General features: G+C 67.4%; 50 protein-coding genes and 1 pseudogene (2 of these 51 cut by a window edge). 18 read left to right on the forward strand and 33 right to left on the reverse strand.

Going from position 1 to position 57671, the window contains the following annotated elements:
- Window positions 1-83, reverse strand: partial view of a SapC family protein gene (locus ABIC65_RS03865; protein WP_354306878.1) — the 5' end (the start) only. The gene continues 652 nt to the left of window position 1, outside the view; only the first 83 of its 735 coding nucleotides appear in the window; it begins with the start codon at window positions 81-83; its stop codon lies beyond the left edge, outside the window.
- 92 nt (window positions 84-175) lie between these two features.
- Entirely contained in the window at window positions 176-3163 is a 2988-nt protein-coding gene (locus ABIC65_RS03870) for a TonB-dependent receptor (protein ID WP_354306879.1), read from the reverse strand.
- 154 nt (window positions 3164-3317) lie between these two features.
- On the opposite strand from ABIC65_RS03870, the gene ABIC65_RS03875 reads away from it, so the two are divergent.
- Complete coding sequence (locus tag ABIC65_RS03875) at window positions 3318-4616, forward strand: MFS transporter (protein WP_354306881.1); 1299 nt, start codon at window positions 3318-3320, stop codon at window positions 4614-4616.
- Here the strand turns inward: ABIC65_RS03875 and ABIC65_RS03880 are convergent.
- The 28 genes from ABIC65_RS03880 to ABIC65_RS04015 form a co-directional block, all read right to left on the reverse strand.
- A complete protein-coding gene (locus tag ABIC65_RS03880) occupies window positions 4607-6409 on the reverse strand; it encodes an adenylyl cyclase (protein ID WP_354306883.1) in 1803 nt (600 codons plus the stop codon). The genes ABIC65_RS03875 and ABIC65_RS03880 overlap by 10 nt on opposite strands.
- 12 nt (window positions 6410-6421) lie before the next feature.
- Entirely contained in the window at window positions 6422-7978 is a 1557-nt protein-coding gene (locus tag ABIC65_RS03885; protein WP_354306885.1) for an alkaline phosphatase D family protein, read from the reverse strand.
- Between the two features lie 110 nt (window positions 7979-8088).
- Complete coding sequence (locus tag ABIC65_RS03890; protein WP_354306887.1) at window positions 8089-8481, reverse strand: hypothetical protein; 393 nt, start codon at window positions 8479-8481, stop codon at window positions 8089-8091.
- Between the two features lie 59 nt (window positions 8482-8540).
- Entirely contained in the window at window positions 8541-8801 is a 261-nt protein-coding gene (locus tag ABIC65_RS03895) for a DUF1467 family protein (protein ID WP_354306888.1), read from the reverse strand.
- A gap of 10 nt (window positions 8802-8811) precedes the next feature.
- Entirely contained in the window at window positions 8812-10449 is a 1638-nt protein-coding gene (locus tag ABIC65_RS03900) for a ribonuclease J (RefSeq protein ID WP_354306890.1), read from the reverse strand.
- On the reverse strand, window positions 10450-11232 hold the full coding sequence (locus ABIC65_RS03905; RefSeq protein WP_354306892.1) for a type III pantothenate kinase: 783 nt from the start codon (window positions 11230-11232) through the stop codon (window positions 10450-10452).
- A 19-nt stretch (window positions 11233-11251) separates the two neighbouring features.
- Window positions 11252-11947, reverse strand: a complete 696-nt coding sequence (locus tag ABIC65_RS03910; RefSeq protein ID WP_354306894.1) for a biotin--[acetyl-CoA-carboxylase] ligase — start codon at window positions 11945-11947, stop codon at window positions 11252-11254.
- A 5-nt stretch (window positions 11948-11952) separates the two neighbouring features.
- Window positions 11953-13410 (reverse strand): NADH-quinone oxidoreductase subunit NuoN, encoded by a 1458-nt coding sequence (gene nuoN / locus ABIC65_RS03915; protein WP_354306896.1) that lies wholly within the window; start codon window positions 13408-13410, stop codon window positions 11953-11955.
- The gene (locus ABIC65_RS03920) at window positions 13410-14975 is read right to left on the reverse strand and encodes an NADH-quinone oxidoreductase subunit M (protein ID WP_354306898.1); all 1566 of its coding nucleotides are present in this window, start codon (window positions 14973-14975) and stop codon (window positions 13410-13412) included. Before ABIC65_RS03920 ends, nuoN begins: the two co-directional genes overlap by 1 nt.
- A gap of 7 nt (window positions 14976-14982) precedes the next feature.
- The gene (nuoL, locus tag ABIC65_RS03925) at window positions 14983-17067 is read right to left on the reverse strand and encodes an NADH-quinone oxidoreductase subunit L (RefSeq protein ID WP_354306900.1); all 2085 of its coding nucleotides are present in this window, start codon (window positions 17065-17067) and stop codon (window positions 14983-14985) included.
- Window positions 17067-17372 (reverse strand): NADH-quinone oxidoreductase subunit NuoK, encoded by a 306-nt coding sequence (gene nuoK / locus ABIC65_RS03930; RefSeq protein WP_064312147.1) that lies wholly within the window; start codon window positions 17370-17372, stop codon window positions 17067-17069. The genes nuoL and nuoK overlap by 1 nt, the downstream gene beginning before the upstream one ends.
- On the reverse strand, window positions 17369-17980 hold the full coding sequence (locus ABIC65_RS03935) for an NADH-quinone oxidoreductase subunit J (protein WP_354306902.1): 612 nt from the start codon (window positions 17978-17980) through the stop codon (window positions 17369-17371). The genes nuoK and ABIC65_RS03935 overlap by 4 nt, the downstream gene beginning before the upstream one ends.
- 33 nt (window positions 17981-18013) lie before the next feature.
- Window positions 18014-18499 (reverse strand): NADH-quinone oxidoreductase subunit NuoI, encoded by a 486-nt coding sequence (gene nuoI / locus ABIC65_RS03940; RefSeq protein WP_066718225.1) that lies wholly within the window; start codon window positions 18497-18499, stop codon window positions 18014-18016.
- Complete coding sequence (gene nuoH, locus ABIC65_RS03945) at window positions 18496-19545, reverse strand: NADH-quinone oxidoreductase subunit NuoH (protein ID WP_354306904.1); 1050 nt, start codon at window positions 19543-19545, stop codon at window positions 18496-18498. The genes nuoI and nuoH overlap by 4 nt, the downstream gene beginning before the upstream one ends.
- A complete protein-coding gene (gene nuoG / locus ABIC65_RS03950; RefSeq protein ID WP_354306906.1) occupies window positions 19542-21560 on the reverse strand; it encodes an NADH-quinone oxidoreductase subunit NuoG in 2019 nt (672 codons plus the stop codon). Before nuoG ends, nuoH begins: the two co-directional genes overlap by 4 nt.
- Window positions 21560-22864, reverse strand: a complete 1305-nt coding sequence (gene nuoF / locus ABIC65_RS03955) for an NADH-quinone oxidoreductase subunit NuoF (protein ID WP_354306908.1) — start codon at window positions 22862-22864, stop codon at window positions 21560-21562. Before nuoF ends, nuoG begins: the two co-directional genes overlap by 1 nt.
- Window position 22865: 1 nt before the next feature.
- The gene (locus ABIC65_RS03960) at window positions 22866-23039 is read right to left on the reverse strand and encodes a hypothetical protein (RefSeq protein ID WP_313534912.1); all 174 of its coding nucleotides are present in this window, start codon (window positions 23037-23039) and stop codon (window positions 22866-22868) included.
- The gene (locus tag ABIC65_RS03965) at window positions 23033-23701 is read right to left on the reverse strand and encodes a complex I 24 kDa subunit family protein (protein ID WP_354306910.1); all 669 of its coding nucleotides are present in this window, start codon (window positions 23699-23701) and stop codon (window positions 23033-23035) included. Before ABIC65_RS03965 ends, ABIC65_RS03960 begins: the two co-directional genes overlap by 7 nt.
- Entirely contained in the window at window positions 23701-24930 is a 1230-nt protein-coding gene (locus ABIC65_RS03970) for an NADH-quinone oxidoreductase subunit D (protein WP_064312154.1), read from the reverse strand. The genes ABIC65_RS03965 and ABIC65_RS03970 overlap by 1 nt, the downstream gene beginning before the upstream one ends.
- Window positions 24930-25760 (reverse strand): NADH-quinone oxidoreductase subunit C, encoded by an 831-nt coding sequence (locus ABIC65_RS03975; RefSeq protein WP_354306912.1) that lies wholly within the window; start codon window positions 25758-25760, stop codon window positions 24930-24932. Before ABIC65_RS03975 ends, ABIC65_RS03970 begins: the two co-directional genes overlap by 1 nt.
- A complete protein-coding gene (locus tag ABIC65_RS03980) occupies window positions 25757-26296 on the reverse strand; it encodes a NuoB/complex I 20 kDa subunit family protein (RefSeq protein ID WP_064312156.1) in 540 nt (179 codons plus the stop codon). The genes ABIC65_RS03975 and ABIC65_RS03980 overlap by 4 nt, the downstream gene beginning before the upstream one ends.
- Window positions 26287-26661, reverse strand: a complete 375-nt coding sequence (locus tag ABIC65_RS03985; protein ID WP_084580718.1) for an NADH-quinone oxidoreductase subunit A — start codon at window positions 26659-26661, stop codon at window positions 26287-26289. The genes ABIC65_RS03980 and ABIC65_RS03985 overlap by 10 nt, the downstream gene beginning before the upstream one ends.
- A 129-nt stretch (window positions 26662-26790) precedes the next feature.
- Window positions 26791-28191 carry a chemotaxis protein CheW gene (locus tag ABIC65_RS03990; RefSeq protein WP_354306914.1) on the reverse strand — a complete coding sequence of 467 codons (1401 nt, stop codon included), beginning with the start codon at window positions 28189-28191 and terminating at the stop codon, window positions 26791-26793.
- 8 nt (window positions 28192-28199) lie between these two features.
- Window positions 28200-30668 (reverse strand): methyl-accepting chemotaxis protein, encoded by a 2469-nt coding sequence (locus ABIC65_RS03995; protein ID WP_354306916.1) that lies wholly within the window; start codon window positions 30666-30668, stop codon window positions 28200-28202.
- A 127-nt stretch (window positions 30669-30795) separates the two neighbouring features.
- Window positions 30796-31611 carry an inositol monophosphatase family protein gene (locus tag ABIC65_RS04000; RefSeq protein WP_354306917.1) on the reverse strand — a complete coding sequence of 272 codons (816 nt, stop codon included), beginning with the start codon at window positions 31609-31611 and terminating at the stop codon, window positions 30796-30798.
- A 119-nt stretch (window positions 31612-31730) separates the two neighbouring features.
- A complete protein-coding gene (gene efp, locus ABIC65_RS04005) occupies window positions 31731-32294 on the reverse strand; it encodes an elongation factor P (protein ID WP_064312161.1) in 564 nt (187 codons plus the stop codon).
- Window positions 32295-32334: 40 nt separating this feature from the next.
- Window positions 32335-32913: a M23 family metallopeptidase gene (locus ABIC65_RS04010; protein WP_354306919.1), complete on the reverse strand. Its 579-nt coding sequence runs from the start codon at window positions 32911-32913 to the stop codon at window positions 32335-32337.
- Between the two features lie 180 nt (window positions 32914-33093).
- A complete protein-coding gene (locus tag ABIC65_RS04015) occupies window positions 33094-34086 on the reverse strand; it encodes a L,D-transpeptidase family protein (protein ID WP_354306921.1) in 993 nt (330 codons plus the stop codon).
- A 146-nt stretch (window positions 34087-34232) separates the two neighbouring features.
- Here ABIC65_RS04015 and ABIC65_RS04020 point away from each other — a divergent pair, with 146 nt between their 5' ends.
- From ABIC65_RS04020 to ABIC65_RS04070, 11 genes are all read left to right on the forward strand, one after another.
- Window positions 34233-35285, forward strand: a complete 1053-nt coding sequence (locus ABIC65_RS04020) for a potassium channel family protein (protein ID WP_354306923.1) — start codon at window positions 34233-34235, stop codon at window positions 35283-35285.
- A 169-nt stretch (window positions 35286-35454) separates the two neighbouring features.
- Window positions 35455-36219: an AcvB/VirJ family lysyl-phosphatidylglycerol hydrolase gene (locus tag ABIC65_RS04025; RefSeq protein ID WP_354306925.1), complete on the forward strand. Its 765-nt coding sequence runs from the start codon at window positions 35455-35457 to the stop codon at window positions 36217-36219.
- A gap of 80 nt (window positions 36220-36299) precedes the next feature.
- Window positions 36300-38891 carry a bifunctional lysylphosphatidylglycerol flippase/synthetase MprF gene (gene mprF, locus ABIC65_RS04030; RefSeq protein WP_354306927.1) on the forward strand — a complete coding sequence of 864 codons (2592 nt, stop codon included), beginning with the start codon at window positions 36300-36302 and terminating at the stop codon, window positions 38889-38891.
- Between the two features lie 58 nt (window positions 38892-38949).
- The gene (locus ABIC65_RS04035) at window positions 38950-39819 is read left to right on the forward strand and encodes an NAD(P)-dependent oxidoreductase (protein ID WP_354306929.1); all 870 of its coding nucleotides are present in this window, start codon (window positions 38950-38952) and stop codon (window positions 39817-39819) included.
- 72 nt (window positions 39820-39891) lie between these two features.
- Entirely contained in the window at window positions 39892-40158 is a 267-nt protein-coding gene (locus ABIC65_RS04040) for a DUF6356 family protein (protein WP_354306930.1), read from the forward strand.
- Between the two features lie 25 nt (window positions 40159-40183).
- The gene (locus tag ABIC65_RS04045) at window positions 40184-41533 is read left to right on the forward strand and encodes an FAD/NAD(P)-binding protein (RefSeq protein WP_354306932.1); all 1350 of its coding nucleotides are present in this window, start codon (window positions 40184-40186) and stop codon (window positions 41531-41533) included.
- 51 nt (window positions 41534-41584) lie between these two features.
- Window positions 41585-42625, forward strand: a complete 1041-nt coding sequence (gene hppD, locus ABIC65_RS04050; RefSeq protein WP_354306934.1) for a 4-hydroxyphenylpyruvate dioxygenase — start codon at window positions 41585-41587, stop codon at window positions 42623-42625.
- A 123-nt stretch (window positions 42626-42748) separates the two neighbouring features.
- Window positions 42749-44026, forward strand: coding sequence for a homogentisate 1,2-dioxygenase (gene hmgA / locus ABIC65_RS04055; RefSeq protein WP_354306936.1), 1278 nt, complete (start codon window positions 42749-42751; stop codon window positions 44024-44026).
- 20 nt (window positions 44027-44046) lie between these two features.
- Window positions 44047-44415: a Rieske (2Fe-2S) protein gene (locus ABIC65_RS04060; protein WP_354306938.1), complete on the forward strand. Its 369-nt coding sequence runs from the start codon at window positions 44047-44049 to the stop codon at window positions 44413-44415.
- The gene (locus tag ABIC65_RS04065; protein WP_354306940.1) at window positions 44412-45566 is read left to right on the forward strand and encodes an isovaleryl-CoA dehydrogenase; all 1155 of its coding nucleotides are present in this window, start codon (window positions 44412-44414) and stop codon (window positions 45564-45566) included. Before ABIC65_RS04060 ends, ABIC65_RS04065 begins: the two co-directional genes overlap by 4 nt.
- Before the next feature lie 131 nt (window positions 45567-45697).
- Window positions 45698-47299 carry a carboxyl transferase domain-containing protein gene (locus tag ABIC65_RS04070; RefSeq protein WP_354306942.1) on the forward strand — a complete coding sequence of 534 codons (1602 nt, stop codon included), beginning with the start codon at window positions 45698-45700 and terminating at the stop codon, window positions 47297-47299.
- 116 nt (window positions 47300-47415) lie between these two features.
- Here ABIC65_RS04070 and ABIC65_RS04075 read toward each other — a convergent pair.
- Window positions 47416-47787 (reverse strand): annotated as a pseudogene (locus tag ABIC65_RS04075) (endonuclease domain-containing protein).
- Window positions 47788-47889: 102 nt separating this feature from the next.
- Between ABIC65_RS04075 and ABIC65_RS04080 the strand changes: the two are divergent.
- The 6 genes from ABIC65_RS04080 to ABIC65_RS04105 all read left to right on the forward strand — a co-directional run bounded on the left by ABIC65_RS04080 (window position 47890) and on the right by ABIC65_RS04105 (window position 52926).
- Window positions 47890-48417, forward strand: coding sequence for a nuclear transport factor 2 family protein (locus tag ABIC65_RS04080; protein WP_354306944.1), 528 nt, complete (start codon window positions 47890-47892; stop codon window positions 48415-48417).
- Complete coding sequence (locus ABIC65_RS04085) at window positions 48414-48725, forward strand: DUF3088 family protein (RefSeq protein WP_354306946.1); 312 nt, start codon at window positions 48414-48416, stop codon at window positions 48723-48725. The genes ABIC65_RS04080 and ABIC65_RS04085 overlap by 4 nt, the downstream gene beginning before the upstream one ends.
- A 126-nt stretch (window positions 48726-48851) precedes the next feature.
- Window positions 48852-50780: a biotin carboxylase N-terminal domain-containing protein gene (locus ABIC65_RS04090; protein ID WP_354306948.1), complete on the forward strand. Its 1929-nt coding sequence runs from the start codon at window positions 48852-48854 to the stop codon at window positions 50778-50780.
- Window positions 50777-51241 (forward strand): GNAT family N-acetyltransferase, encoded by a 465-nt coding sequence (locus ABIC65_RS04095; protein ID WP_354306950.1) that lies wholly within the window; start codon window positions 50777-50779, stop codon window positions 51239-51241. Before ABIC65_RS04090 ends, ABIC65_RS04095 begins: the two co-directional genes overlap by 4 nt.
- Window positions 51242-51691: a MaoC family dehydratase gene (locus ABIC65_RS04100; protein ID WP_354306952.1), complete on the forward strand. Its 450-nt coding sequence runs from the start codon at window positions 51242-51244 to the stop codon at window positions 51689-51691. It begins immediately after the preceding gene.
- A complete protein-coding gene (locus ABIC65_RS04105; protein ID WP_354306954.1) occupies window positions 51652-52926 on the forward strand; it encodes a flavin monoamine oxidase family protein in 1275 nt (424 codons plus the stop codon). Before ABIC65_RS04100 ends, ABIC65_RS04105 begins: the two co-directional genes overlap by 40 nt.
- Here the strand turns inward: ABIC65_RS04105 and ABIC65_RS04110 are convergent.
- Window positions 52923-54389, reverse strand: coding sequence for a flavin-containing monooxygenase (locus ABIC65_RS04110; RefSeq protein ID WP_354306956.1), 1467 nt, complete (start codon window positions 54387-54389; stop codon window positions 52923-52925). The two genes, ABIC65_RS04105 and ABIC65_RS04110, sit on opposite strands and share 4 nt — an antisense overlap.
- A 53-nt stretch (window positions 54390-54442) precedes the next feature.
- Window positions 54443-57671 carry the 3' portion of a translocation/assembly module TamB domain-containing protein gene (locus ABIC65_RS04115; RefSeq protein WP_354306958.1) on the reverse strand. 989 nt of this gene lie beyond the right edge of the window, so only the last 3229 of its 4218 coding nucleotides appear in the window; the start codon falls outside the window, past its right edge; it ends in the stop codon at window positions 54443-54445.

Genomic DNA, 57671 nt, shown 5'->3' on the forward strand with positions numbered 1-57671 from the left:
GCGTCGCCCAGCGCGGCGCCGCGCCGCCGATCGATGCGGACCGCACGGTGATCGTCGATGGTCACGAGCTGTTGGTCGTTCATGCGTGGCAATCCCCTTCCCCGCCGGCGGCGTTGGCACGTCGCGCGGCGGGGCGGAAGGGCCTTGGGGTATAGGCTCCCCAAGGCCCCCATCGTCAGAAGCGGTAGCGGACGCCCACCGTGTAGCGGGCATAGCCCGGCGCGGTGACGGTCACGTACCGATCGGTGCGCTGGTGCGCGCGGCGGCCTTCGCCGGTCAGGTTGATGCCTTCGAAGAACAGGGTCGTGCGCGGCAGCGCTTCCCAGCTCGCGCTGGCATCGATCTGGCCATAGGGCTCGGTATAGCTCGGGTTCGACCCCGCGCCCGACAGGAACTCGGCACGCCAGTTATAGGCGACGCGCGCCTGGATGCCGTTCTTGTCGTAATAGCCGATCACGTTTGCCGTATCGCTCAGGCCGACCAGCGCGAACTGGTTGACCGTGGCGGGCTGGTCGTTGCGGTAGTGCACGTCGCCGTCGACGATCGTGTAGTTGAGGATCATCCCCAGGCCGGTATCCCAGAAACCGTGCTGGATCGCGAATTCCCAGCCATGGACATTGGCGGTCTGGTTGTTGTTGACCGGCGTGTTGACGGTGAACAGCACCGGGGCGTCCTCGGGCAGGCCGATGATGTCGCCGGTGTAGTTGCCGGGCGTGCCGCCGGTGATCTTCACCGAACCCGGATAGTTGGCGAAGATATACTGGCGGATGTCGTTCGAGGTCGCGCCGGTGCCGAGCGCCGCCAGCGCCGCCTTGTAGCGCGGGCCGTCGGCGGGGTTGGTCAGGCCGAACACCGGCTTCTTCACCTGGCCGGTGCCGATGAAGTTCACCACCGACTTGTGGAAATAGCCGACCGAGATGTAGCTGTCCGGCTGGTAATACCACTCGGCCGAGAAATCGAGGTTCTTCGACTTGTACGGCAGCAGACCCGGATTGCCCTGGCTGCCGGTGCCGCCATCGACGCGGAACAGCGAGTCGATCGTCTGGCCACCCTGCAGGCTGCCATAATCGGCCCGCGCGATGGTGTGGCCGTAGGATGCGCGCAGCTTGACGTTCTTGAGCGGCGAAATGTCGAAGTCGAACGACGGCAGCCAGTTCTGGTAGGCGCCGCTGAGCGTGGTGTAGTCGCTCTTGCCCGAATAGACGACGTTGAGCTCGTTCGCCGCGACCCATTTGGTACCCGTGGCGACCGGCACCAGCGCCGAGGAGTCGATCCAGGTCTTCTCGTAGCGGACGCCGGCATAGAGGTGTGCCGGGCGGCCGAAGGCATCGAACTTGACGTTCGCCTGGAGGAAGGGCGCGAGCGTCTTTTCGGAGGTGTGGCGGTCGACCGTATACTGCGCCAGGCAGGTATCCGGGCCGAGCGGCGTGCCGCTCTGCGGCTTCGAGCACATCTTGTAGAGGCTCTCGAGATTGCCGACGAGCGTCTCGAAATTCTTGGTGAATATCTGCTGGATCAGCAGGCTGCCGTCCGTCTTCAGCCCCGGGTACTTGTCCGGGATGGTCGCGAGGGTGAACAGGCTGTCGGGCAGGTCCGAGGCCGGGCCGGCGCCGCCCCAGGTGTTGTTCTGGAGATAGCCATAGGCCGAGCGGACCTTGTTATCGACATAGGAGATGCCGAAGTCGACGCTGTCGAGCAGCCCGCCATGCGCGTAGCGGCCCTTGAACTGGACCTGGTTGATCTCGTCGCGGAACATGCCGTTGCGGAAGGAATTTCCCGTCGCCTGGATGCGCGAGGCGTCGGTCAGGTTGATGCCCGGCTGCATCTTGATCGACAGCACCGGCATGTAATGCGTGAAGTCGATCGTCTGGCTCGCCGCGCCGAAGATCGCGGTGCTCACCGAGGTGCTGGTGCCGTATTTGTTGGTCGGGCCCGACTTGGCGGTCGAGTGGTGGCCGTCGAGCTCGAACGAGAAGGCGCCCTCGGGCCTCCACTGCAGGTTGCCGCCGATCGAGTTGTTCTCGCTCTGGTTGGCGCTGAGGTTGCTGACGTAGGAAACGTCCTTGCCTTCGCTCGCCTTGAACCGCTCGGTGTAGAAGATCGGGCTCGCCACCGCGCCGCCGGTCCAGCTGCTGACGGTGTCGTTGTTGTTGAAATAGACGCCTATGCTGTTGCTGCGCACGGTCACCCGGTTGCGCGAATAGACATAGTCGATCGTGCCGGTCAGCGTGTCGGAGGGCTTGAACTGCAGCACCGCCTGGCCGTTGATCCGCTCGCGCTCGATATCGTTGATGCCGATGCCGGCATTCTGCGGCACGGTGTAGATCTGGTCGCCGGTCGGGCGGTTGGTAATGTTGGCGGCGCGCGGATCGCCCGGCTGGGCGAGTTCGCCCGCCTTGTCCGACCCGGTGCGGCCGTTCTTCCAGCCGACATAGACTTCGTTGTTGCCTGCCTTGCGCTTCTGGTAGGTGCCGGCGATGAGGATGCCGATGCGATCGTCGAGAAAGCTGTCGCTGACGATGCCCGACACTTCGGGGGTGATCGGCGTGTTCTTGGCGTTGCTCGAGCTGTCGTACATGCCCGAGACCGCGACGCTGCCGTGCAGGCCCGGCTTGTCGAGCGGGCGCGGCGTGCGGATGTTGATCGTCGAGCCGATGCCACCCGATTCGATGTCGGCACGGCCGGTCTTGTAGACTTCGACCGCGGCAATGCCGTCGGACGAGAGGTTGGCGAAGTCGAACAGGCGCGAGGTCGGCGCGGTGGCGCCGCCGTCGAGCGTCGAGGTCGGCATCTGGCGGCCGTTGAGCGTCACCAGATTGTAGTTCGGGCCGAAGCCGCGGACGGTGACGGTCGAGCCTTCACCGATCGAGCGATCGATCGACACGCCGGTGATGCGCTGGAGCGATTCGGCAAGGTTGGTGTCCGGGAACTTGCCCATGTCCTCGGCGGTGACGCCGTCGACCACGCCCTGCGCGTCGCGCTTCAGTTCCAGCGATTCGCGCAAGGAGGCGCGGATGCCGGTGACGACGATGTCGCCATTGGCTTCGCTTTCGCTTCCGCCGCTCGTGTCCTGCGCCGCTGCGATCCCCGGCATCGCCAGCAGTGCGAGCGCGGATACTCCCGCGCGCCACAGCATCGGCCTGCCTGCATGTACCCGTGTCATATTGGCTCCCCGCATATTGGATGAATCATGGCCCGCCATGATGTGAACGTTCACATACAAAGATCTGTTACGCGGTCAACAAGTCACATTTCTGTAGTTTTTTGCAGGAAGATCGTTCTCAAAACTGTCATCTTCGCGCGGCCAAGTTGCAGCATTGGCCGAACCTGCCCGGTCCACCAAAAGCGGCAGGAACAACGTTGGCACTCGCGCTTCCAGCCTCTATTCCAGCCCCTGCATGCACGCGCCGACGCCCGTCGTATCCACCCAAGGCGCCGCGCGGCATTGGCGCTTCCTGCTGCTGTTCGCGCTGGCCAATGCGGGCGGGACGATCGGCTATCTCCCGCTGTTCACGGTCTTCCTGCCGATCAAGGTGGAAGCGATCGCCGGCGCCGACCGGCTCAACCTGTTCACCCTGGTCGCCGCAGTCGGCACGGTTGCGGCGATCGCCGCCAATATCGGCTTTGGCTGGCTGAGCGACCGGTCGCGCGCGCGCGGCCGCGGGCGTCGCGGCTGGATGCTGCTCGGCACGCTTGGCCTGGCGCTCGCCTATGCATTGTTCGCCCGCGCCGACTCGCCCGCCGGGGTGATGCTCGCGGTGGTGGCGGTGCAATGCGCTGCCAACGCGATGCTGGCGCCGCTGCTCGCGCTGATGGCCGACGAGATCCCCGACGCGCAGAAGGGCTTCACCGGCGGCCTGCTCGCGCTGGCCAACCCGATCGGCGCGGCGACGGCCTGGGGGCTGGTCCAGCTGCCCGGCGTCACCGAGGCCATGCGGCTGGGCCTGCTCTCGCTCGTCATCGCGCTGCTGGTCGCGCCGCTCGCCTTCTCCGCCGCGCGCCGCCTGCCGCCGCAGCCCGCGCCGCTGCCGCGCGTCCAGGCCCGCCGCAACCTCGCCGCGGCCTGGGTCGCCCGACTGCTGCTTCAGGCGGCGGGCAACGGGCTGACGCTCTATCTCTATTATTATTTCGCCGACCTGCCCCCCCGCCAGACCGCCGCCGCCGCGGCGGACTTCGTCGGGCGGACGCTCGTGCTGGCCACTCTCCTCCCCCTGCCCTGCACGCTGCTGCTCGGCCGCCTCTCGGATCGGATCGGCCGCCGCAAGCCCTTCCTGCTGGCGTCCGCGGCGGTGACCGCCGGGGGACTGCTGGTGATGGGCCTGGCCGATACCCGCACGGTCGCGGTGGCCGGGTTCCTGGTCTACGGCGTCGGCGCGCAGCTGTTCATGGCGCTCCACGGCGCCTTCTGGATGCAGGAGCTGCCGAGCGAGCGCCATCGCGGCCGCGACCTCGGCATCCTCAACCTCACCAACACGCTGCCCGCGCTGGTCGGCACCGCGATTGCCTGGGTGGCGGCGACGCCGGGCAGCTTCGCGCCGCTGCTGTTCCTGCTATCCGGCCTCACGCTGGCGGGCGGGCTGGTGATGCTCGCGGTACGCGAACCGGCTCAGGGATAGGACAGCAGCCGCTGCAGCACCGCACCGGGACGCGCCGCCGCGCCGGTGTCGTTCACCAAATGCGCGATCGTGCCGATCCCGCCGCCGAGCGACATCGTCATCACATGGCGGAAGCGCACCCCCGGCCGCCCCGGCGCCTCGATCGCGCTTTCGAGCACGACCTGCGGGTTGGTGCGGAAATAGACATAGACGCCCAGCGCCACAGCCTCGTGCGCGCGGACCCGATCGTCGACCTTGTAGGCTGCCCAGCCGCGGGTCGGCCCCGCCATCCAGGCATCCTGGGTCGGCGGATCATAGGGCAGTTCGTTCTGGTAGAAATAGGTCCGCCCGCGCTCCCCCCGCCACCAGGTCTGGTAGCGCTGGAAATGCTCGACGAACAGCGCGTGGACCGTCAAGTCGTCCCCGTTGACCACCAGCCCCTGCTCGCCGGTACTCTCGTCCCAGCCGACATGCACGCGGGTGCCGTCGACATCGCCGTGATCGGCCCGCCAGATCCACAGATGATCGGCGAGGACATGGTGGCTGTTGATCTCGAGACAGGTCTCCACCTTGCCGACCTCCACCCCGCCGACACGGAAGAACAGGTCGGCGAGCAGCACGGGGTTGGCGCGATGGTCGCCGTCGCTGCCGCGCGGTCCCACCTGCACCAGCACCGGCGAGCGCGCGGCGCCGGCATCGATCATCAGCCCGGCGATGGTGACGCCGGGCACATCGTCGATCTCCAGCACGGCATTGCCCTGCACCGCCTGCAGCGTCGCGAGCCCGATGCCGAGCAGCACGCGGTTGGCTGCGATCACCCGCAGCGGGGCGTCGAGCCGGTAGACGCCGGGGGTGAACAGCAGATGCTGGCCGCGGGCGAGCGCGGCGTTGAGCGTGGCCGCATCCATACCCGGCCGCGCCAGGAAGAAATGCGCGAGCGGTAGCGCGCTGCCCGGCGTCGGCCCGTCGGCCCAGCTCGTCCCCTCCGCGTCCCGCCGCAATGCGGGCACGAAGACCGACCAGCGGCCGTCCTCGTCGACTCGCAGGAACGGCTTCTCGCGGAGCAGCGGCACGCGCAGCAGCGTCGTCACCGCGGGATCGGGGAAGCTGGTCGCCGGCGCGCCCTGCACGCCCTGGAACATCATGTTCCAGTTGACGCCCTGCCAGCCGCCGATCCGGCTGCTGCGGCTATACCATTGCTGCTGGCTACCGGCGCGGACCGTGCCTTCGATCCGGCAATCGGCGAGGAAGCCGCCGCTCGACGAGCCGCCATCGTCGAGCACCAGATCGCCGAGCATATGGATGCGCCGATAGGGCGCCGCCTGGGAAACCGCCCAGCGGTCCCAGCCCTCGGGCGGGCGGACGGTGAGGTTCTCGGCGCCGCGCCAGAAGTTGGCGAGCGCGTCGCCCTTCAGCCAATCGGCATTGACGCGGACATGCCCGTCGATCGTCACCGCGCCCGGCATCGTGCCGAGCCCCAGCACCTGGGTGAAGAAGCCCACCCGCACATCGGTGGTATAGCGCCCGGGCTTGAACAGGATCGCGAAGCGGCGATCGGTGAAATGCGCAGCCTCCTGCTGCGCGAAGATCGCGTCGATCCGCGCCTGGATCTCCCCGCCGGGCATCGACGGATCGACTACCAGCACGTTGGGCCCGAAATCGGGCGTGGTTTCCGGCGCCATCGCTTCCCCTGCTCGTACCGGCAGCGGCGCCCCCGCGACCACTGCCATCGCCGCCAGCCCGGCATCGCCGGCGCGACGGATCACCGTGCGCCGGCCTGCATCGGGCAGGCAGCCCCCCTCGTTTTCGTGCAATCGCTGTCCCCGTCAGGCGAAATCGAGCTGGGCCCGGCCATGGGAAACGATCGCGGTACGCGCGGTCTTCACCGGCGCGCCGGGTTCGCTGACCGTGTCGACGGTGCGGAACTGCGCCTGCCACTGGTCGCGCGTCACGTCGCACAGCAGATAGCCGCGCCGGTCATTCATGTACTTGAGATAGGGGTTGCGGCCGAGGATCTTGTCGCTGCCCGCGCGCACGTCCGCCCCGTCCCCGCCCGAGCTGATCGAGGTGGAGACGAACTCCACCGCCACCGCTTCGCCCTGGCCGGCGCGGGTGCGCAGCTCGCCAGCATAATTCTGGTGCTCGTCGCCGGTCAGCACCACGACATTGCCGTGGCCCGCGAACTTCGAGAACAGCCGCTCGCGGGGCAGGTCATAGCCGCCCCAGCTATCCATGTTGCGGATCGGCGCGGGCTCGTCGCCCATGCGCCGATCGAGCGGCATCATCATCACCTGTTGGGCAATCGCGTTCCAGCGCGCCTTGCCCTCGACGAGGTTGCGGGCGAGCCACGCCTCTTGGGTGGTGCCGAGCACCTGCGCATCGGCGGCATCCCAGCCGGCGCACTTCGCCTTGAAGCCGTCGTCGCAGGGCTGGTCGGTGCGGAACTGGCGGGTGTCGAGCAAATGCAGGTCGAGCAGGTCGCCGACGCGGGCGCGGCGATAGGCCTGGATGCTGTCGCCATGCGGGATCGAGGCGCTGCGCACCGGCATATGTTCGTACCACGCCTGGAAGGCCGCGGCGCGGCGGAGCAGGAACGCCTCGGGCGGGGTGCCGTTCTGGTCGCGGTCGCTCACCCAGTTGTTCTGGATCTCATGGTCGTCGAAGGTCGCATACCAGCCGGTGGCGGCATGCGCGGCCTGGAGATCGGTGTCGGTCTTGTACTGCGCGTAGCGGCGGCGATAGTCGTCGAGGCTGAACGGCTCCTCGCCGGCATGCGCGCGGATGAACTTCCTGGGGTTCCCGCCATAGTCGAACGCCACCGGGTTGCCGCGGCCCTCGTAGATGTAATCGCCGTAATGGAAGAGGAAGTCTGCCTCCTCGCGCGCGGCATGGGCATAGGCGGTGTAGAGCCCCTGCTCATACTGCTGGCAGCCGGCGACGAGGAAGCGCGCCTTCTCCACCGACGCGCCCCCAGCGGGCAGCGTCTTGACCCGGCCGCGCATCGAGCGCTCGCGACCGCAGGTGAAGCGGTACCAGTATGGCCGGTCGGGCTGCAGCCCTGCGACTTCGACATGCACCGAATGGCCGAGTTCGGGCCGGGCCAGCGCCTCGCCCTTGGCGGCGATCGTCTTGAAGGCGGAGTCCGCACCGACTTCCCACTGCACCGCGATCGGCACCATCGGCATACCGCCATGCGGCTCGAGCGGCTCGGGGGCGAGCCGCGTCCACAGCACGAAGCCGTCGGCGGAGGCGTCCCCCGCCGCGATACCGAGCGTGAAGGGATAGGCACGAAAAGCTTGCTGCGCCCGGACGATGCCCGGCGCGCCCAGCACCAGCAGCGATCCGGCGGCGCCCAGCAACAGCTCGCGTCGTGTAGTGTGCATCCTTCGTCTCCCTCGCGCGGTGCGGCAGGCACCCGGCCACCGCTGTCAGCGGGGAGATGCAAACCTCATCCGCAGCGCATGGCAACCGAAGATGACAGAAATGTGAACGTTCACATAATCCCGGCGAAATGCGGGGTGAGCACCGCAACTTCACGCTCGACTTCACGACGCAGTGCCGCGCGCATCGTGTTCGACGCTCGGACATAGCCCGGCCAATCCGCCACCACCTGGCGGAGCGTCCAGGTGCCGATATGGCGGCTGGAGGCGGCGCGCGAAGCATTGGTAGCGTCCCGCAGCGCCTGCAGTGCCGGATCGCTCGCCCCGGCCGCGATCATCTGTTCGCACAGCGCGACCACTTCGCGACGCCGCGCGCTGCTGGCGCGGGTCAGCCGATAGCGAACCGCAGTCACGACCTTCTCGTCACAACAAGCTGCCCGGGTAAGCTGCTCGAGTTCGTCGAGCGCGGCGAGCATCTGGGCGTGGTGGCGGCGGAGGTCTTTCATCCCGCTCTTATAGGAAGCCGTGCCCCACTGGCGTCAACAAAAGCTTGTTTTGCCGGGGGTTACTGCGTCCAGTCGAGCATCTCTGCAGTCACCCAGCCATAGACATAGTTGAGATAGAAGGCACCGAACAGCACCGCCGAAAGAATCGTGGTGCGCACCACGATCTTCGTCGGATTGAAGGCGTGCGGCGCGCTCGGCGCCTGGCCGGGGACGAGCGGCACGCCCGCCTCTTCGCTGGTTCGCACCCCGAAGGGCAGCACGAAGAACACCGACATCGCCCAGAAGAGCGTATAGATCGCGAGCGCCGACTGCCACTTCATGGGAGCGAGGTTACGCCTCGATCAGCAGCACGTCCACTACCGGCTTCTTGCCGGTGAAGCGCACCGCGACGCGCCGCACCGCGAGGCGCAGCGACTCGCGCAGCTTCTCGCGATCGCGCCAGTCCTTCTTCACTGCCTCGGCGGCGGCATCGGCGGCGGCCTCGATCAGGTCCTCGCGGTCTTCTTCCACCGGCACGCCCTGGACGCGGATCTGCGGCGCCCCGAGCAGCTTGCCCTTGCGATCGATCGCCACCGCGACCGACATCTGGCCGTAGAGCGCGATCCGCCGCCGCTCGCCCATCGTCGCGCCATCGGCCGGCAGGATCACGTCGCCGTCGAGCACGAGGCGGCCGACCGTCGCATGGCCGATCTTGGCCGGGCCGTTGGGCGCGAGGCGGATGATCTCGCCATTCTGCTGCTTCACCGCCTTGGGCACGCCCTGTTCGAGCGCGAAGCGGGCCTGCTCGTGCATGTGGCGGATCTCGCCGTGCACCGGAACGATGATCTCGGGCCGGATCCACTTGTACATCTCGGCCAGTTCCGGGCGACCCGGATGGCCCGAGACGTGCACGAAGGCCTGGCGGTCGGTGATGATGTCCACGCCCTTGTCGGCGAGCGTGTTCATGATCTTGCCGATCGCGATCTCGTTGCCCGGGATCTGGCGCGAGGAGAACACCACCAGGTCGCCCTGGTGGAGCTTGAGCACATGGCTGCCCTCGGCGATGCGGTTGAGCGCGGCGCGCGGCTCGCCCTGGCCGCCGGTGGCGACGATCAGCACGCGCGAGGCGGGCAGCGTCATCGCCTTGTCGAAGTCGATCAGCTCGGGGAAGTCGCGCAGATAGCCGGTCGCCTTGGCGACGCGAATGATCCGGTCGAGCGAACGCCCGGCGACACACAGTTCGCGGCCGGTGTCGCGGGCAACCTCGCCCAGCGTCTGCAACCGCGCCGCGTTCGAGGCGAAGGTGGTGACGAGCACGCGCCCCTTGGCCCCGGCGACCACCTCGTCCAGACCCTTGCGCACATCGGCTTCCGAGCCCGAGGCTTCGGGGTTGAACACGTTGGTCGAGTCGCACACCAGCGCGAGCACGCCCTTGTCGCCGATCGCGGTCAGTTCCTCGGCGGTCGCCGAACCGCCCAGCGACGGCGCCTCGTCGAGCTTCCAGTCGCCGGTGTGGAACACCTTGCCGTACGGCGTCTCGATCAGCACCGCATTGCCCTCGGGTATCGAGTGGGCGAGCGGGGTGTAGGTGATCGTGAACGGGCCGATGTCGAACGGCCCCTCTTCCTTGACGACGTTGAGCTCGACGCGGTCGTCGATGCCTTCCTCGGCGAGCTTGCCGTGGATCAGGCCCGCGGTGAACGGCGTCGCATAGAGCGGCACGCCGAGATCGGCGGCGAGATAGGGCAGCGCACCGATATGGTCCTCATGCCCGTGGGTCAGCACGATGCCGAGCAGGTCGTCCACCCGGTCCTCGATGAACTGGAGGTCGGGCAGGATCACGTCGATGCCCGGATAGCTGGCGTCGCCAAAGGTGATGCCGCAATCGACCATCAGCCATTTGCCGTCGCAGCCATAGAGATTGACGTTCATGCCAATCTCGCCCGAGCCACCAAGGGCCAGGAAGAGCAGTTCGTTTCTTGGAGTCACTTAATTTCCTTGCTGGCTGCGTTCCCACAGCATCGCCAAGCCCTGGATGGTGAGGTCGGGCTCGATCGTATCGAAGACAGATGTATGCCTTTCGAAGAGAATCGCCAGCCCACCCGTCGCAATAACCTTGAGCGGCCTGCCCACTTCGGCCTTCAGCCGCGCGACCAGCCCCTCGATCATCGCCACATAGCCCCAATAGATGCCGATATGCATCTGATCGACGGTGTTGCGGCCGACCACGGTGGCGGACTCGGGTGCGGTAATGGCAATGCGCGGCAGCTTGGCCGCGGCGGTCACCAGCGCGTCGAGCGACAGGTTGATGCCCGGCGCGATGATCCCGCCCTTATAGGCGCCGCGATAGTCGACCACGTCGAAGGTGGTCGCGGTGCCGAAGTCGATGATGATCAGGTCGCCGGCGTGCCGCGCATGGCCGGCGAGCACGTTGAGCGCGCGATCGGCACCCAGGTTCTGCGGCTCGTCGACGTCGAGCGCGAAGCCCCATTCCGCGCTGCCCTTGCCGGCGATCACCGCCTCGGTCTTGAAGTATTTGCTGGCGAGCACCTGCAGGTTGTGGAGCGCGCGCGGTACCACCGTGCCGACGATCACGCCGGTCACCGCGCTGCGGTCGAAGCCCTCCAGTGCGAGCAGCTGGCTGAGCCAAACCGCATATTCGTCGGCGGTGCGGCGCGGATCGGTGGCGATGCGCCAGCGGGCGCGGATCTCGCCGCCGTCCACCAGCGCGAACACGACATTGGTATTGCCGGCGTCGATCGCGAGCAGCATCGCCCTTCCCTCTTCCTCGTTACAGCAGGAACACGTCGCCCGCGTGAATGGCACGGGTCGTGCCATCGGCCAAGCGCAGGATCAGCGCCCCGCTCGAATCCAGCCCGCCGAACAGCCCGTCGAAGCTCGAGCCGTCGGCGAGCCGCGCGGTGAGCGCGGTGCCCTCGGGATGCGCCTTGGACAGCCAGCGCTCGCGCACGGGCCACATCCCCTCGCCCCGCCAGCGCTCCAGCCAGCGGCCGAAGCTCTCGGCAAGGACCTCGGCGAAAATATCGGGTGAGACGGTCACGCCCTGCGCGGCAAGGCTCGTCGCGGCGCGGTCGAGCCCCTCGGGCGCCGCCGCGAGGTTGACGCCGATGCCGACCGCGATCGCGTCGCCTGCCCGCTCGAGCAGGATGCCGGAGAGCTTGGCGCCGTCCAACAGCAGGTCATTGGGCCATTTGAGCATTGGCGATACGCCGAACGCCCGCACCGTCTCTTCCAGCGCGACGGCCGACAGCAGCGCCAGCGTCGCCGGCGAGGGATCAGTCGGCCGCACGCGGACCAGCGTGGAAATGTAGAGATTGCCCGCAGGCGAGACCCAGGCCCGCCCCTGCCGCCCCTTGCCGGCGGTCTGGCGTTCGGCCCGGAGCCAAAGCCCTTCCCCGGCGCCCGTAAGCGCCAGGGAAAGGATGTCGGCATTGGTCGATCCCGTCTCGGCGACGGTCCGGATCACAGGGGTCAGAACAGCGCCTTGGCCGCGACGAGCGACCAGGTGCCGAGCGCACCGAACACCACCCAGCCGATCGGCGAGATGACGACGGCGCTGATCGCGATCAGGCCGCCCTCGACCAGGTCGGTCTTGCCCGCAAAGGCCGGCGCCGGCTCGTCGAAGTACATCGTCTTGACGATCTTGAGGTAATAGAAGGCACCGATCGTCGAGGCCGCGGCACCCACCGTGGCGAACGCGATCAGGCCCGAATGCATCGCGGCAATGAACACGCCCAGCTTGGCGAAGAAGCCGAGCAGCGGCGGAATGCCGGCGAGGCTGAACATGAAGATCGCCAGCGCCAGCGCCAGGCCCGGTCGCGTGCGCGACATGCCCGAAAGGCTGGCGATGGTCTCGACCTGCTCGCCCTGCTCGTCGCGCATCTGCAGCACCACCAGGAAGCTGCCGATCGTCATCACCACGTAGATCGCCATGTAGACGAGCACGCTCGCCACGCCTTCCTCGCCGCCGGCAGCAAGGCCGATCAGCGCGAAGCCGACATTGTTGATCGACGAATAGGCGAGCAGACGCTTGATGTTGGTCTGGCCGATCGCCGCGACCGCGCCGAAGATGATCGAGGCGAGCGAGGCGAAGATCACGATCTGGCGCCATTCGAGGATCGCGGGGCCCATCGCGTCAACCGCTACGCGCACCGCCATCGCCACCGCCGCCACCTTCGGTGCCGAGGCGAAATAGGCGGTGACCGGGGTCGGCGCGCCTTCATACACGTCCGGCGTCCACATGTGGAACGGCACGGCCGAGATCTTGAAGGCAAGACCGGCGAACACGAAGACCAGGCCGAACAGCAGGCCGGTATGCTGGCTGCCGCTGGTGGCGACGCTATAAGCATCGGCGATGCCGTCAAACAGCGTCGTGCCGGCGAAGCCATAGACCAGGCTGATGCCGTACAGCAGGATGCCCGAAGCCAGCGCGCCGAGCACGAAATACTTCAGGCCGGCTTCCGCCGAGCGCGTGTCCCGCCGCATGAAGCTGGCGAGGATGTAGGCCGAAAGGCTCTGCAATTCGAGGCCGACATAGAGGGTCAGCAGGTCGCCTGCCGAGACCATCATGCCCATGCCCACCGTGGAGAGCAGGATCAGCACCGGATATTCCGGACGCAGATCCTCGCCCGAGGTGCGCTGGAAGAAGCCCGGCGCGACCAGGATCGATACCGCCGCGGCGACATAGATCACCACCTTGGCGAAGGTCGCGAAGGCGTCCGCGCGGAACAGGCCGCCGAACGCGACGCCGCCGGTGGAGGCAGGGCCCGCCAGCGCGATGCCGGCACCGGCGAGCAGCGCCACCGAGGCCCAGCTCACCAGCTTGGTCGATGCCTGGCCACCCCAGGCGGCGACCAGCATCAGGACGATCGAGCCCGCCGCGAGCACCAGCTCGGGCAGCGTCATGAGGAGTTGCGTGGAATAGGACATCAGTGCGCCCCCTCGTGCGCGGAGGCTTCATGGGCGGGTGCCGCCTGCGGCGAACCCGGCGTGGGCTTGGAGTCGCTGATCGACGCGGTGTGCGCGGCGCTATCGAGGCGCTGCGTCAGCCGCGCGACGTCGGCGTGCATCGGTGCGGTGAAGCTGGTCGGGTACACGCCCATCCACAGCACGACGGCGGCCAGCGCGACGAGCATCGCGACTTCGCGGCCGTCGAGGTCCGGCATCGCCTTCACATCGTCCTTGGTCAGGTCGCCCCACACCACCCGACGGAACAGGTAGAGCATATAGGCGGCGCCGAGGATGATGCCGGTGGTGCCGATCAGCGCGGTCCAGGTCGAGACCTGGTACACGCCGGCGAGGCTGAAGAATTCGCCGACGAAGTTGCTGGTGCCCGGCAGGCCGATCGAGGCCATGGTGAACAGCAGGAACAGCACGGCATAGCGCGGCATGTTGATCGCCAGACCGCCGTACCGGTCGATCTCGCGGGTGTGCAGGCGATCATAGATGATGCCGACGCACAGGAACAGCGCGCCCGAGACCACGCCGTGGCCCAGCATCACCATCATCGCACCGTCGATGCCGTTCGCGTTGAAGGCGAACAGACCCATGGTGACGATCGCCATGTGCGCGACTGACGAATAGGCGATCAGCTTCTTCATGTCGCTCTGCACGAGCGCGACGAGCGACGTGTAGACCACCGCGACGCAGGACAGCGCGAACACCAGCCCCATGAACTGCACCGACGCGACCGGGAACATCGGCAGCGAGAAGCGCAGGAAGCCATAGCCGCCGAGCTTCAGCAGCACGCCCGCCAGGATGACCGAGCCTGCGGTCGGCGCCTGCACGTGCGCGTCGGGAAGCCAGGTGTGGACGGGCCACATCGGCATCTTCACCGCGAACGAGGCGAAGAAGGCGAGCCACAGCCAGGTTTGCCAGCTGGCCGGGAAGTCATAGGCCATCAGGTACGGGATCGAGGTCGTGCCGGTCGTCAGCACCATCGCGATCATCGCGATCAGCATCAGCAGCGAGCCGAGCAGCGTGTACAGGAAGAACTTGTACGACGCGTAGATGCGGTTCACGCCGCCCCAGATGCCGATGATCAGGTACATCGGGATCAGGCCGCCTTCGAAGAAGACGTAGAACAGGAACAGGTCCTGCGCGGCGAAGGTGCCGATCATCAGCACTTCGGTCGCGAGAAACGCCGCCATGTACTCGGGCACGCGCTTGGTGACCGAGAGCCAGCTGGCCCCGATGCAGATCGGCATCAGGAACAGCGAGAGCTCGATCAGCAGGAAGGCGAAGCCGTCGATGCCGAGCGCCCAGGAGAACTCGACGCCGCCCATTTTGAACAGCGTGACATGCTCGACGAACTGCCATTGCGGGGCGCCGTCGCCATGCTGGAACTGGGTCCAGAGCCACGCGCCCAGCGCCAGATTGACCAGGGTCGCGAGGAGCGCGGTCCACCGCGCCCCCTGTGCACCGACGAACAGGCAGAGCACCGCGGCAATCGCGGGCACAGCGAGCAGGACGGAAAGGATCGGAAAGCCGGTCATTTGTCCATCACCTCGCAATGACCCAGGTGAGCGCGGCCGTGAGCCCGATCAGCATGACGAAGGCATAGGTGTAGAGATACCCCGATTGCAGCTTGACGGCTCCGAAGCTTCCGAACTGCACCAGGCGCGCCGCGCCGTTGGGGCCGAACCGGTCGATCGTCTGCTCGTCGCCGCGCTTCCAGAACAGCCGCCCGATGGCGAATGCGGGACGCACGAAGAGCAGGTTGTAGAGCTCGTCGAAATACCACTTGTTGAGCAGGAACAGATACAGCGGGCGCACCTGCTCGGCGAAGGCCGCCGGGAAGCCCGGCGAAACGATATACGCGAACACCGCGGTGCCCAGGCCCAGCAGCATCGCCACCGTGGCCGAGAGCTTCACCCACACCGGCACTGCATGCATCGCGTGCATCAGGTGCTCGTTGAAGGCCAGCGCGCCGTGCCAATAGGTCTCGCCCGCGCTCGGCTCGATGAAGAAGCCGTGGAAGACGAAGCCGGCGGCAACCGCACCGATCGACAGCAGGATCAGCGGGATCAGCATGACCAGCGGGCTCTCGTGCGGGTGGTAGCCCGCCGTGCCGTCGCCGTGATCGTGCGCGTGGTGATCGTCGTGGCCGTGCGCGGCGTGCGCATGGGCGTGATCGTCATGCGCTCGATCGTCATGACCATGGCCGTGCGCGTCGTGCACCGCGTGCTGGATGTGCTCGGAAGCGGCCCAGCGCGGCTTGCCGTGGAAGGTCAGGAATACCACGCGCCACGAGTAGAAGCTCGTCAGCAGCGCGACGACCACGCCGACCCAGAACACCCCGGTGTTGCCCGAGGCGAACGCCGCCTCGATGATCGCATCCTTCGAGTGGAAGCCGGCAAAGCCGAACGCCACGGGATTGCCGAACAGCGCGGGGATGCCGACGCCGGTGATCGCGAGCGTGCCCGCCATCATCGCCGTGTAGGTCAGCGGGATCTTCTTCCAGAGGCCGCCATAATAGCGCATGTCCTGCTCGTGGTGCATCGCATGGATCACCGAGCCGGCACCGAGGAACAGCAGCGCCTTGAAGAAGGCGTGCGTGAACAGGTGGAACATCGCCGCGCCGTACGCGCCGACGCCCGCTGCGAAGAACATGTAGCCGAGCTGCGAACAGGTCGAATAGGCGATCACGCGCTTGATGTCGGTTTGCGTCGTGCCGACGGTCGCGGCGAAGAAGCAGGTTGCCGCGCCGATCACCATCACGACGTGCATCGCGACCGCGCTCTGCTCGAACAGCGGCGACATGCGGCAGACCATGAACACGCCCGCGGTCACCATGGTGGCGGCGTGGATCAGCGCCGACACCGGGGTCGGGCCTTCCATCGCGTCCGGCAACCAGGTGTGCAGGCCGAGCTGGGCCGACTTGCCCATCGCGCCGACGAACAGCAGCAGGCAGAGCACCGTGATCGTGTCGAAGCGGTGGCCGAGGAAGCCGATCGTCGAACCCGCATGGCTCGGCGCCGCCGCCAGGATCGTCGGGATGTCGACGGTGCCGAACACCAGGAACACGCCGAAGATGCCGAGCATGAAGCCAAGGTCACCGACGCGGTTGACCACGAAGGCCTTGATCGCGGCGGCATTGGCGCTGGGCTTGCGGAACCAGAAGCCGATCAGCAGGTAGGACGCGAGGCCCACGCCTTCCCAGCCGAAGAACATCTGCACCAGGTTGTTCGCGGTCACGAGCATCAGCATCGCGAAGGTGAACAGCGACAGGTACGCGAAGAAGCGCGGCTGGTCCGGCTCCTCGCTCATATAGCCCCAGCTATAGAGGTGGACGAGCGCCGAGACGCTGGTGACCACCACCAGCATCACCGCGGTCAGCGCGTCGACGCGCAGTTCCCAGGCGAAGCTCATCGCGCCCGAAGTCATCCAGTGCAGCACCGGGGTCACCGTCGGCGCGGCCGAGCCGCTCAGGTACGAGAGGAAGATCGGCCAGGACAGGCCGCACGCCACGAACAGCGAGCCCGTGGTGAGGATCTTCGGGAGCGCGGCACCGAACGACTTGTTCACGAGCCCCGCAACGGCTGCCGCGAGGAGCGGCAGGAATACGATGATCAGAATGGACGACATCAGCCCTTCATCCGATTGACGTCGTCGACCGAAATCGTGCCGCGACCGCGGAAATAGATGACCAGGATGGCAAGGCCGATCGCGGCCTCACCGGCGGCGACGGTCAGCACGAACATCGCGAACACCTGGCCCACCAGGTCGTGCAGGAACGACGAGAAGGCGACGAAATTGAGGTTCACGGCCAGCAGGATGAGCTCGATCGCCATCAGGATGACGATCAGGTTCTTCCGGTTCATGAAGATGCCGAGCACCCCCATGGTGAACAGGATGGCCGAGACGACCAGATAATGGGTGAGCGAGATCACAGATCCATCCCCTGCCCGACTGCCGGGTTCATGTTGCGGGTGGCATCCTTGGCGCGGCGGGCGTTCTGGCGCGCAACATTCTGCGGCCGCACGTCGCTGCGCTTGCGGTAGGTCAGCACGATCGCACCGATCATCGCGACGAGCAGCACCAGGCCGGCGCCCTCGAACACGAACAGGTAGCGCGTGTAGAGCAGCGCACCGATCGCCTCGATGTTGGGCACGCCGTCCGCCACCGGGGCGACGCGGCGGCCGAGCGCCAGCGTGCCGGCGCTCCAGGCGCCCACCGCGACGATGATCTCGGCGACCAGCGCCAGCGCAAGCAGCGCGCCGACAGCCGCATACTTCATCACGCCCGCGCGGAGCTCCGTGAAATCGATGTCGAGCATCATCACGACGAACAGGAAGAGCACCGCGACCGCGCCGACATAGACGATCACCAGCAGCATGGCGATGAATTCGGCGCCCACGAGCACCATCAGGCCCGCGGCGTTGAAGAACGCCAGGATGAGCCAGAGGACGGAATGTACCGGGTTACGCGACAGGATCGTGCAGGCGCCGGAGACGCACACGATGATCGCGAACAGGTAAAAGGCGAGAAGCTGGATCACGGAATCGGATGGCCCCTTTGAATGGTGCGGCGCTTAACGGTACGGCGCGTCGGCGGCAAGGTTCGCCGCAATCGCGCGTTCCCAGCGATCGCCGTTCGCGAGCAGCTTATCCTTCTGATAAATCAGCTCTTCACGCGTTTCGGTGGAAAATTCGAAATTCGGCCCCTCGACGATCGCATCGACCGGACACGCTTCCTGGCACAGGCCGCAGTAAATGCACTTGGTCATGTCGATGTCGTAGCGCGTCGTGCGGCGGCTGCCGTCGTCGCGCGGTTCGGCCTCGATCGTGATCGCCAGCGCCGGGCACACCGCCTCGCACAGCTTGCACGCGATGCAGCGCTCTTCCCCATTGGGATAGCGACGCAGCGCATGCTCGCCGCGGAAGCGGGGCGAGAGCGGGTTCTTCTCGTACGGATAGTTGATCGTCGCCTTGGGCTTGAAGAAATACTTCAAGGTCAGGGCATGCGCCTTCACGAACTCCCAAAGAGTCCAGGTGCGAATGAAACTACCGACGCTCATGCGGGCACTCCAACCCGGGTCAGCATCAGGTACCCGGAAACGAGGAAGACGAAGAGAAGCGACAGCGGCAGGAAGATCTTCCAGCCCAGGCGCATCAGCTGGTCATAGCGATAGCGCGGGACGGTGGCCTTCACCCAGCTGAAGCAGAAGAAGAAGAACAGCATCTTGGCGAACAGCCAGAGAATGCCCGGTACGGCGTAGAGCGGCGCCCAGTCGAACGGCGGCAGATAGCCGCCCCAGAACAGCGTCGCGTTGAGCGCGCACATCAGGATGACGTTGGCGTACTCGCCCAGCCAGTAGAGCGCGAAGGCCATCGACGAATATTCGGTCTGATAGCCCGCGACCAGTTCCGACTCCGCTTCGGTGAGGTCGAACGGCGCGCGCTGCGTCTCGGCGAGCGACGAGATGAAGAACACGATCGCCATCGGGAACAGCAGCGGGTTGACGAAGTTGCCGTTGACGAAGCCGTAATAGCCCTTCTGCATCTCGACGATCGCGCCGAGATTGAACGAGCCGGCCCAGAGCACGACCGAGATCAGCACGAAACCGATCGAGACTTCGTAGCTCACCATCTGCGCGGCTGCGCGGATCGCCGAGTAGAACGGATATTTCGAGTTCGACGACCAGCCGGCGAGGATGATGCCGTACACGCCCAGCGACGAGGCCGCGAGCACATAGAGCAGGCCGACATTGATGTTCGACAGCGCGACGCCCGCCTGGAACGGCACCACCGCCCACACGATCAGCGCAACCGTGAAGGTGATGATCGGCGCGAGCAGGAACAGGCCCTTGTTCGCGCCCGACGGAATGATGGTTTCCTGCAGGAACACCTTCAGGCCGTCGGCGAAGGACTGCATCAGGCCGAGCGGGCCGACGACGTTCGGGCCGCGGCGCAGCGCCATCGCCGCCCAGATCTTGCGATCGGCGTAGATGATCATGGCGACGGCGAGCATCACCGGCAGCGCGATGACGAGGATGTCGATGACCGTGGCGACGGTCCAGGCCAGCTCGTACGGCAGGCCGAGATAGGTGAACCAGGAGGTCATTCTGCGGCCTCTGCGAAGTCTTCGCCATGGAGCAGTTCGGCCGAGCAGCGCTGCATCGTCGGCGACGCACGGCAGATGGCGTTGGTGAGATAGAAGTCGGCGATCGGATAGGTCACCGGACCCGAAGCCTGGCTAGCCAGCGAGGGCGGGTTCCATGCGTATTCGGCCAAGCCTTCTTGGCCGAGCGCCGGAACCTCGCTCGCCATCGCGGCGCGCAGTTCGTCGAAGCTGTCGAACGGCAGCGTGCGGCCGAGCTTCTCGGAGAGCGCGCGCAGGATCGTCCAGTCCTCGCGCGCCTCGCCCGGTGCGAACACCGCACGATCGGCGCGCTGCACGCGGCCTTCCAGGTTCACATAGGTGCCCGGCTTCTCGGCATAGGTGGCGCCCGGCAGGATCACATCGGCATGATGCGCGCCCTGGTCGCCGTGGTGGCCGATATAGACCTTGAAGCTATTGGCGAACTTCGAGAAGTCCACCTCGTCGGCGCCCAGGAAGAAGGCGAGCTTCGGCGCGGCCCCGACGATGTCGGCAATGCCGCCCTTCTGCGCATAGCCGAGCATCAGGCCGGCCATCCGCGCCGCCGCGGTGTGGACGACGTTGAAGCCGTTCCAGGCCGCCTCGGTCTCGGTCGCGGCGCGCTGGAACGCACCCGCGATCGCGAGCGCGGCGCCATGGCCGTTCTTGAGCGCGCCCGGGCCGAGGATCAGCGCCGGCTTCTTGGCATTGTCGATCGCCTGGGCAAGGTTCTCCGGCAGGCTGTTGAGCAGCCCCAGATCGTCGCCCAGCCACTCGACCTTGTAGGTCAGGTCGACCTGCGGCCCGATCGCGAACACCTTGGCGCCGCGCTTGATCGCCTTGCGCACGCGGGTGTTCACCAGCGGCGCTTCCCAGCGCAGGTTGGTGCCGACCAGCAGGATCGCATCGGCCTCTTCAAGCGCCGCGATGGTGGTGTTGAACGCCACCGCCGACAGGCTCGACGTGTCATAGGCCATGCCGGTCTGGCGGCCTTCGAGCAGGTCCGAACCGAACGCCTTCACCAGCGCCTTGGCGGCATACATGGTCTCGGCATCGAGCAGATCGCCGGCGATCGCCGCGACGCTCGAGCCGGCATTGGCGGCCACCGCTGCCACGGCGTCGAACGCTTCTTCCCACGTCGCCGGGACCAGCTTGCCGTCCTTGCGGACGAACGGGCGGTCGAGACGGCGGCGGACCAGCGCGTCGACATGGTAGCGGGTCTTGTCGTGCGCCCACTCCTCGTTCACGTCCTCATTGATGCGCGGCAGGACGCGCATCACCTGACGGCCACGGCTGTCGAGGCGGATGTTGGTGCCGACCGCGTCCATCACGTCGATCGACAGGTTCCGCTTGAGCTCCCAGGGGCGATATTCGAACGCGACCGGCTTGTGGGTCAGCGCACCGACCGGACACAGGTCCGCGACATTGCCCGAAAGCTCGCTCTTGAACGCCTTTTCGAGATAGGTCGTGATCTGCATGTTCTCGCCGCGATAGATCGCGCCGATATCCTCCACGCCGGCCACTTCCTCGCCGAAGCGAACGCAGCGGGTGCACTGGATGCAGCGGGTCATCACCGTCTTGATGATGGGGCCCATGTACTTTTCGGTGACCGCGCGCTTGTTTTCCTCATAGCGCGACTGGCCACGACCATAGGCGACCGACTGGTCCTGCAGGTCGCACTCGCCGCCCTGATCGCAGATCGGGCAATCGAGCGGGTGGTTGATCAGCAGGAATTCCATCACGCCTTCGCGCGCGGCCTTCACCATCGGGCTGTCGGTGCGGATTTCCTGATTGTCGGCGGCCGGCAGCGCGCACGAAGCCTGGGGCTTGGGCGGTCCGGGCTTCACCTCGACCAGGCACATGCGGCAATTGCCGGCGATGCTCAGCCGTTCATGATAGCAGAAACGCGGAATCTCCTTGCCCGCGGCCTCGCAGGCCTGGAGCACGGTGGCGCCCTGCGGCACCTCGACTTCGATTCCGTCAACCTTGAGCTTGGGCATTACTCTGCCGCCTCTTGCATGGTTTCAAGGCCACCCGAACGGCGCTCGTTGATACGGCGCTCCATTTCCGGGCGGAAATGCTTGATCAGGCCCTGGATCGGCCACGCGGCTGCGTCGCCGAGCGCGCAGATGGTGTGGCCTTCGACCTGCTTGGTCACCTGGTGCAGCGTGTCGATCTCGCTGATGTCGGCGTCGCCGGTGCGCATCCGCTCCATCACGCGCCACATCCAGCCGGTGCCTTCGCGGCACGGGGTGCACTGGCCGCAGCTCTCATGCTTGTAGAAGTAGCTGAGACGGCTGATCGCGCGGACGATGTCGGTCGACTTGTCCATCACGATCACCGCGGCGGTGCCGAGGCCCGAGCCGACTGCCTTGAGGCCGTCGAAGTCCATCGCGCAGTCCATGATCTGGGCTGCCGGCACCAGCGGCACCGACGAACCGCCCGGGATCACCGCGAGCAGATTGTCCCAGCCGCCGCGGATGCCGCCGCAATGCTTCTCGATCAGCTCGCGGAAGGAGATCGACATCGATTCCTCGACCACGCAGGGCTTCTCGACATGACCCGAGATCTGGAAGAGCTTGGTGCCCTTGTTGTTCTCGGCGCCGAAGCTGGCGAACCATTCGGGGCTGCGGCGCAGGATCGTCGGTGCGACCGCGATCGATTCGACGTTGTTGACCGTGGTCGGGCAGCCATAGAGGCCCGCACCCGCCGGGAACGGCGGCTTGAGGCGCGGCTGGCCCTTCTTGCCTTCCAGGCTCTCGATCATCGCGGTCTCTTCGCCGCAGATATAGGCGCCGGCGCCGCGATGGACGAAGACGTCGAAGTCATAGCCCGAACCGCAGGCATTCTTGCCCACCAGCCCCGCCGCGTAGGCCTCGGCGACCGCCGCGAACAGCGTTTCGGCCTCACGGATATATTCGCCGCGAATGTAGATGTACGCCGCCCGCGCGCGCATCGCGAAGCCCGCGACCAGCGCGCCTTCGATCAGCAGGTGCGGATCGTGGCGGATGATCTCGCGGTCCTTGCACGAACCGGGCTCGGACTCGTCGGCGTTGATGACGAGGAAGCTCGGACGCTCGGGCGTCGGGTTCTTCGGCATGAAGCTCCACTTCATGCCCGTCGGGAAGCCGGCGCCGCCACGCCCGCGCAGGCCCGAGGCCTTGATGCGGTCGATGATGGTGTCCTGCCCAAGCTCCAGCAGCGCCTTCGTGTTATCCCACGCGCCGCGCGCACGCGCCGCGTCGAGATGCCACGACTGGTAGCCGTAGAGATTGGTGAAGATGCGGTCCTTGTCCTGAAGCACCTTAGCGTCCCTTCCCGACCAGCTTCTGTACGAACAGATAGAAGACTACGGCCAGACCGATCAGGACCAGCGTCCCGATCAAGTTAAATGCAAGCTTGAGCACCCAGCCGAGCACGACGATGCCGCCGATAATGGCCAGGATGGTGACGATGAGGCTGTTGCCCCGCATCACCATTCGCCCCGATAGTCATGGTTCTCGTTCACCATCGCGGTGAGCGTCGTCGGACCGCCGAGCGGCTCGACGGTGTGGCGGCCCGGCTCCTGCGTGCCGGTCTTGGGGCTCTCGCCCTTGGCCAGCGCGTCGAGGATCGACAGCGTGCGATTATAATCGAGATCTTCGAAATTGTCGTCGTTGATCTGCACCATCGGCGCCGACGAGCAATTGCCCATGCACTCGACCTCGGTGAGCGTGAACAGCCCGTCCGCGGTGGTGTGGCCCTTCTTCAGCCCGCGCGACTTGCACGCGGCCATCACGTCGTCCGACCCGCGCAGCATGCACGGCGTCGTGCCGCAGACCTGCACATGGTAGCGGCCGACCGGCACCAGATTGAACATGGTGTAGAAGGTCGCGACCTCGAACACGCGGATATAGGGCATGTCCAGTTCGCGGGCGACGAACTCGATCACCGGAACCGGAAGCCAGCCCTGCGTGTTCGTCTCGGCACCCACCTGGCGCTGCGCCAGGTCGAGGAACGGGATGGTGCACGACATCTGGCGACCCGCCGGATAGCGCGCCATGATCTCGCGTGCCTTCTCGGCATTGGCCGGCGTCCAGGCGAAAGCGCCCCAGCGCGCGCGCACTTCGGCTTCGTCGGGGAGTTGAGGAGCGTCAGCCATCAGCGGTCACATTCACCGAAAACGATATCCATGGCGCCCAGGATGGCGGTGATGTCCGCCAGCATGTGCCCCTTGGACATGAAGTCCATCGCCTGCAGGTGGCTGAACGCGGTCGGGCGCACCTTGCAGCGATAGGGTTTGTTGGTGCCGTCGGACACCAGATACACGCCGAACTCGCCCTTGGGGCTTTCGGTCGCGACATACACTTCGCCCGCCGGCACGTGATAGCCTTCGGTGAAGAGCTTGAAGTGATGGATCAGCGCTTCCATCGACTGCTTCATCTCGCCGCGCTTGGGCGCGCCGACCTTGCGGTCGAGCGTCAGGACCGGGCCTTCCGGCATGTCCTGGATGCACTGCTTGATGATGCGCGCCGACTGGTAGACTTCCTCGACGCGGACCATGAAGCGATCATAGCAATCGCCGCGGGTGCCGACCGGGATCTCGAAGTCGACGCGGTCGTACACGTCATAGGGCTGCGAACGGCGGATATCCCAGGGGATGCCGGCGGCGCGGATCATCGGGCCGGAGAAGCCCCACTTGATCGCGTCCTCGCGGCTCACCGTAGCGATGTCGACGTTGCGCTGCTTGAAGATGCGGTTCTCGGCGACCAGGCTGATCGCGTCGCCGAACAGCCGCGGCAGGCGCGTGTCGAGCCATTCCGCGATGTCGTTCAGCAGCTTGACCGGCACGTCCTGGCGAACCCCGCCGACGCGGTAATAGTTCGAGTGCATGCGCGCACCCGAGGCCCGCTCGAAGAAGTTCAGGCAGTCCTCCCGGATCTCGAACATCCACAGGTTCGGCGTCATCGCGCCGACGTCCATGACGTGCGAACCCAGGTTCAGCATGTGATTGCAGATGCGGGTCAGCTCGGCGAACAGCACGCGCAGATACTGGCCGCGCAGCGGCACCTCGAGATCGAGCAGCTTCTCGACCGCGAGCACATAGCTGTGCTCCATCGCCAGCGGCGAGCAGTAATCGAAGCGATCGAAGTACGGCAGCGCCTGCGTGTAGGTCTTGTACTCGATCAGCTTCTCGGTGCCGCGGTGGAGCAGGCCGACATGCGGATCGATGCGCTCGATGATCTCGCCGTCCAGTTCGGTGACGAGACGGAGCACGCCGTGCGCCGCGGGATGCTGCGGGCCGAAGTTGATCGTGTAGTTCGCGATCGAAGTATCGCCCGTCGCCGGGTCGATCTCGCGCTCGGGGATCTTGACTGCGGTATCGGTCATCACTTCTGCCCCTCGCCCTTGGCCGGGACATCCGGATCCTTGGGCTTCTCGCCGGGCTGGTTGCCCGGGTGCGGCTGACCGGCGCCGGTCTGGGCCGTGTTCTCGCTGGTCTTGGTGTCCTTGCCCTGCGCAGCCTGGCTCGCGGCCGGCGTCGCGTCGGCCTTGGCGACCTGTGCGGCGGTAGCCGGGGTCGGCGCACCCTTGGCCTCGGGCTGCGGCGCTTTCTCGTCGCCCGGGAGGACGTACTTGGCGCCTTCCCACGGGCTCATGAAGTCGAAGTTGCGGAAGTCCTGGGTCAGGCTGACCGGCTCATAGACCACGCGCTTCGCCTCTTCCGAGTAGCGCACCTCGACATACCCGGTCATCGGGAAGTCCTTGCGCAGCGGATGGCCCTGGAAACCGTAATCGGTCAGGATGCGGCGGAGGTCGTCATTGCCCGAGAACAGCACGCCGTACATGTCGTACGTCTCGCGCTCGAGCCAGCCCGCCACCGGCCAGATGTCCGTCACGCTCGGCACCGGCTTCTCTTCGTCGGTGGTGACGCGGACGCGGATCCGGTGGTTCCGGGTGAACGAGAGCAGCTGGTAGACGACATCGAAGCGCTCGGCACGCTGCGGATAGTCGACGCCGGCGATCTCGCTGAGCTGCTGGTACTCCAGGCCCGGCGTGTCGCGCAGCGCGATCATCGCGTCGCACAGCTTCTCGCGGACGACGGTGAGCGACACCTCGCCCACTGCATCCTTCGCCTCGACCAGCATGTCACCGAGCGCGGCCTTGGCCGCCTCGATCACGCCGTCGTTTGCGGCATAGTGGGGAGCCGGCGCCCTCACCGGTCCAGGCTCCCGATGCGGCGGATCTTCCGCTGCAGCTGCATCACGCCATAGAGCAAGGCCTCGGCGGTCGGCGGGCAGCCGGGGACGTAGATGTCCACGGGCACCACGCGATCGCAGCCGCGGACGACGCTGTAGCTATAGTGGTAATAGCCGCCGCCATTGGCGCAGCTGCCCATCGAAATCACGTATTTCGGTTCCGACATCTGGTCATAGACCCGGCGCAGCGCCGGGGCCATCTTGTTGCACAGCGTGCCCGCGACGATCATCACGTCCGACTGGCGCGGAGAGGCCCGCGGGGCGGCGCCGAACCGCTCCATGTCGTAGCGCGGCATGTTGACGTGGATCATCTCCACCGCGCAGCACGCCAGGCCGAAGGTCATCCACCACAGCGAGCCGGTACGGGCCCACTGGAACAGCTCCTCGGTGGAGGTGACCAGGAAACCCTTGTCCGAAATCTCGGCATTGATGTCGTTCAGGAAACCGACGTCCGGGAGCGTACCGGCCGGAGGCGCCGACGAAAGCTCTACTCCCATTCCAGGGCTCCCTTCTTCCACGCATAAATCAGGCCGAGCGCCAGCTCGGCAACGAAGATCATCATCGAGAACCAGGCCGTCCAGCCCAGCTTGAACACGCTCACCGCCCACGGATACAGGAAGGCTGCTTCCAGATCGAACACGATGAACAGGATCGCGACGAGGTAGAAGCGCACGTCGAACTGGCTGCGCGAATCCTCGAAGGCGGGGAAGCCGCACTCATATTCGGTGAGCTTTTCCGGCGTCGGCTTGTTCGTGCCGGTGAGGCGCGACACGAGCATCGGCAGGAACACGAACGTGCCCGAGAGCAACAGGGCGATCCCGAGGAATATCAGGATCGGCAGATATTGTGACAGGTCGACCAATGGCCTTCTCTTCTCGCGACTGCGGAATCTTGAGCGGCTTCTAGGACCATGATCCCGGTGCGGCAAGGCCTGGAACCGCTGAGAATCATTCGCAATTGTTAAGGCCTGCTGAACGGGTCCGGCGGGGCCTCAGCCAAGCGTATGAATTCGGATGGAATGCGCGGTTCCGTCGATCGTTGCGGGGATGAACCGAGCGCCCGGGCTTCCCCCCGGGACAGGGAGCGCGGGGGCATTGATGATCGTCGCCAGCCGCTGCGCGAGGAAGCCGCGCGCCCCCTGCCCTTCCTGGTCGCGCGCGATGATCAGCAGCTTGGCGTCGTCGGGCTGCACGCCCGCCTCCACCGCATAGACCGAAACCGGCGCGCCGCGGTGGTCGCTGAGCCCGCACAGGCCCGAATAGTCCTCGACTCGCGAGGAAAGCCCGCGAAACGGCACCACTTCGCGGATTGCGTCGAGCGGCGTGGCGAGCAGGCGCTCGCCGGTATCGAAGATCAGGAAGGCGCCGGTGGCGTCGGTCTTGCCCTTCGCCATGGCGATCGAGCGGCCGCCCGCTTCCGTCGCCTCCCGGCACAGGGCCGCCATCGCCACGATCGCCGGATCGGCACAAACCGCCGCGCTGTCCAGCACCAGGTTCTGCCCGCCGCCGGGATCGGTGGCGGTGCCGCCGAACAGCGAGGCGCGGCCCGCCAGGCCCGAGGGCAGAGGTCCGAACTTGTCGCTGGCGATGCGAGCGACGCTGCGCACGCTTTCGACATGCCAGCCGACCAGCTTGCCCGGCGCGATGCGCAACAGGATCACCGGCCCCTGCGACTCCTCCGGAGTCGCGCCGTCGAGCCCCAGGGTCGCGAGCTGGTCGAACACCCGGACATCGCGGCCGAGATAATTGACCGAGCGCGCCCAGCCGGGGGCCGGGACCGCGCAGCGGCGCAGGCTGGTCGCAGGCGCCGTGCTTTCCACCAGATGGCTGTCGATCGCGATCTGCACGCCCGCTACCGTCACCAACACGAAGGGCGACGCGCGGCCGAGCGCGCCATGGTCGGCGTCGCGGACGGTGCAGCGAACCAGCGGCAAGCCCGGCATCGCGAACAAGGCGTCGGGATCGACGATGCCGACGAGATGCGCCTCGCGGACGAAGGCGCGATCGACCAGCCGCGCGGCCCCGCCCGAATCGACCAGCTCGCGCACCGCCGACACCGGGATCCGGTACAAGCCGGACACCGTATCGATCCTGAGACCCAGCAGCACGTCGTCCTTGCGCAGCACTACAATCGTGCCGCCCGTGCCCGTCCGCTCGCCAAAGCAGAGCAGGACGGTGACGTCGACCACCGGAATGACGTCGCCGCGCACCCCGATCGAGCCGATCAGCGCCGGGTGGCTGCCGAAGCAGGGTCCCATTGCGGTGGGACACGGCACGACCTCGCGCACCCAGTCCACCGGCACCGCCAGTTCGATCCCGCACAGCCGGAGCAGCCCCAGGTCGATATGGCGCCGCCCCGCCTCCCCGACCGGCGCGGTGAGCTCGGTCCCCATGGCCCTGCTCAGAACTTGCCGTGGGTGGAGGTCGCGAGTTCGTCGATCATCGCCACCACCTGGCGCGAGGTCTCGCGCTGCGCGCCGACCGACTGGGCGATGCCCGAGATGGCGCCGGTGGTCTTGTCGACGCAGCCGGCGATGGCCTCGAAGGCGTCGCGTGCCGAGCGCGAGCGTTCGGTGCCCTGGGTGACCCGCTCGCTCGACTCGCCGATCAGGCGGTTGATCTCCTCGGCAGCCGAGGCACTGCGCTCGGCGAGCTTGCGCACCTCTTCGGCGACGATCGAGAAGCCGACGCCGTGCTCGCCGGCGCGTGCCGCCTCGATCGCGGCGTTGAAGGCGAGCAGGTTGGTCTGGCCGGCAAGATCGCCGATCACGTCGACGATGCTGGCGATCTTCTTCGACGACGCCGCCATCAGCTCCATCGATTCGATCGTGCCCTCGATCGCGCTGGTGCCGCGATCGGCGGCAGCCTGGGTTTCGCTGGCGAGGCCGGTCGCGCTCGAGGCGCCGTCGCTGATCGTCTTGATCGCCTCGGAAAGATCGCCGACGACGCCCTGCATCTGCTCGGTCTTGGCGGCGATCTTGCGCTCCAGCATCACCTGGTCGGTGACGTCATAGGCATATTTGATCACCCGCGACGGATTGCCCTGCAGGTCGAACACCGGCGAGTAGCTCGCCTGGATGAACACGTCGCGATCGTACTTGCCGATCCGGTGGAAGCGGCCGGACTGGCCCTCCCCGCGGCCGAGCGCGCGCCAGAAGTCGCCATATTCCTTCGATTTGAGGTGCGCCGGATCGACGAACATCGAATGGTGGCGCCCCTGGATCTCGCGCAGGGTATAGCCCATGGTGGAGAGGAAATTCTCGTTCGCCGTCAGGATCTCGCCGTCGAGGCTGAACTCAATCGTCGCCAGGCTGCGATCCACCGCTTGGGCGCGGCTCTTGCCTTCGATCGCGGCCTTCTTGCGCTCGGTGATGTCGTGCGCGAACTTGACCACCTTCACGACGTTGCCGAGGCCGTCGAAGATCGGGTTGTAGGTCGCGTTGAGCCAAATCTCCTCGCCGGCCTTGTTACGGCGGCGGAAATCCCCGGCGACATACTCGCCGTGCGCCAGGTCGGTCCAGAAGCGCGCATATTCCTGCGAGTTCACCAGTTCGGCGTCGCAAAACATCTTGTGGTGCTTGCCCACCACGTCCTCGCGGCGATAGCCGGTGGCGTTGAGGAAATTCTCGTTCGCCTCGAGCACCACGCCCTCGGGGGTGAATTCGATCACCGCCTGGGCGCGGCTGATCGCGGCGACCTTGCCCTCGGCATCGGCGGCCTGCTGTTTCTGCTCGGTGATGTCGTGGGCATATTTCACCACCTTGATCAGCTTGCCGTCGGCATCGACGATCGGGTTGTAGGTGGCACGGATCCACACGCGGCGGCCGTCCTTGCCGATGCGCGGGAAGACCCCAGCCTGGTACTCGCCCGCCGACAGGGCACGCCAGAAATTGGCGTAGTCCTCGCCCTTCACATAGTCCGGGTCGCAGCAGCTGCGGTGGTGCTTGCCGATCAGTTCGCTGCGCTCATAGCCCATGGTCTGCAGGAACATGTCGTTCGCCGCGACGACATGGCCGCTGGTGTCGAACTCGATCACCGCGGTCGAGCGGTCGAGCGCGGCAAGCTTGCCCGCCGCCTCGGCGCTCTCGATCTGCTGCTTGGTCACGTCCATCGCGAACTTGACGATCTTCACCGGCAAGCCCTGATGATCCAGGATCGGGTTGTAGGTCGCCTGGATCCAGCGATCGCTGCCGTCCTTGGCGACGCGCTTGTAGAGCCCGCCGTCGAACTCGCCGCGGCCCAGCCGCTCCCAGAACTGGCGATAGGCGGGCGAGCGGGCATAGTCGGCGGTGCAGAAGATACGGTGATGCTGGCCGACGATATCCTCGGCCTTGTAGCCGAGCAGGTCGCAGAAATTTTCGTTGGCGCTAAGCACCCGGCCCGAAAGATCGAATTCAATCATCGCGGTCGCGCGGCTGAAGGCGTTGAGCACGCTGCGGTTGAGCGCTGCCTCGATCTGCGCGCCGCGCACATCGCGGGCGATCAGGATGATGCTCTTCACCGCGCCATTGGAGTCGCGGACCGGGGCGTAATGTCCGGCGATCCAGGCATCCTTGCCCTCGCAGCCGTTGCGGCGGGCGGTTTCCTCGATCGTCTCGCCGGCGCGCAGCCGCTCCCAGAAGGCGGCATAGGCCGGGCTGGCGGCATAGTCCTCGTCGCAGAAGAAGCGGTGGTGCTCGCCGACCACGGTTTCGAGCACGCATCCCATCGCGTCGAGGAAATGCTGGTTGGCGCGGGTCAGGGTGCCGTCGGGGCTGAACTCGGCCACCGCATAGAGGCGGTCGAGCACCGAGCCCACGTCATGGCAGAATGCCTCGTCCGATGCCTCTCCCCGACGCCCCTTGCCGAGACCGCCCGTTTCCATGTTCATGCGCCATTTGTCCCAATTCGCCCGGCTGGATGGCCAAAGGCGTTTTAAGGGACTTATAGGGCGCAAACCCTAGGAAACGGCCGGGAAATAAAGTTAATTTCTCGGCTCCGTAATCGTACGGAAAGCCTCAGCGCAGCGCGTTGGCAACCAGCTTGTGGAGCTTCGAGTGGAGCCCGTCATTGGCGGCGAGGAACTGGTTGCGCTGCATCGCCATGTCCTGGCCGCGATAGTCGGTGACGAAGCCGCCGGCTTCCTTGACCAGCAGCATGCCCGCCGCGACGTCCCAGGGCTTGAGGTCCGATTCCCAATAGCCGTCGAACCGCCCCGCCGCGACCCAGGCAAGGTCCAGCGCCGCAGAGCCGAGCCGGCGGATGCCCGCCACTTCGGGTGCCACCGCACCGAAGATGCGGCTCCACTCGGCGAAATTGCCATGGCCCATGAACGGAATGCCGGTCGCGATCAGCGATTCCGAGAGATCGCGCCGCGCCGAGACGCGCAGCCGCTGGTCCTGCAGCCAGGCGCCGCGGCCCTTCTCGGCCCAGAAGCTCTCGTCGGTCAGCGGCTGGTAGACCAGGCCGTGGGTCATCTCGGGCTTGCCCTGGCTGCCGTTCGGATCTTCGACCGCGATCGCAATGGCGAAATGCGGGATGCCGTGGAGGAAGTTGGTGGTGCCGTCGAGCGGGTCGACGATGAAGCGCGGCTTGTCGGGATCGCCCGGCAGTTCGCCGCCCTCTTCGGCCAGGATCCGCCAGTCGGGCCGCGCCTTGCGCAGTTCCTCGATCAGCGTCTGCTCGGCGCGCTTGTCGGCCATGCTCACGAAATCGGCCGGGCCCTTGCGGCTGACCTGGAGGTGCGTGACCTCGTTGAAGTCGCGACGCAGGCGGGGCGCCGCCTTGCGTGCGGCACGGTCCATGACGGTGAGAAGGCCGGAAAAGGCTGCCATATCAATCTCTCTCCCTGCCGCTATTGCGGGGGACTAGGAAGGCCTGACCCGAAAACGGGAAAAGGGGACGCAGGCCTGCCGTCCCCTTCCCTAGCATAAAATCGGCCGAAGCCGGCAGATCAGTCCGCGCGGCGGACGTAGGTCTGCTCGTACACGTCGACGACGATGCGCGTGCCGCTGCCGATATGCGGCGGCACCATCACGCGCACGCCATTGTCGAGCACGGCGGGCTTGTACGAGGAGGAGGCCGTCTGGCCCTTCACCACCGCGTCGGCCTCGACGATCGTGGCTTCGATCGTGTCGGGCAGCTGGACGCTGATCGCCTCGTCGTCATAGAGTTCCATGACCACGTCCATGCCGTCCTGCAGGAAGGCCGCGGCCTCGCCGAGCAGGTCGCGCGGCAGCGTAGTCTGGTCGTAGGTTTCCTTGTCCATGAACACGAGCATGTCGCCTTCCGGATACAGGAACTGGAAATCCTTGGTGTCGAGGCGCACGCGCTCCACGGTCTCGGCCGAGCGGAAGCGGACATTGTTCTTGCGGCCGTCGCGCAGGTTCTTGAGTTCGACCTGCATATAGGCACCGCCCTTGCCGGGCTGGGTGTGCTGAATCTTGACGGCGCGCCAGATGCCGCCTTCATATTCGATGATGTTGCCGGGACGGATGTCCACGCCGCTGATCTTCATGGATCGTGCCTGTATGTGAGAAAGAGCTGAGCGGGGCCCTTTAGCTCCGCCCGGGCTTTCCCGCAAGCAGCGGATAGGGATCGACATTGGTGCCCTGCCACCAGCCTTCGCCGGGGGCCATGCGCTTGACCTCGAAATGCAGGTGCGGCGCCCCGCCATCGGCGCTGCCGCTGCTGCCGACGGTGGCGATCGGCTGGCCCTGCCGCACGGCCGCGCCCTCGGAGACGCCGATGGTATCGAGATGCGCGTAATAGTACACTGTCCCGCCATCGGACGTCCGGATGTAGAGCGTGTGGCCGCCGAGCTCGCTTTCGAAGTGCTTTTCGACCGAGCCGGCGGCAGCGGCGAGCACCGGTGTTCCCTTGCGGGCGAGGATGTCGATCGCGTGATGCTCGCGCGTGCCGTCGCCGCGCGGCTCGCCCCAGTTGCTGTGCAGTGCGGAGGCGGGCACACCCTGAACGGGAATGACCAGCCCGGCCGCCGCCGCCGGTGCCGCCGGCGGCGGCCCGGCGGACTCGACCCGCGGCGCCTGCCCTGCCGGCACGAAGCGGACGCGCGACACCAGCAGCACCAGCAGCGCCACCACGACCAGCCCTGCGATCAGGCCCACGCGCCGCACGATCAGGCTCCAGGCCGCAGCAACAACCGCGCACCGCCCTCGAAACCGTCATCCCGGCGAAAGCCGGGATCCATTGGGGTCACCGTTGCAGCGCCTGCCGAGACCGAGAGGCGAATGGATCCCGGCTTCCGCCGGGATGACGATCGAGAGGCGGAGGGGACATCCGCGATGCGCACGGGGCTATTCCTGGAAGAGCGCCGGGGTGCCCGGCTTCACCATCAGCGCCACGCGCGCGGCATCCCAATTGGTCAGGCGAATGCAGCCATGGCTTTCGGTGCGGCCGATCGTCTGCGGCTCCGGCGTGCCGTGGATGCCGTAATGGTCCTTGGACAGGTCGATCCATACCACGCCGACCGGACCGTTCGGCCCCGGCGGCAGCATCGCCGGATCGTCACCCTTCTTCGCATCCCAGAACAGCTTTGGGTTATAATGAAACTTAGGGTTGGCATCCACACCGTTGATTTTCCAGCGCCCGATCGGTAGCGGATCATGTTCACTGCCCATCGTCGCGCTGAACTGCGCGACCAGCCGATTGCCCGTGCCATACACCTTGAGCACGCCCTCGGACTTGTCGACGACGATATGGTCCGCCTGGGGTTGGCGCGGATCGACATTGAGCATGCTGAGCGTCTGGCGCCATTCGGGCTTCCAGTCGGTGGGATAGTCCCGCGAGCCGGGCAGCGCATTGGGCAGCCGCAGCATCGTGCCGGCCTTGATCGTCGTCACACCGGGATTGAGTTCGGTGATGACTTCAGACGTGGTGTGAAACATCTCCGCCAACTTCTCGAGCGGGTTGCGATAGCCGAGCGTCTTAAGCTTGGCCTGCTGGTCGAGATCCTTGGGGATCGGGTCGACGAACGGGCCCTGCATCGTCGTCGCACCGACCGCGAGCGTCCGCACCGGCCGCAGCGCGCGATACTGGTGCAGCACCGCCAGCGTGGCGGGGTCGATCACGCCGGTCACCTTGAGCCCGCGCGCTTCCTGCAACCCGCGCACCGCGGCGGTCAGTGACTGGCCCGCACGCCCGTCGAGGATGCCGGGCCCGAAGCCGAGATGCCCGAGGATCACCTGCGCGTGGAGGATATTGAGGTCCACCGGCGGCTTGGGGCTCGGGGCCTGCGCCCAGGCAGGCGCGGCGAACAACGCGGCAACTCCGAACACCCATTTCCGCATGCAGCCTCTCCCGATCCTTCACCTGATCCAGGGTAAACGTTCGCATTCGCCTTGCGGTTGCCGCTGCGGGCAAACCCCGATGGACAAGCCCGGCTTCCCATGCCCTTATCAACGCAATGCGGGGGATCCTTTCAGAAGCGGAACAAGTGCTCGGCTCGCCCGTGCGCAACCTGGTTTCGATCCTGCTGTTCGTGGTGGCGGTCGCGGTGCTGGCGACGATCGGCTTCATGGCGGCGGGGTGGAGCTTCGCCGATGCGAGCTACATGGTCGTGCTGACCATCTACACGGTCGGCTACGGCGAAGTCCGCCCGATCGACACCCCCTATCTCCACGCCGTGACCATGGGCACGATGGTGCTGGGCTGCACCGGCATGATCCTGCTCACCAGCGCGCTCGTCCAGTTCTTCACCGTACTGCAATTGCAGAGTATTTTCGGAGCAACCCGCATGCAGAGCCGGATCGACAAGCTCGCCGACCATGTCGTGATCTGCGGCTATGGCCGGATCGGCGTGATGCTCGCCCGCGACCTCAGCCGTGCCGCGGTGCCGGTGGTGGTGATCGAGCGCGGCCCCGAACGTCGCGCCGAGGCCGAGGCGGCGGGGCTGTGCACCCTGGCCGGCGACGCGACCGAGGAGGAGGTGCTGATCGCCGCCGGCATCCAGCGCGCGCGGGCGCTGGCGACGGTGCTGCCCGACGACGCCGCCAACGTGTTCATCACGCTGAGCGCACGCAACCTCAATGCGGAACTGGAGATCATCGCCCGCGGCGAGGCGCCGACGACCGAGCGCAAGCTGATCCATGCCGGCGCCGACCGCGTCGTCTTTCCCACCCATATCGGCGCCGAGGCGATGGCGCGGATGATTCTCTACCCCCACCGCGAGCATGTCCAGGGCGACGAGCAACTGGCCCGGCTGCGGCGCGAGCTCGGCGCGCTGGGGTTGGAGGTGGAGATGGTCGAGGTCGCGAAAGGCTCGACCATGGCGGGCCTGAGCGTCGAGGAAGCCGAGCGGCGCGCCGAAGGCAGCGTCTTCATCGTCCAGATCGACCGCACCGACGGCCGCGCGATCCCCCGCCCCGCCCGCGACGAGCGGCTGGAAGCAGGCGACAAGGCGGTGGTGGTGATGCGCGACGTCGCCGCCGGCGCCCGGGCGCTGTTCACCGGGCGGGCGGAGATCCGGGCCGGGCGGAACAAGTTTTGAGGGGTCAGGCCTTCTTCTTAGCCCCTCCCCTTCAGGGGCGGCAGGTGAACCCCGCCCCGCGCGGTTCAGGTCATGCCGGGGGCATGACCGACCTGATGCTCCAAGGAGGGGGGCTAAGAATGCGTGCCCCTTCAGCCCCTCTTCATCTCCCCCAGCCTAAGGCGCAACGATGGCGACACCCTCCTCCCGCACCCATCGCATCGCCTGGAAGCGCTGGGCAGCCGCCCTCGTAGCGCTGCTCGCCGCGATCGCCTTCGGGGTCTATTGGAGCGCCGGCTTCCTCGATCGCGATCCCGTCCACCTCTACGGCATGCCCGAACGCCCCGGCACCGCGCCGGTCGCCGCGGTGTTCCTCTCGGGGGACATGGGGCTTCGCTACGGCATGGGCTCCTATGTGGTCGAGGCGCTCGCCGGGGCCGGGGTGCCGGTCTATGCGGTAGCGAGCTCGACGGCCTTCGCCCGGCGCCAGACCCATGCCGAGGTGCAGGCCCTGCTGATCACCGCGATCGGGGAAGCCCGGCGCCGCTCGGGCGCAGCCAAAGTGATCGTCATCGGCCAGTCCTTCGGCGCGGACATGGCGCGGGTGGCCCTGGCCTCGCTCCCGCCCGCGCTCCGTGCCCAGGTCGCCGCGCTGGTGCTCGTCGTCCCCGGCACCGACGCCTATTTCCGCGCCGATCCGCTCGGCTTCGCCTATATCGGCACACCGGATGCCGATGCCGCCTCGGCGCGCGCGCTCGACTGGCTGCCGGTCACCTGCATCCGGGGGCAAGACGAGACCGATAGCCTGTGCCCCACCCTGCTCGCCCCCAACGTCCGCCGCATCACCCTGCCCGGCGGCCATTTCCTCCGCATGGACCACGACCTGCTGGTCCGAACCGTGTTCGCGGCGCTCGCCCCGGTGCTCGGCACGCATCTGGACGCGCCTGCGCCATAATCGCGCCCTCGATTGCCCGGCCCCGCTGGGGCGGGGTAAGGCGGGCGGGCGCACGGGAAAGGCGCGGTTGGGGGAGTTGGATGCAGATCGCCGAAATCGACGCGCCGGAGGACGAGCCGCCGACCGCACAGGGTCCGCTGGCCTGGCTCGCGCGCCATCGCCGGCCGCTGCTGATCCTGGTCACGCTGGCGCTTGCGGCACTGGGCTTCGAGACGGTGCGCGCGATCCTCGCCGAGGTGCATCTCCGCGACGTTCGACACGCGCTGCACCGGATCGAACCCGCCCGACTGGCGGCGGCGCTGGGGCTCACCACCGCCTCCTATCTCGCGCTCACCCTGTACGACTGGTTCGCGGTGCGGGCCATCGGCCAGCGACTGCCGTGGCGGACCGCGGCGCTTGCCTCGTTCACCAGCTACACGATCAGCCATAACCTCGGCCTGTCGCTGCTCACCGGCGGCACCGCGCGGCTGCGGGCATATGGCGCCGCCGGGCTCGACTTCGCCGACGTCGCCCGCATCACGCTGATCGCCGGTGCCACATTCTGGAGCGGCGTGTTCGCGGTGACCGCCATCGCGCTGTTCGCCGCCCCGCAGCCCCTCGCGCTGTTCGGCCAGACCTTGCCGCTGGCGCTGCTCCATGGCGCAGGGCTGGCCGTGCTGCTCGTCTTTGCCGCGCTGGTCGTGGCCCGCGCCCGCGGACTGGCGGAGCTGCGTATCGGCAGTGCGACCCTGCCGCTGCCGCCGGCGCCGCTGATGGCCGCCCAGATCGGGATCGCCGCGCTCGACCTCGCCTGTGCCTCGGGCGCACTGTTCGTGCTGATCCCCCATGCCGATCCGGCGCTGATCGGGAGCTTCTACCTCGCCTATGCGCTCGCCATCGTCATCGCGCTGGTCACCCATGTGCCGGGCGGGATCGGCGTGTTCGAGGCGGTGATGCTCGCACTGGTGCCGATCGGCCGCAGCGATTTGTTCGCGGCGCTGCTGCTCTACCGGGTCATCTACTATCTCCTCCCGCTGCTGGTCGCCGGCGGCCTGCTGGTCGGCATCGAGGGGCGGCGGCTGCGCCACCCGATCGCCACCGGCCTGGGTGTCGCACACCGGATCGGACAGGTGCTCGTACCGCCGCTCCTGGCGCTGCTGGTGTTCGGCGGCGGACTGGTGCTGCTCGTATCGGGTGCGCTGCCGCCGGCGCATGGCCGGATGCACCCCTTGCACGACATCCTGCCGCTGCCCTTCGTCGAGGGCTCGCACTTCGCGGCGAGCCTGGTCGGCACCGCGCTGCTGCTGATCGCCCCGGCGGTGCAGGCGCGGCTGAAGAGCGGCTTCTACGCCGCTCGGCTGCTGCTGGTGGCAGGCGCCGTGTTCTCGATCGCCAAGGGCATCGATGTCGAGGAAGCGACGGTGCTGCTGATCGTCGCGGGCCTCCTCCAATATGCCCGCCCCGGCTTCTATCGCAGCGCCGGGATCGGCTCGGCGCCGGTCGCGCGCTGGTGGTGGGCGGCGGCGCTGATCGCGCTGCTGCTGAGCGCCTGGGCCGGCTTCTTCGCCTACAAGCGCGTGCCGTACAGCGACGACCTGTGGTGGGACTTCGCCTGGCGCGGCAACGCTCCCCGCTTCCTGCGCGCGACGCTGGGCGCGACGATGCTGCTGGTCGGCTGGGCCTTCTGGCGGCTGATGTCCGCAGCACCACGGGTGCGCGAGCATCAGGCGCTCGACCCGCAAGTCGCCGAGCGCGCGATCGCGGTCACCAGCCGTGCCGATGCAATGCTCGCCTATACCGGCGACAAGGACTTTCTGGTCTCTACGTCGGGCGACGCCTTCCTGATGTACCGCGTGCAGGGCCGCACCTGGATCGTGATGGGCGATCCCGTCGGCCCTGAAGAGGCCTGGTCCGAGCTGATCTGGGAGATCCGCCGCCGCTGCGATGCCGCGCGCGGCCGGCTCTGCCTGTTCCAGGTCAGCGCGGCGATGCTGCCGCTGGTCGTCGAACTCGGCCTCCAGCCGCTCAAATATGGCGAGGAAGCGGTGGTCGATCTCCGCCAGGGCTATGACCTCAAGGGCGGGCAGTTCAAGTCGCTGCGCTATTCGGTGAAGCGCGCGACAGGCGAGGGCCTGGTGTTCGAGGTGGTGCCCGCTGCGCAGGTGCCTAGCCTCCTCCCCGAACTCCAGCGCGTCTCCGATGCCTGGCTGGCGGACAAGACGGGCGCCGAGAAGCGCTTCAGCCTCGGCCGCTTCGATCCCGACTATCTGTCGCATTTCGATTGCGCCGTGTTGCGGCTGGCGGGCGAGATCGTCGCCTTCGCCAATCTGTGGGAGACGCCCAACCGCGAGGAAATCTCGGTCGACCTGATGCGGCACCTGCCGGGCACCCCCTATGGCGCGATGGACCTGCTGTTCGTCCGCCTGCTGCAATATGGCGCGGCGCAGGGTTTCCAGCGCTTCAACCTCGGCATGGCGCCGCTTTCCGGCCTCAAGCCCGGCCCGCTCGCGCCGATCTGGTCGCGGCTGGGCGCCGCGGTCTATGGCCATGGCGAGCGGCTGTACGGCTTCTCCGGGCTGCGGTCGTTCAAGCAGAAGTTCGGCCCCGCCTGGGTGCCGCGCTATATCGGCACCACGCCGGGCGTCTCGGTGCCGCGGGCGCTCATCGACGCGGCGGTGCTGATCGGCGGATAGCCCCTTGGGTTCCGTGCCCCGCACCCCACATGCTGCACCGCAATCCAGGGAGACACGCATGGACCTCGCATTTCTCGGGCTCGGACAGATGGGGATCGGCATGGCGGGCGCGCTGCTCGATGCCGGACACACGCTTACCGTCTGGAACCGCACGCCCGACAAGGCCGCATCGCTCACCGAACGCGGCGCCCGCCTCGCCCGCACGCCGCGCGAGGCCGCCGACGGCGCGCAGGCCGTGCTGACCATGGTGGCGGACGATGCCGCGCTGGACGCGATCCTCGACGGCGAAGACGGCGTGCTCGCGGGCATGGCGCCGGGTGCGCTGCACCTGTCGCACAGCACCATCGCGGTCGCGACCGCCGACAAGCTGGCCGCGCGCCATGCGGAGGCAGGGCATCACTTCGTCTCGGCGCCGGTGTTCGGCCGCCCGCCGGTCGCCGCGCAGGGCAAGCTCGCCATCGTCGCCGCCGGGTCGCCCGACGCGATTGAGGCCGCCGCCCCGATCCTCGATGCGCTCGGCCGTGTCACCTTCCCGATGGGCGACAAGCCCTCGGCCGCCAATCTGGTGAAGCTTGCCGGCAATTTCATGATCATGGCCACCGTCGAGGCCTATGGCGAGGCGATGTCGCTCGGCGAGAAGGGCGGCGTCGCCCGCGAGAAGATGCTGGAGGTCTTCTCCGGCACGATCTTCGACGGCGCGATCCACAAGGTCTATGGCCCGCCGATCGCCGAGCGCCGCCACCGCCCCGCCGGCTTCGCCGCACCGCTGGGCCTGAAGGACATGCGCCTCGCCGGTGAGGCGGCCGCAGCCGTCGGCGCCAAGCTGCCGCTGCTCGACCTGGTCCGCGCGCACCTCACCGAGACGGTGGCCACCGAAGGCAGCGACGTCGACGTGACCGCGCTGGCGGAAACGATCGCCAAGCTCTGATCGTCGGAAGGGCGGCGCGCTTCATCCGCGTCCGCCCTTCCCTCCGCGCCGGATCGCGCGTACATTTCCCATATGATCACTCGGCTTTTCCTCGCCCATCCGCGCAGCGTCGGCGAAAGCTATGGCGAGCATGCCGCCACCGCTGCGAAGTTCGGCATGACGATGATGGTCGGCGGCGCCGCCTGCATCGTCCACGCCGTGCTGCCCTTCCTGTTCGTCCGCACCGCGAGCGATTCGGTGAAGCGGCTCTACGCCCAGATGAAGGCGCGCCAGCCAGCCTTTGCCGAGCAGCAGCCCGCCTTCCGCCAGCCCGAGTGGCAGCTCGACTACGAAATCTGACGCCGGCATCGGGGGAGCCGCAACCATGATCGAACACGTCGCCATCATCGGCGCGGGCTTTTCGGGCACGCTCCAGGCGATCAACCTCATCCGCCACGAAGGTCCGCGCGCGACCCTGATCGAGCGCGCGCCGGTGGCGGGCACCGGGCTCGCCTATGGCGCCGCCCACCCGTCGCACCTGCTCAACGTCCGCGCCGCGAACATGAGCGCCTTGCCGGACGATCCGGGGCACCTCGTCCGCTGGCTCGAGGCGCGCGGGGTGGAGCATGCCGCGACCAGCTTCGTGCCGCGCCGCGTCTATGGCGAGTATCTGCGCGAGATGCTGGAGGATACGCTCGCCCGCTATCCCGATCGCCTGCGCCTCGTCCGCGGCGAGGTCGAGGACGTGACCTTCGATGCCGACGGCGCGACGCTCCAGCTGGCCGACGGCACGCTGCGCGCCGATGCCGCGGTGCTCGCGGTCGGCAACCTGCCGCCGCACGATCCGCCGGGGCTCGATCCCGCCACGCTCTCGATCACCCGCTACAAGGGCGATCCGTGGGACCCGGGCGTGCCCGAGGGCCTTTCCGACAGCGATACCGTGCTGGTGATCGGCACCGGCCTCACCATGGTCGACGTGGCGCTGCTGCTGGAGGCACGCGGGTTCGGCGGCAAGATCGTCGCCGTCTCCCGACGTGGCCTGCTCCCCCGCCCCCATGCCGCCGGGCAGGACTGGGACAGGATCCGCGAGCGCCCCCGCACGAAGGCATCCGAACTGGTCCGTACCGTGCGCGACCGCGCCGGGCAGGTCGGCTGGCGGAACGCGGTCGACGAACTCCGCCCCTTCACCCAGCCGATGTGGGCCAATGCCAGCGAGGACGAGCGCGCCCGCTTCCTCCGCCATCTCCGCCCCTGGTGGGACGTCCACCGCCACCGGCTTGCCCCCGAGGTCCATGCCCGGCTTCAGGCGTTGATCGATCGCGGCCAGCTGGCGGTGCGCGCCGCGAAGACCTTGGACTTCGGCGAAGGCCCGGACGGCATCGCCGTCACCCTGCGCCCGCGCGGACAGGATGCGTCCGAGACGATCCTCGCCCAGCGCATCGTCAACTGCACCGGCCCGCTCGGCGACCTCGCCCGCTCGCGCGAGCCCTTGCTCCAGCGCCTCGCCGCCCGCGGCGTGATCCGCCCCGACCCCGCGCATATCGGCATCGACGTCGACAACCAGGGCCAGACCATCGCCGCTGACGGTACCGCCAATGCCAATCTCTACGCGCTGGGTCCGATGACCCGCGGCGCCTTCTGGGAGATCGTCGCGGTGCCCGATATCCGCACCCAGACCTGGGCCGTCGCGCGCCGCCTCTCTAACGCGCATTGGGTCGGCGGCGAGGGTCTGTAGCGAACTGGTAACATTTGACACTAAATCGCGAGTTGGGGTATCAGGTCGGCCATGACCGATACCGCCAATCCGCTCGGCCTCAACGGCTTCGAGTTCGTCGAGTTCACCTCGCCCGATCCGGACGCGATGGCGCGCCAGTTCGAGCAGCTGGGCTTCGTTGCCAGCCACCGCCATCCGCGCAAGAACATCACCCGCTACAAGCAGGGCCGCATCAACCTGATGCTCAACCGTGACGATGCCGGCCGCGTCGCGGCCTTCCGCGGCGAGCATGGCCCCTCGGCCAGCGCGATGGCGTTCCGCGTATCGGACCCCAAAAAGGCGATGGAATGGGCGCTCGCCCATGGCGGCAAGCCTACGGACGAGGACGACACCGTCATCCAGGGCATCGGCGGCTCCTACCTCTATTTCATCCAGGACGAGACCGACCTCTATGCCGACTGGGCCGAGTTCCCCGGCTGGCGCGAAGCGGAGGCGGCGAACAGCGTCGGCCTCGACCTGCTCGATCACCTCACCCACAATGTCCGCCGCGGCCAGATGCGGGTGTGGAGCGAATTCTACCGGACGCTCTTCGGCTTCGAGGAGCAGAAGTATTTCGACATCAAGGGCAAGGCGACGGGCCTGTTCAGCCAGGCGATGATTGCGCCCGACAAGGCGATCCGCATCCCGCTCAACGAGAGCCAGGACGACGCCAGCCAGATCGAGGAATTCCTTCGCGAGTATAATGGCGAGGGCATCCAGCACCTCGCGCTCACCACCGACGACATCTACGACACGGTCGAGCGGCTGCGCGCCCGCGGCGTGCGGCTGCAGGACACGATCGAGACCTATTACGAGCTGGTCGACAAGCGCGTCCCCGGCCACGGCGAGAACCTCGAACGGCTGCGCAAGAACCGCATCCTGATCGACGGGTCGGTGGAGAATGATGAGGGCATCCTGCTTCAGATCTTCACCGAGACGATGTTCGGGCCGATCTTCTTCGAGATCATCCAGCGCAAGGGCAATGAAGGTTTCGGCAACGGCAATTTCCAGGCGCTGTTCGAGAGCATCGAGCTCGACCAGATCCGCCGCGGCGTGATCAAGGTCGACGCCTGACCGGTTCGGAGAGGGAGAGAGCCGGGGGTGCCGCCGCAGGAACATGTGGCATACCCCGGCCCCACCGAACGCCCCTCCCCGTCCTGATCCAAAAGGGGAGACGCGCTGGAGAGGACGAGCCACGTGACCCACTATTTCCCCGGCTTCGGCAACCATGTCTCGACCGAAGCCGTGCCCGGCGCCCTGCCGATCGGCCGCAACAGCCCGCAGCGCCCGCCCTATGGCCTCTATGCCGAGCAGCTCTCCGGCACCGCCTTCACCGCGCCGCGCGCCGAGAACCGCCGCAGCTGGCTCTACCGCCTGCGCCCAAGTGCCGAGCACCCGCCCTACCAGCCCTATGACGGCGCCCCGCTTTTCTCGCCGCACACGCCGGCGAAGCCGCTCGCGCCCAACCGCCTGCGCTGGGACCCGATCCCCGCTCCGTCCGCGCCGGTCGACTGGATCGACGGCATGGCGACGATGCTCGCCACCCGCGATCCCGCCGACCTCGAAGGCGTGGTCGTCCATCGCTATTTCGCCAATCGCGACATGGACAATCGCGCCTTCGTCAACGCGGACGGCGAATTGCTCTTCATCCCCCAGGCTGGTGCGCTTGTGCTGCTGACCGAGCTCGGCCGGATCGACATCGCCCCCGGCGGCATCGCGGTGATCCCGCGCGGCGTCCGCTTCCGCGTGCTGCTGCCCGAAGGCAGCGCCGCCGGCTATGTTGCCGAGAATTACGGCGCGTTCTTTCGCCTGCCCGATCTCGGCCCGATCGGCGCCAACGGCCTCGCCAACCCGCGCGATTTCGAGACGCCCGCCGCCTGGTTCGAGGATCGCGACGAACCGTTCCAGCTTGTGCAAAAGTCGTTGGCAAATCTGTGGATAACCTCGCTGCCCCACAGCCCGCTGGACGTGGTTGCATGGCACGGCAACCTCGCGCCCTATCGCTACGATCTCGCGCGCTTCAACACGATCAACACGGTGAGCTTCGACCATCCCGATCCGTCGATCTTCACCGTGCTCACCTCGCCCAGCACCGTCGCAGGCCGGGCGAACGCCGATTTCGTGATCTTCCCGCCGCGGTGGATGGTCGCCGAGGACACGTTCCGCCCACCCTGGTTCCACCGCAACGTGATGAGCGAGGCGATGGGACTGATCCACGGCGCGTACGACGCCAAGGCGGAAGGCTTCGCTCCCGGCGGCCTGTCGCTGCACAATCTGCTGGCGGGCCACGGCCCGGATGTAGCCAGCTGGCGCGGCGCGACGAATGCCGAGCTCAAGCCGCACAAGATCGAGGGCACCATGGCCTTCATGGTCGAGACCTGCTGGCCCTATCGCCCGACCGAGCACGCGCTGGCGCACGCCCAGCCGGACTATGATGCGGTGTGGGAAGGCTTCCCCAAGGCGCAGCTGCCGTGACGTTGGGCGCTACGATCTAAATGGACCGCCTTACGACCACCCCCGCCGGCGTGACCCTCGGCCCGCTGGACCTGATCCCCGACGGCACCGCGCGCAACTTCGTGCTCGAGATGCGCGCGGGCCGCTTCCACGGCTTCGTCGTGCGCAAGGGCGGCCAGGTCTTCGGCTATGTCGATCGCTGCGCGCACATGCCGGTGCCGCTCAGCCAAGCGCTCGACGCCTATCTCACCCCCGATGCCACCCATATCCAGTGCAGCTGGCATGGCGCGCTCTACACCGTGGAGGAGGGCCGGTGCGTCGGCGGCCCTTGCGTCGGCGCGCGACTGCTTCCATGGCCCGTGACAACAATCGACGGCATGATCGTGACCGTTGGAGAGGACACAGAATGACCCCGGACTTCGACTTCGCCCTCGGCGATTCCGCCGACATGATCCGCGACACGACCGCGCGCTTCGCCCGCGACAAGATCGCCCCCCTCGCCGCGCGGATCGACGCCGAGGACTGGTTCCCGCGCGACGAGCTCTGGGCGGCGATGGGCGAGCTGGGCCTGCACGGCATCACCGTGCCGGAGGCCGATGGCGGCCTTGGCCTCGGCTATCTCGAACATGTCATCGCCTGCGAGGAAGTCGCCCGCGCCTCGGCCTCGATCGGCCTCAGCTACGGCGCGCATTCGAACCTCTGCGTCAACCAGATCGCCCGCTGGGGCAATGAAGAACAGAAGGCCAAGTACCTCCCCAAGCTGATCTCGGGCGAGCATGTCGGCAGCCTGGCGATGTCCGAGGCCGGCGCGGGATCGGACGTGGTCTCGATGAAGCTCAAGGCCGAGAAGGTGCAGGGCGGCTATGTGCTCAACGGCACCAAGTTCTGGATCACCAACGCGGCCTACGCAGATACCCTCGTCGTCTATGCGAAGACGGGCGAAGGGTCGCGCGGCATCACGACCTTCCTGATCGAGAAGGACATGCCCGGCTTCGCGATCGGCCAGAAGATCGACAAGATGGGCATGCGCGGCTCGCCCACGTCGGAACTGGTGTTCACCGATTGCGAAGTGCCCGAGGCCAACGTGATGGGGCCGCTCAACGGCGGCGTCGCGGTGCTGATGAGCGGGCTCGACTATGAGCGGACGGTGCTCGCCGGCATCCAGCTCGGCATCATGCAGGCGTGCCTCGACGTGGTCCTGCCGTACCTGCGCGAGCGCAAGCAGTTCGGCCAGGCGATCGGCAGCTTCCAGCTGATGCAGGCCAAGATCGCCGACATGTATGTCGCGCTCAATTCGGCGCGGGCCTATGTCTATGCCGTGGCGCGCAGCTGCGATGCGGGCAAGACGACGCGCTTCGATGCGGCCGGCGCGATCCTGCTGGCGAGCGAGAACGCCTTCCGCGTCGCCGGCGAGGCGGTGCAGGCGCTGGGCGGCGCCGGCTATACCAAGGACTGGCCGGTCGAGCGCTTCCTGCGCGACGCCAAGCTGCTCGACATCGGTGCGGGCACCAACGAGATCCGCCGGATGCTGATCGGCCGCGAACTGCTGGGGGCGGCGTGATGGGCGCACTTCTTAAGCCCCTCTCCTTCAGGGGAGGGGTTGGGGTGGGGCACTGCTCCCCTAACGCCGGACTCGCTCCCAGCTCATTCCCCACCCCAAACCCCTCCCCTGAAGGGGAGGGGCTTTAAGCGATGACCGCCCCTATCCTTCCCACCGCCGTCAACCCGGACAGCGACCCGTTCCGCGCCCAGGCCGCGCATCACCGCGCGCTGGCCGAGAAGCTCCGCGCCGATGTCGCACAGGCGGCGCTCGGCGGCAGCGAGTCCGCCCGCGCCAAGCATGTCGCACGCGGCAAGCTGCTCCCGCGCGAGCGGGTCGAGCGGCTGCTCGATCCCGGCAGCCCGTTCCTCGAGATCGGCCAGCTCGCCGCCTGCGACCTCTATGACGGCGAAGTCCCCGGCGCGGGGGTGATCGCCGGTATCGGCCGCGTCTCCGGCCGCATGGTGATGATCGTGTGCAACGACGCCACCGTGAAGGGTGGCACCTATTACCCGATGACGGTGAAGAAGCATCTCCGCGCGCAGGAGATCGCCGAGGCCAATCGTCTGCCCTGCATCTACCTGGTCGACAGCGGCGGCGCCAATCTGCCGCACCAGGCGGATGTGTTCCCGGACAAGGAGCATTTCGGCCGCATCTTCTTCAACCAGGCCCACATGTCGGCGCAGGGCATCCCGCAGATCGCCTGCGTGATGGGCAGCTGCACCGCCGGCGGCGCCTATGTGCCCGCCATGTCCGACGAGAGCGTGATCGTCCGCAACCAGGGCACCATCTTCCTCGCCGGCCCGCCGCTGGTGAAGGCGGCGACGGGCGAGGAGATCAGCGCCGAGGACCTGGGCGGCGGCGACCTTCATGCCCGCCGCTCGGGCGTGGTCGATCACCTGGCCGAGAATGACGAACATGCGCTGACCATCGTCCGCGACATCGTCAGCCACCTCCCCGCCGATCGTGTGCCGGATGTCGCGCTGAAGGACCCGCGCCCGCCGAAATACGCGCCCGAGGAGCTGTACGGCATCCTCCCCACCGACGTCCGCGCGCCGTACGACGTGCACGAGGTGATCGCGCGGCTGGTCGACGGCTCCGAGTTCCACGAATTCAAGGCGCTCTACGGCAGCTCGCTGGTCTGCGGCTTCGCGCATATCTGGGGCATGCCGGTCGCGATCCTCGCCAATAACGGCGTGCTCTTCTCGGAAAGCGCGCAGAAGGGTGCGCATTTCATCGAGCTGGCATGCCAGCGGCGCATTCCCCTGCTGTTCCTCCAGAACATCTCCGGCTTCATGGTCGGCGGCAAGTATGAGGCAGAAGGCATTGCGAAACATGGCGCAAAGCTGGTGACGGCAGTGGCGACGGCGACGGTGCCCAAGCTCACCATCCTGATCGGCGGCAGCTTCGGCGCGGGCAATTACGGCATGTGCGGCCGGGCCTATTCGCCGCGCTTCCTGTTCAGCTGGCCCAACAGCCGGATCAGCGTGATGGGCGGCGAGCAGGCAGCGAGCGTCCTGGCCACGGTCCATCGGGACGCCGATCGCTGGTCGCCCGAGGAAGCCGAGGCCTTCAAGGCGCCGATCCGGCAGAAGTACGAGGACGAGGGCAATCCCTGGCACGCAACCGCGCGGCTGTGGGACGATGGCATCATCGATCCGGCGCAGACCCGCGACGTGCTGGGACTGGCGCTGGCGGCAACGCTCAACGCACCGATCCCGGAGCGGCCGCAGTTCGGCGTGTTCCGGATGTGAGCGGGGGAGCGCATCCCAAGATCCTCCCCCAGCCCTGCTGGGGGAGGGGGACCGCCGGCCGCAGGTCGGTGGTGGAGGGGCCGACGCCGCAGGCGGCGGAAGCCTTGCGCTGCGCCCTAACCCCCGCAGATATCCTTGCGCCGTTCGGCCACGACCTCGCCGATCCACATGACGACGCCGTCGAGGTTTCGCAGCACCTCCACCGCCGGTATCCGCAGCGTCGCCACCCCCTCGGCGGCGAGCCACGCATCCCGTCGCGCATCCGCGGCAGGCGCAGTGCCGTGCGCATGCATCTCACCGTCAATCTCGACACACAGCCGCGCCGCATCGCGCTAGAAGTCGAGTATGTACGGCCCCGCCGGATGCTGCTTGCGCCATTTCTCGCCGTCGCGCCCGCGCAATGCTTGCCACAGCAGCACCTCCGGCAGCGTCATCTCCCGCCGCAAGCGCTTCGCTCGACGGTACGATCTGCCGTTTCCCTTGAGCATCGCCGCTCCCTTTCGCGCTTCGCGCGCCCCTCCACCATGCTACGCATGGTCCCCCTCCCCCAGCAAGCTGGGGGAGGATCTGATCGCTGAAGGCTCACCCCTATGCTTCTCCCCCTTCTCGCCCTCACCCTGGCGCCGCAGACCGCCGGCCTGCCGCCGCCCGCGGCCAACCCGCCGCGCAGCGTGCCCTCGCCCGCCAAGCTGCCGCCCGCCAACCCGCTCGCCCCGCCCGACGGCAGCGACGAGCGCGCCGTGCTCGCGACGGTCGACAAGCTGCTGGGCGGGATCAACACGCGCGATGCCGCGGCGATCGGCGCCGTCCTCTTCCCGAGCGCGAGCGCGACGATCGTCACCGAAGCTGCCGGTGGCCCCAGCACCGTCCGCACCCTGACCAATGCCGAACTGCTCACCCGCTTCCAGCCCGGCCCGGAGACGTTCGACGAGCGCATTTCCAGCCCCGCGGTCGAGATCGACGGCGATCTCGCGATGGTCTGGGCGTCCTATGTCTTCCGGCTGAACGGCAAGGTGCATCATTGCGGCACCGATCACTTCAGCCTCGTCCGCGAGAACGGCGCCTGGAAGGTCGCCAGCCTCGCCTGGACCTCGCGCATCACGGGATGCGGACAATGAGCCGCGACACGCTGTTCGTCCTCGACACCGACTGGGCCGATCCCGCCTATGGCGGCGAGCGCCGCTTCTACTGCAAGGACTGCATCACGGTGGAGGGCCTGCTCGCGGCCTTCCCGGAGCGCGCTGCGAACATCAAGGTATTGCGCGTCCCCTGGCCCCGCCCCCGCGCCGCCGTGGTGGCGCGCCTGGGCGAGGAGAACCAGAACCTCCCAGCGCTCGCCTTTGCCGAAGGCGGTTTCGTGAACGATATCGAGGGCGTGCTCGCCGCACTCCACACCCGCCACGGCTTTCCGGAGCGCCACCCGTGAGGGCCTGTCCTACACAAGCGGAACCTGCCTAGGCTCGGCCATGGCCATCGGACCGCAACCCGTCTGTATTTTCTCTATCGACATGCGCGAACTTCGTGAAGTTTGCGCGGTTCGGGAGCGCCTATAATGCTGAAATCGCTGCTCATCGCCAATCGCGGCGAAATCGCCTGCCGCATCATCCGCACCGCCCGCGCGATGGGTTTGCGCACGATCGCGGTCTATTCGGACGCCGACTCGAACGCACTCCACGTCCGCCAGGCCGATGACGCGGTGCATATCGGCCCCTCCCCGGCGCGCGAAAGCTATCTGGTGGCTGAGAAGATCATCGCCGCGGCCAAGGCAACCGGCGCCGAGGCGATCCACCCCGGCTATGGCTTCCTCTCCGAAAACGCGGAGTTCGCCGAGGCGGTGCTCGCCGCCGGGCTGGTCTGGGTCGGGCCGAAGCCGGACAGCATCCGCGCGATGGGCCTCAAGGACGCCGCCAAGGCGCGGATGATCGCGGCGGGCGTACCGGTCACCCCCGGCTATCTTGGTGAGGACCAGTCGCCCGAACGCCTGCAGTCCGAGGCCGATGCGATGGGCTATCCGGTGCTGATCAAGGCGGTCGCCGGCGGCGGCGGCAAGGGCATGCGGCGGGTGGAGAGCGCCGCGGAGTTCGCCGACGCGCTCGCCAGCTGCAAGCGCGAGGCGGCCTCCTCCTTCGGCGACGATCGGGTGCTGCTCGAGAAGTACATCCTCTCGCCCCGACACATCGAAGTGCAGGTGTTCGGCGACACCCATGGCAACGTCGTCCACCTGTTCGAGCGCGACTGCTCGCTCCAGCGCCGCCACCAGAAGGTGATCGAGGAAGCCCCCGCCCCCGGCATGGACGCCGAGACCCGCGCGGCGATCTGCGCGGCCGCGGTGCGCGCGGCCAAGGCGGTCGACTATGTCGGCGCAGGCACGATCGAGTTCATCGCCGATGCCAGCGAAGGCCTGCGCGCCGACCGCATCTGGTTCATGGAAATGAACACCCGGCTCCAGGTCGAGCATCCGGTGACCGAGGAGATCACCGGGCAGGATCTGGTCGAATGGCAGCTCCGCGTCGCCAGCGGCGAGCTGCTGCCGATGCGACAGGACGAACTGTCGATCAACGGCTGGGCGATGGAAGCACGGCTCTATGCGGAGGATCCGGCCAAGGGGTTCCTGCCGTCCATCGGCCGGCTGGAGATTTTCCGCCCCTCGCCCGACGTCCGCTACGAGACCGGCGTGTACGAAGGCGCGGAAATCACTGGCTTCTACGATCCGATGATCGCGAAGATCGTGGTGCATGCCGACAGCCGCGTCGAGGCGTGCGAAGCCCTTGCCCAGGCCTGCGCTGCAACGGACATCTTCCCGGTCAAGACCAACGCACCGTTCCTGTGGCGGGCGCTGGATGACGAAAATTTCCGGGCTGCCCGCATCAACACCGGCTTCATTGCGGAGAAGGGCGACGTACTGCTGCCTCCGGCAGAGCCAACCGACGACATGGTCAGGCAGGCCGCAGCCGCGCTGATCGTCCAGGAATATCAGGGTGCGCCCACCATGCTGCACGGTTGGGACGACGACCTTCTGGGCGCACCACAACCCCATCCGTGGCGGGGCGCCCTCGGGTTCCGTCTGAACGCCGCACCGAACCGGCGCGTCGCGGTAGCCGTCGACGGTAAGGTACATGTCACCGAACTGCCTGCGAACTGGCGGACCGCCACGGTTATCGCCGAACCCGTGGCAGACGGCGTGGCGGTGAACGACGACGGCCTGTCGTTTCTCGCCGCGCTGCCACGCACCGGCCCTACGAGCGGCGCCGCTGCAGGGGATGGCGCGCTGCTCGCCCCCATGCCAGGCCGCATCACCGCGGTGGACGTTGCCCCCGGCGCCGCGGTCACCAAGGGCCAGCGGCTCGTCACGCTGGAGGCGATGAAGATGGAGCATGCCCTCACCGCGCCGTTCGACGGCACCGTTGCCGAACTTCCGGTCACCGCCGGGGCGCAGGTCACCGAAAGCACGCTGCTCGTGCGCGTGGAGAAGGCGGCATGATCTTCCGTGACGCCACCCTCGCCGACCTACCCGCCATCGTCGCGATGCTCGACGACGACGACCTCAGCCGCGGGCGCGAGGATGCCTCGCTGCCGCTCGACCCGCGCTACGAGATGGCCTTCGCCGACATCGATTCCGATCCCAACCAGCGTCTGATTGTCGCCGAGCGCGAGGGCGAGGTGGTGGGCACGATGCAGCTGAGCTTCCTCCCCGGCATCGCCTTCCGCGGCGCCTGGCGCGGCCAGATCGAGGCGGTCCGTATCGCCTCTTCCCTTCGTGGGCAAGGACTTGGCGCGCAGATGATCGAATGGGCTGTCGCAGAATGCCGCGCCCGCGGCTGCCGGATGGTGCAGCTGACCTCCAAGCAGGATCGCATCGATGCCCACCGCTTCTACGAGAAGCTCGGCTGGACCAAGAGCCATTTCGGCTTCAAGCTGAAACTCGATCAGGACGAAGGCTGAATGGCACGCTTTTTCGACGAATGGCAGCTGGGCGACCGCATCGAGCACGCCCTGCGGCGGACAGTGACCGAGACCGATAATCTCCTGTTCACCGCGCTCACCCACAACACCCAGCCGCTGCACCTCGATGCAGAGGCGGCGCGCGCCTCCGAGTTCGGCCAGATCCTGGTCAACGGCACCTACACGTTCAGCCTGATGATCGGCGTCACCGTCGCCGACACCACCGCGGGCTCGCTGGTCGCGAATCTCGGCTATGACAAGCTGGTCATGCCCAAGCCGGTCTTCCTCGGCGACACGCTGCGGGCCACCTCCGAGGTGATCGAGCTGCGCCCCAGCAAGTCGCGCCCCGGCCAGGGCATCGTCAGCTGGCGGCACCAGATGCACAACCAGCGCGACGAGCTGGTTTGCGAATGCCTGCGATCGGCATTGCTGCGCAGCCGATCCGCCTGACGCGCGTTCGGCAGGCGATGCAACAGTTCGACGTGATCGTGGTCGGTGGCGGCGCCGCCGGCATCGGGGCCGCCCGCACCCTGGCCGATGCCGGCAAGGACGTCCTGCTGGTCGAGGCCGACACGCGCCTCGGCGGGCGTGCGCGGACCGAGCATGTCGACGGCATGGCGCTCGACCTGGGCGCCGGCTGGCTCCATTCGGCCGAGCACAACCCCTGGGTCGAGATCGCCGCGCTGCACGGCTTCGAGCTCGACCAGACGCTGCCTCGCTGGCGCGAGCAATGGCGCGAACTCGGCTTTTCGCAAGCCGAGCAGTGCGACGCCGCCAAGGCCTATGACGCGTTCGAGACCCGGCTGCGCAAGGATCCGCCCCCCGGCGACCGCGCCGGCGCGGCGCTGGTGCCGGACAGCGCGTGGAGCGTCTGGATCGATGCGATCAGCGGCTTCGTCAACGGCGTCGACACCGCCAAGCTCTCGATCGCCGACTATCTCGCCTATGAGGATGCCGCGACCGAGACCGACTGGCGCGTGCCTGCCGGCTATGGCGCGCTGGTGACCGCGCAGGCCGGCTGCCTGCGCACCGCGCTCGCCACGCCGATCACCGCGATCGACCGTTCGAGCATCCGCCTCAAGCTGCAGACCCCGCGCGGCACGCTGGAGGCGGCGCAGGTGATCGTCACCGTGTCCACCGACATCCTGGCGCGGGGCGACATCATGCTCGCCGGCCATGACGACCTGCTCCATGCCGCGGCCGCCCTTCCGCTGGGCCTGGCCGACAAGCTGTTCCTCGCGATCGACCAGGGTGCCGACGAGCTGGAAGCCAACGCGCATCTGCTCGGCGATCCGCGCAGCGTCATCACCGGCACCTATACGCTCCGCCCCTTTGGCCTGCCGGTCATCGAGGCGATGTTCGGCGGCGACGGCGCGCGCGAACTAGCCGCGCGCGGGCTGCAGGGCGCCGCCGACTTCGCGATCGAGGAATTGTGCGCGCTGCTCGGCGGCAAGTGTCGGCGGCGGTTGCGATTGCTCACGGGCTCATCCTGGAGCCGCGAGACGCATATCCGCGGCGGCTACAGCCATGCCCTGCCCGGCCGCGCCTCGGCCCGGCAGGTACTCAGCACCCCGATCGACCCGCGCATCCGCTTCGCCGGCGAGGCCTGCTCGGCCACGGAGTTCTCGACCGTCCACGGCGCCTACAAGACCGGCGTTGCCGCCGCCCGCGCGCTGCTCGGCTAGGCGGCCTTGCGCCTGGCAGGCTCGGGGTTGGAGAAGACCATATCGTCGTCGATCCCGCCATATTTCATCGCCAGCAGGTCGCGGGTGTAGCTCTGGTGCACCCGCCAGGGCTTGCGATGGCCCTGGCGCGGCAACAGGTGCAGCGCGCGCTGGACATAGCCCGAGGTGAAATCGAGGAAGGGCTGCGGCTCGACCGGCGCCGAGGGCTGCGGCGTCACCTGGCGCATGCCCCGCTTGGCCATCGCGGCCAGCAGCCGGGTGACGTAGCGCGCGGTGAGGTCCGCCTTCAGCGTCCAGCTGGCGTTGGTATAGCCGAACGCGATCGCGAAGTTCGGCACGCCGGAGAACATCATGCCCTTGTAGGTCAGCCGCTGCGACCAATCGACCGCTTCGGCGTCCACGGTTACCGGCACACCGCCCATCAGCTGCACTTCCAGCCCCGTCGCGGTGACGACCAGATCCGCGGCGAGTTCGCGCCCCGACTGTAGCTTGAGCCCCTCAGGGGTGAACCGCTCGATCCGATCGGTGACCACGTCGGCCTTTCCGCCACGGATCGCGGCAAACAGATCGGCATCCGGCACCAGGCACAGCCGCTGGTCCCACGGATCGTAGCTCGGCGTAAAGTGAGTAGCGACGTCATAGCCGGGGTCGAGCTCGCAGCGGACCATCTCGACCAGTCGCGCCTTCGCCTTGACCGGATGCTTCCGCGCGAGGCCGTAGAAATACTGGCCGAGCAGCACATTCTTCCACCGCGTCAGGCCATAGGCCGCCTTGGCCGGAAGCAAGCACCGCAGCCAGTTGGCGATCCGGTCCTGCGAGGGCCGTGCGACGACATAGCTGGGCGAGCGCTGCAGCATGGTGACGTGCGCCGCCGTGCGGGCGAGCTCGGGCACCAGCGTCACCGCCGTCGCGCCGCTGCCGATCACAACGACGCGCTTGCCGGCATGGTCGATATCGGGCGTCCAGAATTGCGGATGGACGATGCGGCCGCGGAAATCCTCGCGGCCGGCAAAGTCCGGCAGATGGCCGCGCTCGTAATTGTAATAGCCCGAGCAGAGGAAGAGGAAGCTGCAGCTGAACTGGCGGGTCTGCCCGCCGGTCTCGACGGTGACCGTCCATAGCGCCTCCTCGCTAGACCAGGCGGCGCCGACGACCTTGTGGCGATAGCGGATGTGCCGGTCGATGCCGAAGTCGCGCGCGGTGTCCACCAGGTAGCGCAGGATCGCGTCGCCATCGGCGATCGCCTTGGCATCGGTCCAGGGCCGGAACGGGAAACCCAGCGTGTACATGTCCGAATCCGAACGGATGCCGGGGTAGCGGAACAGGTCCCAGGTACCCCCCATCCGCTCGCGCCCCTCGAGGATCGCATAGGTGCGGCCGGGGCTCTGCGTCTGCAGGTGATAGCCCGCCCCGATCCCAGAAATCCCCGCGCCGACGACGAGCACGTCGAAATGTTCGCGCATCTTTTCTGCCTCTCCGGGAGGCATGGTTGCACGACTATCGGGCCCGCGCCACCTCAATAATCCCGCGAGTAGCGCAGCGTCGCACCCGATCCGCCGAACGAACTCGTCTGCGAGAGCACGCTGAGCGCCCGCGACAGCGACACCTCCAGCTGCGTCGCGGTGAAGCCGCGGGCATCGGTGATGATCTCGATATAGATGTTGTTCGTGATGTACTTGCCCGCCGCGAGCGAGGTGCCGCGCCCGGTGGTGTCGTCGGCGCCCAGCACGCGAAGCCGGTCGATGCCCGTCGCGGACTTCAACTGGCCGAGCGGATTGAGCCCGCCGCCGGTCGCCCGCAGCGAGTTGAGCGCCGCGGCCAGCTGGATTGCCTCGGTGGCGGACAGGTTGGTCACGTTGGTGCCGAAGAACAGCCGCGACAACACCTCGTCCTGCGGCAGCGCCGGGTTGGAGGTAAATGCGATCTGCGGTTTCTGCGCGGTGCCGGTGATGTTGAGGATCGCCGTCACGCCTTCCGCCGTGGTGTTCGCCGAGATGTCGATCGTCGGGTTGGTCAGCTCCGCACCCTGGAAGCTGATGATGCCCTTGGTCAGCTCGAAGCGGCGGCTGGCGAAGCTGTAGGTGCCGCGCACCACCTCCATCGTGCCGCGGATCTGCGGGTTAAGGGTCGTGCCGCCGATCGTGATGTTCGCCTGCCATTCGGACTCGAGGCCCATGCCGCTCACCATCAGGCGATTGTCGGCGCGAACGCGGATCGCGAGGTCGAAATTGCCGAAGGCGCGCGCGGGCTTCTTCGCCTGCGCCTGCTGGTTGGGATCGATATCGCCCTTGCGCCGCACGCCGCTGAGTTCCGGGATTTCGGCCGCGCCCTGGCGGATGATCTGGTAGTTCGCCTCGGGGATGTTGATCTGGCCTTCGATCTTCTGGACCTCGGCGCTCTTGGTGATGGTGAGCGTGCCGCTGGCTGTTGCCCCCAGCGCCTCGCTGCGCGCGAGCCGGGCATTGTCCAGCTTGACGTTGATCGCCATCGGGAAGCCGTCCGCCGAGGACAGGCCGACCCGTCCGCTCGCGCTGACGCTGCCGTCTCCGGCACGCGCGGTAACCTGGTTCAGCACGAAGGCGTCGTTGGAGAACTGGCCGTCGATCTTGAGGTTGGTCAGCCGGGTGCCGGTGCCCTCATTGTCATAGGTCAGATTGTCGGCGCGGACGATGCCGTTGAGCAACGGACGATCGACGCGGCCGGTGAAGTCCGCCGCCATGCCGATGGCACCGGTCAGCTGCTGGTTGGGCAGCCCCGCAAAGGCGAAGGGCAGCGCCGCCGGACCATTGTAGCGGATGCCGCCGGAAAGCGGCGCCGCCATCAGTCGCTCGGTCCAGCTGCCCGCACCAGGCCCGAGCGGCCGCAGCGTGGTGACGACGCGACCGATGGTGGCCGTGCCCCTGCGGATCAGCGCGCGGAGGTCGCCGCCGTCGGGCAGCAGCTTGCCGACCATGCTGATATGCACCGGCGCCGAGACGCGGGCGAGGCTGGAGCGGGTGAGATCGTCGATCTCCAAGCGCATGTCCGCGCTCGGGAACGCGTCGGCCGAGGTCTGGGCGAAATCCAGGCTGCCGGTCGCGGTGCCGCCGATGCCGAGATCGGGCACGAAGGCGTTGATGATCGCCAGGTCGAGCTTGTCGAGTCGCGCCTGCAGCACCGTGCCGTCGCCATAGCGTCCGGCGAGGCGGATGCTGCCCTGGTCGAAGTCGATCTGGGTCGGCAGCAGGCGATAAGAGCCATTCTCGATCGCGATGCGCGCGGCCTGCGGCGTGCGGAACTTGACGCCGCTCGCCTGGCCCTGGAGCGCGGCGGTCCACAGGCTCGGCGTCATCCGGCCATTGAGCGCGACGTCGAACGCCACGCCCGAGGAACCGCTCGCCACCGCCTGCACGGTGCCGTTGCCGCCGCGATAGTCGATCTTGGCGCGCGCGGTGCGCAGCAGGAACTCGCCGCGCTTGAGGTTGGCGATCTGCACGTCGGCGACGACCTGCGGCTGATCTGCCAGCACGATGCTCGCATTGGCGATGGCACGGCCGATCGTCAGTTCGGCGACGCCGGGGATGGCGGCATTTGCCGCCGTCGCCCGCACGTCGGCGCGCTGATATTTGCCCTCGGCGCCCAGCGTGGCGAGGCCGTCGACGCCCGATCCACGGAAGGTAAGCTGGCCGGCGAACGGCCCGGCCGACGTCTGCTGAAGCTGGCCGGCGATATGCATGCCGGCGAAGCGCGCGGCGTTGACTTGGATCGCGAGCGCCTTGCCGGTGCGGACCAGCACATCGGCGTTGAAAGGCCCGTAATTGCTCTCGCCGGTGGCGATGACCGCATAGGCGTCCCCCCGGCCGACCACCTTGGCCTCGACCTTTGCAAGTCCCACGCCCAGCCCAGGCTTCTCGGCGCGGAGCAGCAGTTGCGGCGCGTTGAGCGTGCCGGTCACACGGGCGCTGAGCGGGCCGTACTGATCGGACACGGCGTCCGCCGTGAGCCGGATCGCGCCGGCGGGATCATAGGTCCCCTGCCCGCGCAACACGCGGAACTGCGGCGCCTTCAGCCGTACATCGGCGATGCCGATCACGCCCTTGGGATCGAGGTTCAACCGCGCCGACGCGACGGTGTTGCCGCCGAGGAAGTTGCGAACGCCCTCGTTGAACAGCTTGCGGCTACGTCCAGCGACTTTGCCGCGGATGCCCCAGCCGCCGCCGGGGGCGGTGTACAGCTGGGCATCGGTGTTGAGGTCGATGACGCCGACCCCGGCGATGGTATAGTCGTTGATCCGGCCCTTCAGCGCGCCAGTGTAGCGGCCCGTGGCCATGTCGGCGGCGACGATCGCGGTGGCGTCGATCTTGTCGGATTTCAGCCGGAGATTGTCCGAAAGGATGCGGCCGCCCGAGATGGCGATGTCGCCGTTCACCGTCACGTTGGTGAGGAGCCCGCCTGCGGCGGCATTGAGACCGGAGACGCGCGCCGCCCTGGCGCGCACCGGCACCAGGATACGATCGGAATCCACGCGGGCGCGGCCTTCAGCATAAAGCTGCTCGACCACCGTCTCGCCGAAGCCGATCGCGCCAGCGGACAGCTTGTAGTCGACCATCGGGGTCGCGAAGGCGCCTTCGAGCGCCAGCGAGGCACGCACCGAGCGGCCGACGAGCTTGGGCGCGATCGTGCCCGGCTTGAGCAGCAGCGCATCGACATGCACGCCATGGAACATGTTGTTGCCGAGATCGACCAAGCCCTCGGCCTGCGCCGAA

This window comes from Sphingomonas trueperi, assembly GCF_040545665.1.
Lineage (GTDB): Bacteria > Pseudomonadota > Alphaproteobacteria > Sphingomonadales > Sphingomonadaceae > Sphingomonas > Sphingomonas trueperi_B.

Coding starts and splice junctions, on each gene's coding strand:
- efp (WP_064312161.1), bottom strand. CDS start 32,294: ATGAAGATCAGCGGCGTGGACATCCGTCCCGGCAACATCATCGAATAT.
- ABIC65_RS04085 (WP_354306946.1), top strand. CDS start 48,414: ATGAGCCGCGACACGCTGTTCGTCCTCGACACCGACTGGGCCGATCCC.
- ABIC65_RS04100 (WP_354306952.1), top strand. CDS start 51,242: ATGGCACGCTTTTTCGACGAATGGCAGCTGGGCGACCGCATCGAGCAC.
- ABIC65_RS03885 (WP_354306885.1), bottom strand. CDS start 7,978: ATGCACACTACACGACGCGAGCTGTTGCTGGGCGCCGCCGGATCGCTG.
- ABIC65_RS04070 (WP_354306942.1), top strand. CDS start 45,698: ATGACCGCCCCTATCCTTCCCACCGCCGTCAACCCGGACAGCGACCCG.
- ABIC65_RS03905 (WP_354306892.1), bottom strand. CDS start 11,232: ATGCTGCTCGCGATCGACGCCGGCAATACCAATGTCGTGTTCGCGCTG.
- mprF (WP_354306927.1), top strand. CDS start 36,300: ATGCAGATCGCCGAAATCGACGCGCCGGAGGACGAGCCGCCGACCGCA.
- ABIC65_RS03870 (WP_354306879.1), bottom strand. CDS start 3,163: ATGACACGGGTACATGCAGGCAGGCCGATGCTGTGGCGCGCGGGAGTA.
- hppD (WP_354306934.1), top strand. CDS start 41,585: ATGACCGATACCGCCAATCCGCTCGGCCTCAACGGCTTCGAGTTCGTC.
- ABIC65_RS03995 (WP_354306916.1), bottom strand. CDS start 30,668: ATGAACATGGAAACGGGCGGTCTCGGCAAGGGGCGTCGGGGAGAGGCA.
- ABIC65_RS04090 (WP_354306948.1), top strand. CDS start 48,852: ATGCTGAAATCGCTGCTCATCGCCAATCGCGGCGAAATCGCCTGCCGC.
- ABIC65_RS04105 (WP_354306954.1), top strand. CDS start 51,652: ATGCCTGCGATCGGCATTGCTGCGCAGCCGATCCGCCTGACGCGCGTT.
- ABIC65_RS04035 (WP_354306929.1), top strand. CDS start 38,950: ATGGACCTCGCATTTCTCGGGCTCGGACAGATGGGGATCGGCATGGCG.
- ABIC65_RS04110 (WP_354306956.1), bottom strand. CDS start 54,389: ATGCGCGAACATTTCGACGTGCTCGTCGTCGGCGCGGGGATTTCTGGG.
- ABIC65_RS03920 (WP_354306898.1), bottom strand. CDS start 14,975: ATGACCGGCTTTCCGATCCTTTCCGTCCTGCTCGCTGTGCCCGCGATT.
- ABIC65_RS04095 (WP_354306950.1), top strand. CDS start 50,777: ATGATCTTCCGTGACGCCACCCTCGCCGACCTACCCGCCATCGTCGCG.
- ABIC65_RS03980 (WP_064312156.1), bottom strand. CDS start 26,296: ATGGGAGTAGAGCTTTCGTCGGCGCCTCCGGCCGGTACGCTCCCGGAC.
- ABIC65_RS04025 (WP_354306925.1), top strand. CDS start 35,455: ATGGCGACACCCTCCTCCCGCACCCATCGCATCGCCTGGAAGCGCTGG.
- nuoG (WP_354306906.1), bottom strand. CDS start 21,560: ATGCCCAAGCTCAAGGTTGACGGAATCGAAGTCGAGGTGCCGCAGGGC.
- ABIC65_RS04080 (WP_354306944.1), top strand. CDS start 47,890: ATGCTTCTCCCCCTTCTCGCCCTCACCCTGGCGCCGCAGACCGCCGGC.
- ABIC65_RS03960 (WP_313534912.1), bottom strand. CDS start 23,039: ATGGTGATGCGGGGCAACAGCCTCATCGTCACCATCCTGGCCATTATC.
- ABIC65_RS03970 (WP_064312154.1), bottom strand. CDS start 24,930: ATGACCGATACCGCAGTCAAGATCCCCGAGCGCGAGATCGACCCGGCG.
- ABIC65_RS04015 (WP_354306921.1), bottom strand. CDS start 34,086: ATGCGGAAATGGGTGTTCGGAGTTGCCGCGTTGTTCGCCGCGCCTGCC.
- ABIC65_RS04045 (WP_354306932.1), top strand. CDS start 40,184: ATGATCGAACACGTCGCCATCATCGGCGCGGGCTTTTCGGGCACGCTC.
- nuoI (WP_066718225.1), bottom strand. CDS start 18,499: ATGAGCGTCGGTAGTTTCATTCGCACCTGGACTCTTTGGGAGTTCGTG.
- ABIC65_RS03895 (WP_354306888.1), bottom strand. CDS start 8,801: ATGAAGTGGCAGTCGGCGCTCGCGATCTATACGCTCTTCTGGGCGATG.
- nuoN (WP_354306896.1), bottom strand. CDS start 13,410: ATGTCCTATTCCACGCAACTCCTCATGACGCTGCCCGAGCTGGTGCTC.
- ABIC65_RS03890 (WP_354306887.1), bottom strand. CDS start 8,481: ATGAAAGACCTCCGCCGCCACCACGCCCAGATGCTCGCCGCGCTCGAC.
- ABIC65_RS03965 (WP_354306910.1), bottom strand. CDS start 23,701: ATGGCTGACGCTCCTCAACTCCCCGACGAAGCCGAAGTGCGCGCGCGC.
- nuoL (WP_354306900.1), bottom strand. CDS start 17,067: ATGTCGTCCATTCTGATCATCGTATTCCTGCCGCTCCTCGCGGCAGCC.
- ABIC65_RS03990 (WP_354306914.1), bottom strand. CDS start 28,191: ATGGGGACCGAGCTCACCGCGCCGGTCGGGGAGGCGGGGCGGCGCCAT.
- ABIC65_RS04065 (WP_354306940.1), top strand. CDS start 44,412: ATGACCCCGGACTTCGACTTCGCCCTCGGCGATTCCGCCGACATGATC.
- ABIC65_RS04000 (WP_354306917.1), bottom strand. CDS start 31,611: ATGGCAGCCTTTTCCGGCCTTCTCACCGTCATGGACCGTGCCGCACGC.
- ABIC65_RS04060 (WP_354306938.1), top strand. CDS start 44,047: ATGGACCGCCTTACGACCACCCCCGCCGGCGTGACCCTCGGCCCGCTG.
- ABIC65_RS04040 (WP_354306930.1), top strand. CDS start 39,892: ATGATCACTCGGCTTTTCCTCGCCCATCCGCGCAGCGTCGGCGAAAGC.
- nuoH (WP_354306904.1), bottom strand. CDS start 19,545: ATGACCTCCTGGTTCACCTATCTCGGCCTGCCGTACGAGCTGGCCTGG.